Annotated in this window: 31 protein-coding genes; 14 read left to right on the top strand and 17 right to left on the bottom strand. The window is 58.0% G+C overall.

Features of this window, described 5'->3' with window-relative positions:
* Positions 1 to 274 precede the first annotated feature (274 nt).
* From HY011_24165 to HY011_24155, 3 genes are all read right to left on the bottom strand, one after another.
* Positions 275 to 3412, bottom strand: a complete 3138-nt coding sequence (locus HY011_24165) for a TonB-dependent receptor (protein MBI3426038.1) — start codon at positions 3410 to 3412, stop codon at positions 275 to 277.
* Positions 3413 to 4000: 588 nt separating this feature from the next.
* Positions 4001 to 4696 carry a hypothetical protein gene (locus HY011_24160; GenBank protein ID MBI3426037.1) on the bottom strand — a complete coding sequence of 232 codons (696 nt, stop codon included), beginning with the start codon at positions 4694 to 4696 and terminating at the stop codon, positions 4001 to 4003.
* 718 nt (positions 4697 to 5414) lie between these two features.
* A complete protein-coding gene (locus HY011_24155; protein ID MBI3426036.1) occupies positions 5415 to 6269 on the bottom strand; it encodes an HRDC domain-containing protein in 855 nt (284 codons plus the stop codon).
* Between the two features lie 403 nt (positions 6270 to 6672).
* Between HY011_24155 and HY011_24150 the strand changes: the two genes are divergently transcribed.
* Entirely contained in the window at positions 6673 to 7488 is an 816-nt protein-coding gene (locus HY011_24150) for a hypothetical protein (protein MBI3426035.1), read from the top strand.
* Positions 7489 to 7590: 102 nt separating this feature from the next.
* On the opposite strand, the gene HY011_24145 is transcribed toward HY011_24150, so the two are convergent.
* The 4 genes from HY011_24145 to HY011_24130 form a co-directional block, all read right to left on the bottom strand.
* Positions 7591 to 8142 carry a class I SAM-dependent methyltransferase gene (locus tag HY011_24145; protein ID MBI3426034.1) on the bottom strand — a complete coding sequence of 184 codons (552 nt, stop codon included), beginning with the start codon at positions 8140 to 8142 and terminating at the stop codon, positions 7591 to 7593.
* 249 nt (positions 8143 to 8391) lie between these two features.
* Complete coding sequence (locus HY011_24140) at positions 8392 to 9534, bottom strand: glycosyltransferase family 4 protein (GenBank protein MBI3426033.1); 1143 nt, start codon at positions 9532 to 9534, stop codon at positions 8392 to 8394.
* A 96-nt stretch (positions 9535 to 9630) separates the two neighbouring features.
* Positions 9631 to 10338, bottom strand: coding sequence for a M48 family peptidase (locus HY011_24135; protein MBI3426032.1), 708 nt, complete (start codon positions 10336 to 10338; stop codon positions 9631 to 9633).
* A gap of 453 nt (positions 10339 to 10791) precedes the next feature.
* Positions 10792 to 12561, bottom strand: a complete 1770-nt coding sequence (locus HY011_24130; GenBank protein ID MBI3426031.1) for an SMP-30/gluconolactonase/LRE family protein — start codon at positions 12559 to 12561, stop codon at positions 10792 to 10794.
* A gap of 631 nt (positions 12562 to 13192) precedes the next feature.
* On the opposite strand from HY011_24130, the gene HY011_24125 reads away from it, so the two are divergent.
* Together HY011_24125 and HY011_24120 are read left to right on the top strand one after the other, a co-directional pair.
* Positions 13193 to 14353: an MBL fold metallo-hydrolase gene (locus HY011_24125; protein ID MBI3426030.1), complete on the top strand. Its 1161-nt coding sequence runs from the start codon at positions 13193 to 13195 to the stop codon at positions 14351 to 14353.
* Positions 14354 to 14457: 104 nt separating this feature from the next.
* Positions 14458 to 16899, top strand: coding sequence for an ABC transporter permease (locus tag HY011_24120; GenBank protein ID MBI3426029.1), 2442 nt, complete (start codon positions 14458 to 14460; stop codon positions 16897 to 16899).
* An 81-nt stretch (positions 16900 to 16980) separates the two neighbouring features.
* On the opposite strand, the gene lepB is transcribed toward HY011_24120, so the two are convergent.
* The 8 genes from lepB to HY011_24080 all read right to left on the bottom strand — a co-directional run bounded on the left by lepB (position 16981) and on the right by HY011_24080 (position 26900).
* Positions 16981 to 17781, bottom strand: coding sequence for a signal peptidase I (lepB, locus tag HY011_24115; GenBank protein MBI3426028.1), 801 nt, complete (start codon positions 17779 to 17781; stop codon positions 16981 to 16983).
* A 239-nt stretch (positions 17782 to 18020) separates the two neighbouring features.
* Complete coding sequence (locus HY011_24110; protein MBI3426027.1) at positions 18021 to 18254, bottom strand: hypothetical protein; 234 nt, start codon at positions 18252 to 18254, stop codon at positions 18021 to 18023.
* Positions 18255 to 18289: 35 nt separating this feature from the next.
* On the bottom strand, positions 18290 to 20182 hold the full coding sequence (gene asnB / locus HY011_24105; protein MBI3426026.1) for an asparagine synthase (glutamine-hydrolyzing): 1893 nt from the start codon (positions 20180 to 20182) through the stop codon (positions 18290 to 18292).
* A 27-nt stretch (positions 20183 to 20209) separates the two neighbouring features.
* Positions 20210 to 21298 (bottom strand): Rpn family recombination-promoting nuclease/putative transposase, encoded by a 1089-nt coding sequence (locus HY011_24100; protein MBI3426025.1) that lies wholly within the window; start codon positions 21296 to 21298, stop codon positions 20210 to 20212.
* Between the two features lie 196 nt (positions 21299 to 21494).
* Complete coding sequence (locus HY011_24095; protein ID MBI3426024.1) at positions 21495 to 22517, bottom strand: glycosyltransferase family 2 protein; 1023 nt, start codon at positions 22515 to 22517, stop codon at positions 21495 to 21497.
* 8 nt (positions 22518 to 22525) lie between these two features.
* Complete coding sequence (locus tag HY011_24090; protein ID MBI3426023.1) at positions 22526 to 23431, bottom strand: class I SAM-dependent methyltransferase; 906 nt, start codon at positions 23429 to 23431, stop codon at positions 22526 to 22528.
* A complete protein-coding gene (locus tag HY011_24085) occupies positions 23421 to 24449 on the bottom strand; it encodes a methyltransferase domain-containing protein (GenBank protein ID MBI3426022.1) in 1029 nt (342 codons plus the stop codon). Before HY011_24085 ends, HY011_24090 begins: the two co-directional genes overlap by 11 nt.
* A 228-nt stretch (positions 24450 to 24677) precedes the next feature.
* Positions 24678 to 26900 (bottom strand): hypothetical protein, encoded by a 2223-nt coding sequence (locus tag HY011_24080; GenBank protein MBI3426021.1) that lies wholly within the window; start codon positions 26898 to 26900, stop codon positions 24678 to 24680.
* A 945-nt stretch (positions 26901 to 27845) separates the two neighbouring features.
* Here HY011_24080 and trmFO point away from each other — a divergent pair.
* The 3 genes from trmFO to HY011_24065 all read left to right on the top strand — a co-directional run bounded on the left by trmFO (position 27846) and on the right by HY011_24065 (position 31267).
* Positions 27846 to 29207, top strand: a complete 1362-nt coding sequence (gene trmFO, locus HY011_24075; GenBank protein ID MBI3426020.1) for a methylenetetrahydrofolate--tRNA-(uracil(54)-C(5))-methyltransferase (FADH(2)-oxidizing) TrmFO — start codon at positions 27846 to 27848, stop codon at positions 29205 to 29207.
* A 350-nt stretch (positions 29208 to 29557) separates the two neighbouring features.
* On the top strand, positions 29558 to 30616 hold the full coding sequence (locus HY011_24070; GenBank protein MBI3426019.1) for a VWA domain-containing protein: 1059 nt from the start codon (positions 29558 to 29560) through the stop codon (positions 30614 to 30616).
* A 54-nt stretch (positions 30617 to 30670) separates the two neighbouring features.
* Positions 30671 to 31267, top strand: a complete 597-nt coding sequence (locus HY011_24065; protein MBI3426018.1) for a DsbA family protein — start codon at positions 30671 to 30673, stop codon at positions 31265 to 31267.
* A gap of 58 nt (positions 31268 to 31325) precedes the next feature.
* Here the strand turns inward: HY011_24065 and HY011_24060 are convergent, their stop codons facing one another.
* Both HY011_24060 and HY011_24055 read right to left on the bottom strand, forming a co-directional pair.
* A complete protein-coding gene (locus HY011_24060) occupies positions 31326 to 32567 on the bottom strand; it encodes a M20/M25/M40 family metallo-hydrolase (GenBank protein ID MBI3426017.1) in 1242 nt (413 codons plus the stop codon).
* A gap of 188 nt (positions 32568 to 32755) precedes the next feature.
* Positions 32756 to 34318, bottom strand: coding sequence for a choline dehydrogenase (locus HY011_24055; GenBank protein ID MBI3426016.1), 1563 nt, complete (start codon positions 34316 to 34318; stop codon positions 32756 to 32758).
* Between the two features lie 228 nt (positions 34319 to 34546).
* Here HY011_24055 and HY011_24050 point away from each other — a divergent pair, with 228 nt between their 5' ends.
* From HY011_24050 to HY011_24015, 8 genes are all read left to right on the top strand, one after another.
* The gene (locus tag HY011_24050) at positions 34547 to 35008 is read left to right on the top strand and encodes a hypothetical protein (GenBank protein ID MBI3426015.1); all 462 of its coding nucleotides are present in this window, start codon (positions 34547 to 34549) and stop codon (positions 35006 to 35008) included.
* 176 nt (positions 35009 to 35184) lie between these two features.
* Entirely contained in the window at positions 35185 to 35430 is a 246-nt protein-coding gene (locus tag HY011_24045; GenBank protein MBI3426014.1) for a redoxin domain-containing protein, read from the top strand.
* A gap of 9 nt (positions 35431 to 35439) precedes the next feature.
* A complete protein-coding gene (locus HY011_24040; protein ID MBI3426013.1) occupies positions 35440 to 35766 on the top strand; it encodes a redoxin domain-containing protein in 327 nt (108 codons plus the stop codon).
* 229 nt (positions 35767 to 35995) lie between these two features.
* Positions 35996 to 38500, top strand: a complete 2505-nt coding sequence (locus HY011_24035) for a protein kinase (protein MBI3426012.1) — start codon at positions 35996 to 35998, stop codon at positions 38498 to 38500.
* A 322-nt stretch (positions 38501 to 38822) separates the two neighbouring features.
* Positions 38823 to 40214: an MBL fold metallo-hydrolase gene (locus HY011_24030; GenBank protein MBI3426011.1), complete on the top strand. Its 1392-nt coding sequence runs from the start codon at positions 38823 to 38825 to the stop codon at positions 40212 to 40214.
* Positions 40215 to 40299: 85 nt separating this feature from the next.
* Positions 40300 to 40833 carry a gamma carbonic anhydrase family protein gene (locus HY011_24025; GenBank protein MBI3426010.1) on the top strand — a complete coding sequence of 178 codons (534 nt, stop codon included), beginning with the start codon at positions 40300 to 40302 and terminating at the stop codon, positions 40831 to 40833.
* Positions 40830 to 41402 carry a pseudouridine synthase gene (locus tag HY011_24020; protein ID MBI3426009.1) on the top strand — a complete coding sequence of 191 codons (573 nt, stop codon included), beginning with the start codon at positions 40830 to 40832 and terminating at the stop codon, positions 41400 to 41402. The genes HY011_24025 and HY011_24020 overlap by 4 nt, the downstream gene beginning before the upstream one ends.
* 130 nt (positions 41403 to 41532) lie before the next feature.
* Complete coding sequence (locus HY011_24015; protein ID MBI3426008.1) at positions 41533 to 43929, top strand: protein kinase; 2397 nt, start codon at positions 41533 to 41535, stop codon at positions 43927 to 43929.
* Positions 43930 to 44075: the final 146 nt, after the last annotated feature.

Raw genomic sequence — 44075 nt, 5'->3', positions numbered from 1 at the left:
TGCTGGAAAAACTGACCCACCTGATTGCGACCTCATTGCCACAACAGCTTGCCTCGGTAAATACGTCCTAAAGCTAAATTCAACTACCACACTCTCAACACACAATCGGCAAAATCAAAGCGAGCCGCTAATCAAGTACAATAAAAACAATGAGAATTTTCAAGTATCCTATTTTAGTAGGACGCATAAAATGAAATTGGGCTGCTCATCTATTAGATGAGCAGCCCCTAGTTGTTATTCATACAAGGCTATAATGCCTTTGTACAGATAAAACTTAGAACTGGACACGCAAACCAAGACGGACATCGCGGATACCCTGATAAGTGTTCGGGAATCCGTAGTTGGCGCTCTTGGCTGGAGCCACACCATTAACCGGGTTCACCAGCTTAGTGACGTCCCAACCACCTTTATAAAAGGCTTCTGTTGAAAGAGATCCGTGGAGGTCACCGGTGCGGTTAAACGTTGGGTCAATGTTGATCACGGCAGCCTGGTTGAACAGGTTGGTGATGTTCGCGTCAAACTTCATCTTTACGCGCTCGCTCAGATTGATCGTGTGTGCGACCAAAAAGTCGGTTTGCGTGTACGCCGGGCTACGGCCTAGATCGCCACGGTCGTTGTAAAAGACCGGCACGATGAACAAAGCGGCGGAAGTGAACGGTGTGCCGCTGTAGGCAACCTGATTGAGCGAGAACAGCGTTTCACCAGACTTGCCGCCCCAGGGCTGTGCGTAGTTCAGGAACAGCTTGAAGGTGTGCGGACGATCGGTCGGCAGCAAGCCAATCGCGTTCTGTCCCTTCGAGGTGAAGTTACCCGGCGCAAGGTCAAACGCACGGCTCACATTCGGGTCTGAACGGCCATTCTCGTCTGAGTTCGCCAAGCCAGGCCAGTTACCGTACAACCGGCTATAGGTGTATGAAGCGTTGTAGTTCAAGCGCTTCAGGTAACCTTCGCTAAAACGGCCATCCAAGCGGAACTCGACGCCGTCGTAGTTACGCACCGCTTTCGGAGTCAGCGGTACACCGCTCGCCGTGGTGTACTTCTTGGCATCCGTTTGACCGAAGCCAGGGTTGCCAATCGTGTAAACTTCGTTTTCCTGAGCGTCTAACACGCCGATGTCTTCAATGCCACGCACCAGACGGTTGCGGGTATAGCGCACGTTGAAGACCATACCTGGCTTGATCTCGTGATCGAGACCAACGGAGTATTGGCGGGTAGACATCGGCTTGATCGCCGGGTCAATTCCGTCGAGTTGTCCCTGGGCGTTGATCGGCACCGTGCGGTTGTCAACGTCCAGCACTTGGGTCGTGCCGCCTGCCAAAGCGGACGGAGTTGCCAGTGACAACTTAGAGAGATCGGTATCGTTCAGGCGATAGTAATGATCGTGCCAATAGTCACCACCGAAGGAGCCACGCGCCAATTCATACTTCATCAAATCGTAGTATTGGCCGTAACTGGCGCTGACTTTCCATTTGCCATTGCCCAACACATCCCACGCGCCACCGATGAGAGGAGCGACTTTATCGCCCCAGCCGAAGCTGATCGGATTCGGAACTTTATTGCCGTTGACTACTTTGGCGTAAGGCGGCAGGAATTCGTTTTCGAGACGAATTCCGAGGTTCAACGTGACGTTCTTTGCCACCTGCCAGCTATCCTGGACATAGAAGCCCTGGTTCCGGCTGGTGACCTGAGAATCGTGACGAACGCCATCGCGCCAGATGTAATAGCCATAGGTGCCACGCACGCCTTGAACGCTGCCACGGCTGATGGCTTCACCCCAGAGAATCTGGAAGCGGCCATTGGTATAGTCGTCTTTCACATCATTCTTCAGGCGGTTCAAAGCATAGCCGCCCTTGAAGCTGTGACGCTGACCGAAGATGTTCGTCAAGTAGTTGGCATTCAAGTAGACATTGTGACGTGTCGTGATGTCGCGTTGAATCGCTAAGGTGGTCGCAACGTTTGTAAAGCCAGATGCCTGGCGGTACGCCACCGGAATCTGATCATACTGAGCTTGCGTCAGCTTACCCGCCGCCACCACAGGTGGCGGATTGGTCCCAGTTCCCGGCGCTGCTGAAGCACTCCAAATAAGATAGGGACTGCCGGAGATACCGTAATTCCCGTCCTTATCATTCAGATACTTGTAGCCGTAACGAGCTTCCAGGATCAAATGTGAATTGACCGTATAGGTGCCCGAAGCCGTGTAGTTGGACGCTGGCACATAACCACCGCGGATCGAGAAATCAGTGCTGCCTGGGGAAATGCGCGGGTCAGTACCGGACAAGTCGCCAATGCGTTTGACCGGGTTCCAGAAGTAAGAAGTGTTGATCTGGAGTTTTTGCGTTGGCGCATAGTCAACACGCGCGACACCGCGATGGGAAATCTGCCGTTGCGTCGTCGTCTTCGTTCCCACCAGGAAGGGAGTAGTGCGCTCGGCACGGAACAAATCGGCCGTATACCCCGTGAAGAAATTCAAGCGCTGTTTGATCAGCGGCCCGCTGAAGGCAAAGCCTGGGAAGAAGGTGCGGTACTCATCTTCGCGCTGGCGGAAGAATTCGTTTTTGGTCGGGTCAGCCGCAGTGTTTTGCCATCTACCACGCGGTGCCGAGTTCAACGCGGCACCGTTCATTTGCAGCCAGCCGTCACCATGAAACTCGTCCGAACCGCTCTTGCTGACGACGTTGATCACGCCGCCCAGCGTGCCGGTGTATTCCGCTTCGAAACCGGCGGTCTTGACCTGCACTTCACGAACAAACTCGAAGGGCAGCGAGTCATTGGCACGCAGCGCGCCACGACGCACGTCAGAAACATCCACGCCGTCCACGACGAAGGTGTTTTCCGAACCGCTCGCGCCGTTGATCTGGAAACCGCCAACGCCGAAGTTGCCGGATTTGGGTTCGGGCCGCACGCCCGGGGCGACAACCAGCAACGAGTGGAACTGGCGGCCTTTCGGCGTGTTGTCAACGAACTGTTCGGTGATGTTGGTAGCAGCCTTGCTAGAAGTCACGTCAATGATGTCCGAACCCGCACTCACCGTGACCGATTCGGTCACCGCACCCGCCGAAAGCGCTACGTCAACGTTGGAAGCTTGTCCGAGGACAACCATCACGTCTTCGTTTTTGACAGTTTTGAAGCCAGTCTGGCTGACGGTGACGTTGTAGACGCCGGAAGGTACCTTCGGGAAAATGAAGCTACCATCCTTGCCGCTCGTTGCATCCAGCGAGCGCACCAAGCCAGGACCTGAGAGCGTTACTTTCGCCCCCGGCACCGAAGCGCCAGCCGAATCTTTGACCGTACCAGTAACGCTCCCCGTGTTCTCTTGCGCCAGCGCGATTGATGACGCGAAGACCAACACGGCAGCGCCGAGCAAGAGGCTGAAAAATCCCAGCGTCCTCTTGGCCAAAAATGTTGGTTTCATAGTGGGAAACTCCTTTGTAGTTGGGGTTAATTAAGACGTTGTGGTGTCAGTTGCCCGCAACGCTTGACCGATCACGGTTCATTCAATTTAGTGCAATGACCATCTTCAACAAGATAACCGCGAATGAGTTTTATGCCGTGATATGTCTAACTGATAAATTTATGGTGAAGATGCGCAATCACTGTCTAAATTGTGGATCACTCCTGCGGAGTCTGGTAGCTGGCAAGTGGCATTCCAACAAGATGTAAAATAAACGCTGCGCGGCAAAGGTATTCCAAACTTAGAGTTATCACCTAAGTCACGGTTGTTGCTGGCTCTAACCTGTTCAAAAAAATGAATTTCAGTGCAAATTTTCGGATTGATTTTGTGACTTGGTTTTACCGAATCGAAGGCGTTTTATGTTCGGTGGATAAGAGCTTGATTGGAAGCCTGAAGGATGATGCTCGACCGTTGTTTGTTTGGATTTTCGCTGCCCAGTAAGACACGCCAAAAGAAATCTTCCTTTGGTTAGGCAGAAGGTAAAAACGGTTGAGTGCAAAGCCCGGCTTCGCGCTAAACCGTCGAGGTGTCAGGGCGGTTGCCTGCGCGTCAAAAGTTGATGCGGAAGTTACATTGATGCAGGTGCAGGCGTGGGCGGCGCACTTCCTGAATTTCGCAATCAAGGTGGGCAAATTGCTGCAACATCGTTTCCAGGATTTTGCGGTAGTAGTAATGCGCACCCACCAGCGTTTCCATGCGGTCGGAGAAAACCGCATCGCGCAGGGTCAAATAGAGGCCTTGTTCATGTTGCGTCACCAGAATTTGATTGGTGCTGCCTGCGAACCGCTCACTGAGACGCCGTGCCGCCGTGAGGGCCAGTCTGAAGCGTAGCGAGCGGGGCATATGGCGGACGGCGAATTTGACCGAACGATTGATTTCCTGCGAGAGCGGCGCAAACAGGGCTTGGCCTGCTTCACCAAAAACGTCACGTCCTTCCGGTTCGCTTGCCACCATGCGCGCCAGTTTAATGACCCGCGCGGCGCTAATGATGGGGAGGCGTTGTTGCACGATTGCCTGGGTGCGTTCCAGTGTCAGACCCAATTCGCGGCTGGCACGCAGATACAATTCCGGTTGCCGGTGACGCACGGCTTTTAACAACTCGTGTTGCACCAGCGGCGCACAAGAGGGTGTGCTGAGCGTCGTTTCCTGTGGGTATTCTCTGTGAATACGGATATAGGACACCGTTGGGGGGACAACCGATGTTAAACGTAGCGGAGTTGCGGGGGCGTTTACCAAAGCTAACATTACGACGAACTCCTTTCTTGATCTGCGTGGGTTACGGGACGTCTAGCGGAAAGTAGTTTTGGAGCAAGCGCAAGCAGCAGAATGCGGCCTCCAAAACCAGAAAATGCCCACTGCTGCGGCAGGGAAAGCAACACTCCCAAGGGAGAAAACGAGAAGCGAGTGCGCTTCTGAACTGCTCAGCAACCGATCTCAAACTGTTGATGTTTGGCGGCCCGCGCTAACCGCCTAGTGAGGCAAGACTCAATTGGCTGGCTGTGCCACACCGCGCTTTTACAAGCACTTTCAGCCAGCCGATCTACAAAAGTTGTACGGATAATTTAGAGGGAGTTATCCAGCGGTAATGTAAAGAGGAACTTGGCGAGCTTGCCGCTATGCCAAGCATATCCGCCCTACTTTTTCTGATGACGTCACCTGTTTATTGAATGACCAACAGCCCGCTTTGTGTGTAGTCTTGCTCGCTAGGATTTGGTGAGCAGTCATTTCAATCAATCTTTCAGCAACCAAACGAACAGACTTAAGACAGGCTCGCCCGAATCCTGTGCGTTGCGTATGTTTATGAAAATTGATTGTTGAGTCGCAGGCGCAACTTAACGAATGGTTGTTGGGCTGTCAATACAATTCCGGGAAAAATGTTTACAGAAACTTGCTGATGGGTCGTGATGATGCAGACGGGGCGCTAAATTAGACCTCGAAGACAAGCAGGCTCGGCATTCTAATTCTAGGACAAGCAGGCCAGTAGTTGCTCGCCGTACTTGGCGATGCGCGCCGGACCTAAGCCATAAATCGGATCGAGATCAGCCAGCGTGCGGGGGCGGGTGATGGCAAGCTGTTCCAGGGTCTTGTCGTAACAGATCATATACAGCGGCAGCCGCGCGCGTTTGGCCTCGACCTCGCGCCACGTGCTGAGCCGTTCATAGATAATGCGTTCTTCGCCAGTCAACGGACGCAATTCCGGGCCGCGCGGTTTGGCAGTGGGTTTTGGTTCTTCTTCTTCGCCCTTGCGTTTGAGGCGTGCGCGTTTGAGTTCGCTTTCGAGGCGCCCTTGCGACTTTAGCCGGTCAGTCAGTGTCTGGAAGACCTGCAAGGCGGCCTGTGCGTCGAGTGCCGCATAGTCGAGTTGCGCACGTGAGAGCGGACGTTTGCGCCAATCGCTACGCTGGTGGCTCTTATCGAGCGTCATGCCAAACAGGTGATCCGCCACCGAGGCCAAGCCATACGATTGCAGGCGCAAGGTGCGCCGCGCCAACCGCAAGGTGTCAACAAACCCGGCAGGCTCGAAGCCCGAGCCGCGCAAGATGCCATCATCGAAACGCGCATTATGCGCGGCCAGCACGATTTGTGGATTCTCGATCAGGTCGCGGGCGGCTTCAATGCCGGCGGCGAGGGCATCCACGACGACCACCGCGCCGTTGGGCGCCGCCAGTTGCAGCAGACTTAACCGGTTTTCTTGCGTGCGGAAATCATAAAAGGTCTCGGTGTCGAGGCCGATGATTTCCTGCCCGGCAAAATCCGCCAGCAGCGTGCGCGTTTCTTCAGGATCAATCAGGTAGCGATAAGGGATGTTCGGGTTCAAAACGATTTGGGTCTATTGATGGATTTCAAAATGAATATCGGTAAGCAGACATCTAACATCCGTTCGCGCCACTTGCAAATGCTTTCAGCTTGCCGCGCGCCCATCCAACCGCTTTGGTCTTTTGCTGCCAGCCTTCATTCAGTGCATTACTCCCTCCATCTTTCTTGACTCGCCCAGCGGCGCGATCCGGCAAACTAAGCTGCGCGTCAAAAGGCCGCGTCCGCGCCTGCTTTTTCGCGGCTTTGCGCGCGGGTTTGCACAGCGTTTCAGGCTCTTTCGTTGAACTCTGCTCCGCTGACCGCAGTAGTAGCGGATGTCACGACGTCAGCCGGACTGTCTGTGCGGCTGCGTTGCAAGCATCTCCTGCCGGCGGTTCAACAAAGTGCGAGAAGGAGGGAACGGAATGCGAAGAGCGTCTGTGTGTACTGTCTTCGGAATGTGTGTGTGCGTGTGTTTGAACGTTGCCGTGTGCGCGGGCAATACGCGCTTTCGCGCCGGGTTGCGCAATGCGCCCGGCGTTGAGCAGTTGTCGGTCAAACAACTGCAACAGGTGTTGCAAAGCCTGCGTGACAAGACCGGCTGGCAGAGCTTGTATTTTGATGAAGAGGCGTTTCTGGTTTGCCCGGAGCCGGCAGTCTTTAGCGGCGGTTCCGCCGCCGCGCGGCGTTTGTTGTGGGCGGCGCTAACGAGCACCGCAGCCTACGACCTGGAATCTCATCAGCATTCACGGAACGTGACCTTCGCGCGGCTCGCGCCCGCCGTTGATTTCGAGAGCCGCCGCACGGGCGCCAGGATCAGCGCCTATCCTTTGCAGTTGGATTTCGCAGACTTTCAGCAATTGCGCGGCGACGGACTCGCTTTGAAAGCGTTCGATCTTGGCCTGGTCATTTTCCATGAACTCGGCCACGCCGTTTGGCGCCTGCACGACGCCGCCCAGTCTGAGGATGAGCCGGGCGAATGCGAATCCTTCATCAACCTGATTCGCCGCGAATTGCAATTGCCGGAGCGCCAGAATTATCTGGCGCGCGTGCGTTCGGGAACCTTGAACCTGATGCTGGGGACGCGGCTCATTGCCGAACTCTATTTTGCGCGTACCTCTGAAAAACGGGGGCAAGCCAAGCAGGAGCGCTTTCTTTTGCAGTGGGAAGCTGAAACGGTCGGTATCATCTCCAAGCCTAATTGGAATGCGAAACCTGGATTGACGGCGGCTTTTCACTGAGTGCAGGCAGCGGGTTTGGTCGCAGCGAATTTGCTAGCGGTGTCAGTGCGAGAATAAATTCGCCGCGCTCAACCTCTTCGCCAACTGCATCCGCGCCGGTCTTTAGCGGCGTTGTGCGTACACCCGGATGACATCGCCAAGCTTGAGGTGCAAGGTGCGGTCTTCCATCCGAACAACCCGGCAAAGCTTGGTCAGCACCGCCGCCAGCGGGCGATTGAGGCGGCTCAAGCGGCTGAGAAACAGGCGCACGCTCATGGCCTTGCCCACCGCGCGCACTTCGCGCACGGCGAAGCCATGCTCTTCGCACAAGCGGGTTAAGGTCGCCGGGGCAAAGAAAAACAGATGATCGGGGATGAACTGCCGCCAGCGCGCGCCGAGCAGGTGGAACCAAATGGTTTCAATGTTCGGCGCTTCCAGCACCAGCCAGCCGCCCGGTTTGACGAGGCGCCGCAATTCGCGCACAGCGGCGACCGGGCTGGGCAGGTGTTCGATCACGTGATAAAGCAGGGCGACATCAAACTGCTCTGACGGCAATTGCGCGTCAAAGAGCGTCCCCGTCACGCAGCGCAACCCGCGCGCGCGCGCGGCGGCGCTGGTTTGCGCATCCGCTTCGACGCCGCGCGTGTCAAACGCCGGACTGGCTGCCGCCAGCAAGATGTAGGGCGGGATTTAATCCCGCCCTACATCCCTCATTTTCAGCTTGATGGAGTACTAGGTTGAGTACGCCAGCGGTTTGTATGGGCGGCGTGGCTGCGACCGCTGTGGCAGGTTCAGGCTTGACGACGAAATGCAACTGGCAGCGGCGGCAACGCACCAGCGGGCCGTCCAGTCGTGGGGTTGCCAACACGAATTCGCTGTCGCGAGTGCCACAGAGATCACAAGTTGGAGCGTTGAGGTTCAAGGCTATTTGTGTTTTTCCGCAAAACTGGCTTGATACAACTGCAAGGTTTTTTCCGCTGCCTCGCGCCAGGTGAAGCGCTGCGCGCGTCTAGGCCCATCAGCACGTAATTGTGTCTGCAATGTTGCATCCTGCAATGCGCGCCGCAAACCGTTCGCGATGGCCGCTTCATCAAAAGGATCAACCAACAGCGCCGCTGTGCCCACGATTTCGGGCAAGCAGGAATTGTTGCTCGTGACCACGGGTGTGCCGCAAGCCATTGCTTCGAGCGGCGGCAGGCCGAAGCCTTCAAAAATCGAAGGATAGGCAAAGACTGCTGCGGCGCGATACAACGGCGGCAACTCTTCATCGGCGACATAGCCGGTCAGAATTACATCCGCTGCCCAGGGTTGGCGCGCGACCTCGGCAAAAATTTCGTGATGCAACCAGAGCTTGCGCCCGACGATCACCAGTTGCTGGGTGAAGTTGGACTGTTCCGCCCGCAACTTAGCATACGCCCGTATCAGCCGCACCAGATTCTTGCGCGGCTGCAAACTGCCGACGGTCAGAATGAAGTCGCGCGTGATGCCGTAGCGGGCTTTGACCTGTGCCGCTTCATCCGCCATTGCTGGCGTGGGTGTGAATTGGGCTGCGATGCCATTGTAAGTGACCGCGACTTTCTCTGGCGGCAACTTGTAGGTGCGCAGCAAATCCTGCCGCGAATATTCCGAAACAGTGGCGATGCGGGCGGCGCGTTGGGCCGTGCGGCGCACCGTGAGTTGCAATTGCCAAGCCCCGCGGCGCGTGAATGTTTCAGGCAAATGCTCAAAGGCCAGATCGTGGATTGTCGCCACCACCGGCACCGGGCAAAACGGCGGTGCGGTGTATTGCACGTGTAGCACATCCACGGGGCGGCGGCGCAACTCATACGCCAGATAAAGCGGCACGCGTACCAGCGGCGTCGGTGGCGGGATTTGCCGGATGGCGAAGTTGGGATGCGCGCGCGCAAACCCTGTGCGCCATTCGACGGCGGCCCGGGCATTGGCCAGATAGAGCGAATAGCGATTGGTGTCGTCTATTTCGGCCAACGCCGTGATCAATTGCTTGATGTAAGTTTCGTTGCCGCCCTGTTGTGCGCCGATGGCGTGAGCGTCAATTCCGATGTGCATAGATTGGGGAGGATGATACGGTGAAAAACGAAAAGGGTGAAGCGGCGCTGAGCAAAATGACCGCTTCACCCTTTTTCTTTTCCATGCCGGTTGATGCTAACGGCGCTCGGCCATGTCATCCAGCCATTTCATGGCCTCGTCAAACTTGGCGAAGCGCTTCTCATCAGTGCGAAAGGCTGCGGTGTGATAAATGCGGCGTCCTTTCACCACGCGCGGCTGATGTTTCATGTGCAGCATCTCGTGGTAGAGCACGAATTCAACAACGTACTCGGGCACGTTAGCCTGATCCAGGCAGCGGCTGATGATGATCGTGTCGTGCGAATAGTCGTGATGCCCCAAGATGCTTTTGCTGCGGCGCGGGCTCCAACTCAGCACGGGTTTCGCCAACTCGCTGTCAAAGTAACGGCGGTTGAGCCGGGTGAATAACTTGTCCAGATTGTGCGTGCGTCCCAGCGCCGTCGTGACCCGTTTGTAACCACGTTTTTGCCGCGCCAAATCCGAAGCGCGCAGCACCTGGGGTTGATAGGCATATTGGCGATAGCGTTGGTCGTGTTCCGGCGTAATGCGTTTTTTGAACAGTTTGGCGACCAGGATGTGCGCCAAGGCCCGATGCACTTCGAGCGGGGCGTCTTGTAGCAAGTCCGAAACGCGCACGTACATCCGCCGGTTGCGTAACCGAATCGTGTGGTTCAGCCCGGCGAAGGGGTAAAACGAGACGTGGATTTCCGGCATATCCGACCGCTGAGTGATCTGGCGGAAGGCGTCGGCGAAGACCGTTTTCAGGGAATTTTCTCTTGGCGACATTACGACCTGCCTCACGAAAGCTGCATAAATAGGGGATGAAACGCGAGATGCATACTAAAAACATCGTGAATACGGCGTCAATCACCAATTCAGGGGCAGGGCTTAAAGTGATGACAGGGCTGAAATTTTAGTTTTCATAAGGCAGGTGCGGAAAATCGCCGTAGTGCATCCGAATCGGGTAACCGACTTTGTTCTCAGCAGTTTAGAAAAGGAAACCTCGCTTTTGGTTGAAAAGTGGGGTTTATCCGCAACTATTTCAGCAGTTAACCGGCTACTTTCCCGCCAGCCAGATTGCGGCCCGCAGAAACTAAGGCCTGGGCCAGCACCTTAATTTGCCGCCCCGATTCTAATCAGGTTAAAACTCACGCAAGGGTGGTGCGGGGACTTTACCGCATTTCACGCGCCTTGAGCGGACGGGTGCGGGTAAAGTCCCCGCACCTCATCCAGGATTTGTCAGAGCCGTGGCGCTGCCGGTTTGTTCGGCACATCCCAGGCATTGGCGCCTTTAACCTTCAACTTCCGCTTGTAGACCTTGTCGCCACAAGTCGCATACAAAACGTCACCATTCGCGCCGCCAAAACAGAGATTTGAGAGCTTGCCGTTCGGCGTCGGGATGATCGCGTTGACGCGCCCGGCCTGGTCACAAATCTGGATGCCGAGCCGCGTTGCCACGTACAGCCGCCCCTCGCGATCCACGCGCATCCCGTCCGCGCCGCTGTCATCGGCGGTATCGGCGACGTGCAGCCAGTAATAGCGCTGTTTGTGCGCCAGCGTTCCGTCAGCTTGAATCTGGTAGCTATAGACCCAATGCGTGCGCATTTCGGCGACGTACAGCAACGTCTGGTCGGGCGAAAGCGTGACGCCGTTGGAAAAGCGCAGGCCTGTGTCTACGATTTTCTTTTCGCCGTTCGGCTTGACCAGCCAGATATTGCTTTGCGGGTCGTAGCCTTTGGGGTCGGTGGCGTAGACGTTGCCGTTGTGACTGACGACGAGATCATTGATCTTCACTCCTTCGGTCAGCGTCGTCACTTGCCCGCTCGGATCATAAGCCGTGATTTTTTGTGCCGTGCCCGCCGCTGCATAAAGCTTGCCGTCTGGGCCAAACGCCAAGCCATAAGCGCCTTGCGTGTTGGTGGCAAATTCGCTGAGCTTGCCATCCAGCGCGACTTTCCAGATGTTGTTGCTCGAACCATCGGCAAAGAAAACTTCGCCTTTGGCGTTGGCCACCGGGCCTTCGCTGAATTTGTAACCTTCGCCCACCAGTTGCCAGTCTTCGCCGGGGATGAGCAAGGCGGCGAGCGTATTGTTTTTGCTCACGCCCGGTTTGATGGGCGCGGGCCAATCCTTCCACAGCCAGCGCATCACGTCGGGGAAAATCGCTGTGCCATGCCGTCCGCTGTGCGGGCCTTCGCCCCACACGTGATTGATGTCGTAACCGGCAAAGGCCAGCGCGCGTTCCAGCGTTTGGTTCGCCATCCACCAATCCCCGGCGTAAATGTTTTGATCGTTCGACCCATCCTGCAAAAAGACGCGTAGCGGCTTCGGTTCGTATTTGCGCAGCAGCGTGGAATAGCGGTCGCCGCCGCGCAATCCGACGTATGTGCCAATCGCGCTAAACACGCGGCTGAACGCATCGGGACGTTCCCAGGCCGCCGTGAACGCCGCAATCGCGCCGCTCGAAGAACCGCCGATGGCGCGGTCGTTGCCATTCTTTGACAAGCGAATCACACGGCCATCACTGGCCTTTTTCGTTTCCACCTCGGGCAAAATCTCTTCCAGAATGAAGCGCGCGTAGGCGTCGCCCAGGCCGTCGTATTCGTAGCTGCGATTGAAACGATCCAGCGCGGTATTGCCATCCGCCGCCAGCACTTTGCCGTGCATCACGAAGACGCCGATGGTGACGGGCATTTCTTTCTTGTGAATCAGATTGTCGAAGACGACCGGCGCGCCCCATTGCACGCCGTCCTGATTGACGTAAACGCAGGCGGGTTGTTCGGGTTTGTATTGGGCCGGAATGTAGACCCAGTATTCGCGCCAGGTGCCAGGGAAGATTTTGGATTTGTCGAAGGTGAATTTGAGCACTTCGCCCTTGGGCACGTCCGGTTGAGCTACGGAATCGGGGTGCTGTGGATAGGTTTCGGTATTTTGCGGCGTTTGCGCCCAAACAGCGGACGACGCGGCCAACAGCGAGATGAACGCCAGCGAGAGAATGCGTAAGCGCATAGCAGTTGTGTTTCCTTTCTGGTTTTGCAGGGAGACGTTTCGGCGCCGCGCATTATGGCGCGTTTGGTCGAAAGAGGGAACGTCTGCAAGGTGGAAAGCGGCGGGCGGCTGAAAATATCTGGCGGGGTTGCGCGACCTGGGTACGCACCGCTTCCAGCGTGCGGGCTTGGCAGGTGACGCTGTCGGCCAGAGGCGCTGATTTGACGCTTGCATGCTGGAAGCAGGGCTTTTGCAAAGTCGCCAACGAGAGCGCTCGAACGATTTGACTGATTCCTGATTCCTGACAAACTGAAAATCAGCCGGGATTTTCAGTTTGTCAGGAATCAGGAACCGGGAATCAGGAGTCAGTCAAAGGTCTTGGGCGGATGTTTTGAGGAGGTTGCAAAAGCCCTGACGCTGAAGGCGGCGCGCACCCAGGTCGTTTGCCAAATTCAGCAGGGTTCGCTTTTGGGATTGCCGTTCCCCGCAAACGAACACCAACGGCCCCGTTGCCACAGAGTCTTTTTCAAACAAACGTCGGTCGCGCAGCACTTATCAATGCGTCTTTCCTGGCACGCCAGTGGCTAATGGCAACACGACCCTGCAACTGCGCACGCCTGTCCGTATCACCCATCATCTAGGCAAGGAGTGTATGCAAAATTTGATGCGACCGTTTGGCTGCTGGATACTGACAGCCGCGTTTTCTCTGTGCTGGTTCACCGGCACACCACAATTCCCGCCCGCCATGCTGGCGCAGGCGGAACAGGCACCCGCGTCACACCCCAATCCTGACCCGCCCAATCCGGCGCGCAACTTCGCCGTGCAAAAACTGGCCGAAGGCGTTTACGCCGTCATCCGCCAAGACCTGCCCGGTTTGATGGTGGATGCTAACAATGTCTGCATCATCAACGACGACGATGTGATCGTGGTGGATGCCAACGGCGCGCCTTCGATCACCAAAGAAGTACTGGCGGCCTTGCGCAAACTGACCGACAAGCCGGTGCGCTACGTCATCAACACGCACTGGCACGACGACCACATCATCGGTGATCCCGTCTACCGCGCCGCCTTTCCCAACGTCGAATTCATTGGCCACGCGCGCAACCGCGCATACTTGTCGAATCAAGGCCAGGTCAATCGCAAAAACTTTGTCGAAGGCGCGACGCAGTTTGTGCCGGAACTACGCAAGCTGATCGAACAGAACAAGAACCTCGCGGGCGCTGAACTGACAGGGGAAGAACACGCCAGTCTCGACAGCGATTTGCGCCTGGTTGGTTTGGTGCTGGCCGAAGCGCCGCAAACGCAATTGACACTGCCGACCATTGCAGTCGAGGAACGCCTGACGTTGCATCGCGGTCCGCGCGTGATTGACATTCGCCACTTGGGACGCGGTCACACGGCGGGCGATCTGATCGTGCATCTGCCCAAAGAAAACATCGTCATCACCGGCGACCTCGTCGTCTGGCCCGTGCCGTTGGTCGGCGGCGAACAGTCGCACGTCGGTGAATGGGGCGCGACGCTCGAAAAGATACGCGCGCTGCAACCGGCCATCATCGTGCCCGGCCACGGCCCGGTGTTGCGCGATGACGTTTACATCAAACAAATGGCCGCGCTGTTCGCCTCCATTCAACAACAGACAACGGCGTCCGCCGCACGCGGTGAAACGCTGGAGCAGGCGCGCAAGAGCGTTAAACTCGACGAATTCCGCCGTCAGTTCGCGGGCGAATCGCCGGTCAGGAAATTGCTGTTCGGTCAGTATGTCGCCGGGCCGGGCGTCGCTGCCGCGTATCGCGAGGCGACGGCGAAACGCTGACTTTTTGCTGAGATGCGCCGCAGATGGGCGCAGATAAACGCAGCTTGTTCAAAGACTGATCCGTGGATGGCCGCGCCCATCCGCGGCCATCCACTTGGAGGAATATGCAAACACTCTGGCAAGACCTGCGCTTCGGCGCGCGCATGTTATTGAAACATCCCGGCTTTACGTTGATTGCCGTCTGCACGCTGGCCTTGGGCATCGGCGCGAATACGGCGATTTTCAGCTTGATTGACGCCGTGCTGCTGCGGCCTCTGACGTATGATAAGGCCGAGCAATTGGTCATGGTTTGGGAAGACTCTACGGCCATCGGCTTCCCGCGCGACACGCCCGCGCCGGGCAATTACAGCGATTGGCGGGCGCAGAATCACGTCTTTCAGGATGTCGCCGCGCTTGCTTACCGCAGCTTCAATCTGACGGGCGAGGGCGAACCGGAAAAGCTGCAAGCCTTTGGCGTGACGGCGAATTTCCTGCCTTTGCTGGGTGTGTCGCCCGCTCTTGGCCGCAACTTCCTGCCCGGCGAAGACCAGCCCGGTGCGGCCAAGGTCGCGTTGCTCAGCTATCAATTCTGGCAAAGCCGTTACGGCGGCGAATCCACGATCATTGGCCGCGAGATTCTGCTGAACGGCGAAAAATACAGCGTGATTGGCGTGTTGCCGCGCGGGTTTCAGTTCGGCGACCGTTACATCCGCGTGTGGGTGCCAGCGGGATTCAGCCCCGATGAATTAGCCAATCGCGACAACCATTACCTGAATGTGGTCGCGCGGCTCAAACCCGGCGTCACCGTCAGTCAGGCCGATGCCGACATCAGCGCCATCACCCAACGCATCGCCCGGCAATATCCCAACCTGGCCGAAGGGTTGAGCAGCGTCGTCGTTTCATTGCGCGAAGAGTTCACGGGCGAAGTGCAACGCGCCTTGCTGTTGCTGGTGGTCGCCGTCGGATTTGTTCTGCTGATTGCCTGCGCCAACATCGCCAGCCTGTTGCTGGCGCGCGCGGCGGCACGGCAACGTGAAATCGCCGTGCGCGCCGCGTTGGGTGCCGGACGCTTCCGGCTGGTGCGGCAATTCCTGACGGAAAGTTTGCTGCTGGCGGGCGGGGGCGGAGTGCTCGGTGTGTTGTGCGCCGTCTGGAGCTTTGAATTTTTGCAACGGCTGATTCCGTCGGGGCTGGTCTTGCAAGCCAGTTTGCAACTCAATCCGCGCGTGCTGCTCTTTACGTTGTTGGCGGCGCTGGCGGCGGGCGTGCTGTTCGGTCTCGTGCCCGCCTTGCAAGCCGCGCACGTCAACCTCAACGACGCGCTCAAACAGAGCGGCGGGCGCGCCGGTGGCTTTGCCGGCGGGGGCGGCCAGCGCCGTTTGCGCAACGCCTTGGTCGTGGGCGAAGTTGCGCTGGCGCTGATTCTGTTGATCGGCGCGGGGTTGTTGATTCAAACGCTTTACCATTTGCACGGCCAGTATTCAGTGTTGCAACCCGAAAGCGTGTTGACCGCGCGCACGGTGCTGCCCGATTACAAATACGGCGAACACGCCAAACGCGTGCAGTTTTACAGCCAGGTGCTCGACCGCGTGCGCGCTTTGCCCGGCGTTGTTTCGGCGGGGTACACGACCTCGGTGCCGTTGGAATGGAAAGGCGGCGCGAACGGCCTGACCCTCGAAGGCAAACAGGGTGGGCCGAACATTTTCAATTGGAATGCAAACCACCGCCAGGTGACCGAGGATTACCTGCAAACGCTGGGCATCCCCTTGCAGAGCGGGCGCTATTTCAATGCCGGAGATCACGAGCAGGCCCAGCCGGTCGTCATCGTCAACGAAACGATGGCGCAAAAATACTGGCCGGGCGAAGAACCGCTGGGCAAACGCTTCAAGCTCGGCGGGCCTGATGCAAAGACCCCCTGGATGACGATTGTCGGTGTCGTCGCCGATGTGCGCCAGATGGGCATGGATGTGGCGGTCAAACCGGAAATGTATTTTCCGCAACGCCAGGTTCGCTCGCACGCTTTTTTCACGCCGCGCGATCTGGTGCTGCGCACCCGCGTCGAACCGCTCACCCTGGCCGCCGCCGTGCGCACAGCCATCCACGCTGTTGACCCCGAACAACCCGTCGCCAACATTCAGACGCTCGCCGAAGTCCTGAGCGGAGAGTCGGCCATGCGCCGCACCGGCATGACCTTGCTGGTGTCATTTGCTGTGTTGGCGCTGTTGCTGGCCGCGCTCGGTCTGTATGGCGTGCTTTCGTATTTCGTCACGCAGCACACGCCCGAAATCGGCGTGCGGATGGCGCTGGGCGCGCGACCGTCCGATGTGTTGCGGCTGGTGTTGCGGCAGGGAATGACGCTGGTGTTGGGCGGCGTCGCGCTTGGCTTGCTGGGTGCGGCGGTCTTGACGCGGTTGATGAAGAGTCTGGTTTTCGGCATCGGCGCGAACGACCCGCTGACGTTTGTGCTGGTGCCGCTGCTGCTTTGTGCCGTGGCGTTGCTGGCGTGCTGGCTGCCAGCCCGCCGCGCGACCAAAGTGGATCCGCTGGTGGCGCTGCGGTACGAATAAAAACTTCCGCGAAGACACACGCAGCGGCACGAAGAGAATTGGGTTTTCTTCGTGCCGCTGCGTGTGTCTTCGCGCAGAGCTTTATTTGATGGCCGTGCCTGACCGCCACCAGTGTGTGTTGAGCAGCACGTTCAGCGGTGGGAAGCCGTAATCGCGATTCGCAGGATCGTTGCGGTTGTACGACCAGTGCACATAGAGCGCGTGGGCGATGACGTTGCTGCGCGGCACGGTGCCCCAGAAACGGCTGTCCACGCTGTTGTCGCGGCTGTCGCCCATCACGAAATAGCTGTCGGGCGGCACGGTGAACGGTTCTTTGACGGCGTACTTGGCGTTGTTTTCCATGTATGCGTGCGCCGCCCCGCTGTCGTTCTGGTCGTGATAGGTTTGGTAGTGCGCTCCGGCTGGCACCGGGCCGGTATTCAGCACTTTGAGCGCCGACCGCGCGTTGTAATTGCCGGTCATCTCTACGCTCAGCCGCTGTTCGGGCAATTCCTTGCCATTGACGAACACGGCCATCCCGCGCACCTGTACCGTATCGCCGGGCAGGCCAATCACGCGTTTGACGTAATTGACTTTGGGATCGCTCGGCAGTTTGAAGACGATCACATCGCCGCGCCGGATTTCGCGTGATGGTTGCAGCGGCCCCAGCCACGTGCTGCGTTTGCCGAAGATGAATTTGTTGACGAAAAAGTGATCGCCGATGTTGATGGTGTTTTGCATCGAGCCGGTCGGCACTTCGACCGCCTGGGCGACAAAGGTCATGCCGAAGAGGGCCATGATCACGGTGATCAAGCCTTGCTCGATGTAATCGCGGAGGGTGGATTTCGGCGGTGCGCTGGCGGCGGGGATGAAGGCACAGGGTGAATTATTCGGTTGGGTCATGTTGTTTTAGCGGTTCAAAGTTAAAAGGCTTGCTCAAATCCTGACAAACAAAAAACATTGCAGCTAGATCGGTTTTCACTTCAGTGTGCGGGAAAACCGCGCAGCAGTGCGGTACCGCGCGCGTGAGCAAGCGGAGGTTTGGCGGTTCAGCCAATGGCACAAGCTGGTCGCACCGCTTGCTCACGCGCGCGGTACCGCACCAGCGCCATCTGCCCCCGTATACGCAATTGCAAACCGATCTAATGTTTGCGCAAATCTTGCCAGAGAAACACACAACCGAAAGCTAGCAAAATAAACGCGAGACCAAAGCCAATGACTTTGGCGGGCTTGGATAATTGCAGTTCCTTTGGGCCTAACCAACTGCTGAGCAACAGGGCTGCGTAGATGAATGTTTCTTTCCATTCACCCAGAAGCAAAAGCAGCACAATGAAACACGCCAGCGCAATGTTGATTGCTTTTTGAAACTTGTTCATAACCCCTCCTGGCAAACGGCGGGGCCGATTGTAGGCTAAGTTTCCAACAACGGCCAGAGTTCAAACATCAACAACGTCCAAATCAATTTGCGATGGTCGGCCACGCCGCGTTCGTGTTCGTCAAGCATCCGCTGCACAAACGTCGGGTTGAACAGCCCGCGTTGTTCTAGTCTTTCTGGCGCAAAGGTGTCACGCACCAGCGGGCGCAATTCGCCTTTGACCCATTTGGCGACGGGCATGCCGAAGCCTTTCTTGGGCCGATCAATCACGGCGCGTGGCAGCCGGTCGCGCATGGCTTGTTTCAAAATGTATTTGCCGGTGAAGCGGCGCAGCTTCAAATCCAGCGGCAATTGCGTCAGGAATTCGATGAAAGTGTGATCCAACAGCGGTGCGCGCGTTTCCAGCGAGGCGGCCATGCTGGCGCGGTCTACTTTGAAGAGGACGCATTCGGAAAGGTAATGCGTCGCATCCAACTTCATCATTTGTTCAATTGCGTCGTGCCCGTTGGCGCCAGCCGGTTGGTCGTAGTCGCTGACTTCGTCAAACACCGCTTCATCAGGACAGGCGGCAATAATGTCGGGATGCAGCAATTGGCGTTGCAAGGCGGCGTCATACGAACCCATCCAAACCGTATGGCGCATGCCTGTGGGCAGTCCAGCCCCGCTAATAAAGCGTTTCGCTTTGAAATCGAAGCTCAGATTGTTGGTCGAAACCGGCAGCCGCGCGACCGCCGGTTCGATCAAGCCTTTGCGTACGAAGGTGGGCAGCGCGTTGTAATAGCCCGTCATGCGATGCGCCAGATAGGTCGGATAGCCCGCAAACAATTCGTCGCCGCCATCGCCGCCCAGCGCCACTGTGACGTGTTCGCGGGTAAAGCGCGAAACCAGAAACGTCGGAATCAACGAGGCATCGCCCAACGGTTCGTCCAACAGGCGCGGGATTTCGGGCACGATGTCGAGCATGTCGTGTTCGCTGAAACGCTGTTCGTAGTGCTCCGTGCCCAGGTGTTCGGCGACCATGCGTGCATAGGAAGATTCGTCAAACGATTTTTCTTCAAAGGCGATGCTGAAGGTTTTGACCCGGCCCACCGCCGATTCCGCCGCCATCGCCGTGACCGCGCTCGAATCAATGCCGCCCGATAACAGGACGCCCAGCGGCACATCGGCGACCAGGCGTATGCGCACGGCCTCGCGTAACAGGCGGCGGACTTCGAGCAGGGCTTCTTCTTCACTGATGCGCAGGCGTTCCTGTTCGTAGCTGAGCTGCCAGTAACGTTCCTGTCGCCAATGACCGTGCTCAAAAATCAGCCGGTGTGCAGGTGGCAGCTTCCACACGCCTTCGATCATCGTGTGCGGTGAGGGGACGAATTCGTATTGCAGATATTTGCGCAACGCCAGCAGATTCAATTTGCGCTCGACTGCCGGATGTTGCAGCAGGGCTTTCAATTCCGACGCGAAGACAAAGGCTTCGCCGGTTTGCGTGAAATAGAGCGGCTTCTCGCCCATGCGGTCGCGCGCGACTAGCAGCCGTTGTTTGCGCGTGTCCCACAACGCAAAACCGAACATGCCGTTCAGGTGCTGCACGAGTTCGTCGCCGTACTCTTCGTAAAGATGCACGATGACTTCGGTGTCGGATTGCGTGCGCAGCGTGTGGCCGCGTTGCAGCAACTGTTGGCGCAAAGCGGGGAAGTTGTAAATCTCGCCGTTGAAAACGACCCAGACCGAACGGTCTTCGTTGCAGATGGGCTGCTGTCCGCCCGCCAGATCAATGATCGAAAGCCGCCGCATGCCGAGCGCGACGTGGCCGTTGAAATAGAAGCCTTCGTCATCGGGGCCGCGATGCAAAATGGCGCTGTTCATCGCGCGCGCGACCGCTTCGTTAATGGGTTGCTGCTGATCTGTGTTGACGTAACCGATGATACCGCACATCCGCGCCCATCCCTTCGTTGGCTGGTGTTAGTGTTTTACTTCGGCCTCGCCGCCATGCCGGCGCAACCACTCCGTCAAATCATCTGGCGTGCGAAAGTCGAGTAAAGCCTCGCCCAGCATTTCCAAGCGCTCTGTGGGGAAGGCGTTGATTTGCGTGCGGACTTCTTCAGTCAAAAGGCCGAAGCGATGCTGAACCTGGCGCAAGGTGAGCAAAAGCAGCCCTTGATGAATGCCTTGCTCAAGACCTTGCTCAAGACCTTGCTCAAGACCTTGCTCAAGACCTTGCTGGAGGCCAGCCTGCAAGCCTTTTTGTACGCCGAGATCAATATATTCATCGAAGATCGTTTGCATGACGTGTTCTCCTTGATCGCTCTGTTGTGCTATTGCCTGGTTGAGCGCCAATTTTAGTTCGCGGGGGGTGGTGCGCGCGCCCGCGTGCGACAAATATAGCAGCACGGTGCGCAGAAATTCTATCGCGCTTTGTTCTTGCGCCTGAATCAACAAGCCGAACAATTCTGCCAGTCGTGCAGACGATTGCGGCGCAAAGATGGATTTCAGGATTTCCAAACCGACGCGCAGGATGGCCTGGCCCTTCAAATCATTTGCCGGATACGCTGACAGATCGCACAGCAGGTATTCGTACTCCGGCACATAACGGCGCAATTCATCCGCTCCCACCAATTCCACCAGCGCATGCAAATTGGGCGCGGCTGTCCAGCGCGCGGCGCCGTGATAAAACACGATGGGCAGCATCACCGGCAAGTGCTGCGCGCCCTGCGCCAGGTGCTGTTCCCAAAACCGCACTTGATAACGCAGCAACTGAAACGCGACCGCTTCGGACGGCGCGCTCTTGTGTTCAAACAACAGATAGATGAAAAGCTCGCCGCCCGCGCGGCGTTGCACGCGATAGAGCAAATCAGAAAAGTGTTCGCGCAATTCATCATCAATAAAACTGCCCTTTTCCGGCGTCAGCGTTGGCAGATTGAGCAGCGCGACGATTGCGGCGGGCAGGTAATTGCTGATGAAATCCGCCGCCGTGTCGGGCTGGCCGAAGAGTTCTTTGAAAAATTTGTCGTGTGGATTGGCGAGTTCGGACATGGTTGCATTCCGGTTCATTGCTGGGGCTGATTACGGCTTAGACCGGTTTGCAATTGCGTTTACAGGAGCGCGTTGTACCGGGACGGTACCGCGCGCGTGAGCAAGCGGCGTGTCAAGTTTACGCTGTTGGCCGAACCGCCCAGGCTCCGCTTGCTGACGCGCGCGGTACCGTCCCGCTGCGCAACTTTTCCCATACACTGATGTGAAAACCGATCTAATCATCCTCAAAGTTAAAGCGCGCTTTCACGGTATAAATCGGCTTGTCCTGCGATTCGTGGTACGTCCGCACCACCATCTCCGCGATCAAGCCCATCAGGAAAAACTGGATGCCCAGCGCAAACAGCACCAGCGCCACGACCGGCAAGGGCGTTTGAATGAAATCGGCGTGGTGCGGCCAACTGGCGAACTTCATCAAGAAGGCCAGCCCGCCCGCCAGCGCCGAGACGATGAAGGAAATCAGTCCCGCGCCGCCGAATAAATAAATCGGCTTGGTCAGATAGCTCGCCATGAACTTGATCGTGACCAGATCAAACACGACTTTGATCGTGCGCGAGAGGCCGTATTTTGAAACACCTGCCGTGCGCGCGTAATGGGCGACGGGAATCTCTGTCACGCGCCCGCCCACCCAGGCGGCATAGATCGGAATAAAGCGATGCATCTCGCCATACAGATGTACGTCTTTGAGCACTTCGCGGCGATAGGCTTTGAGCGAGCAGCCGTAATCGTGCAATGGCACGCCGCCGATGCGCGAGATCAGGGCGTTCGCCAGCCGCGACGGGAAAGTGCGCGTGATGAAGGCGTCCTGCCGGTCTTTGCGCCAGCCCGAAACCACGTCGTAACCCTCCTCCAGTTTTTGCAGCAGCCGCGCGATGTCCGCCGGATCGTTTTGCAGATCGGCATCCATTGGGATGAGCACCTCGCCGCGCGCCGCGTGGATGCCCGCCGCCATCGCCGCCGTCTGGCCGTAGTTGCGGCGGAAGGCCACGACGCGCACACGGTCATCAGCGTCGGCAAACTGTTTGAGCAATTCCAGACTACGGTCACTGCTGCCGTCGTCCACATAAATCACCTCGAAGGTCTGGCCGAGTTGCGCCATCGCTTCAAAAATCTTTTGGTTCAAACGCGGCAGGTTTTCCTCTTCGTTATAGACGGGCAGGAAGAGCGAGAGCTTCGGCGCAACTGTGGATTGCGGCCTGTTGCCGGATTGGACGATTGCGGATTCAGTAAGCGTGCTCATTGGGTTTTCTATTCAGCTTTACGCATCACGCAGATCAGCGAGACGCCAAAGGGCAGGGAATGGTGGCGCAACCAGCCGGCTTCGCTGGCGAAGAGTTTGGCGATAACGCCGTTGATAAAGGGATGATTGATGCGGTTTTCGGCCTGCTCCGCTTGGCCCAGCAGCGTCAGCAAGCGGCGGCCCAGCCAGATGGGCGCGAACATCGCCAGGTTGGCGTAACTGATCTTTTCGATTTTCAAGCCGGCGGCGGCGACAGCGGTTTGTAACTGCGGCAAGCGATAGCGCCGCTTGTGGCCCGATTGCACATCGTTCGGCCCCCACAGCGCCTGAAACGCCGGAACGAAAATCACGGCGGGCGCGCCCGGTTTCAACACGCGGCGGATTTCGCGCAAGCCGCCGACGTCATCGTCCAAATGTTCAATCACATCGAGCGCTGTGACCAAATCAAAAGAGCTTGTGGCGAAGGGCAGTTCAGTCGCGCTGGCACAGAGCACGCGCTGATGGCCGCGCTGCCGTGAGAAACGCAACGGCAAGTCGAAGAGATCAATACCTTGTACTGTGCCGAAGCGTTGCAGGTGATCCATCGTGGCGCCAGTGCCGCAGCCGATGTCGAGGATTTGCCCTGGGTACGCACCGCTTCCAGCGTGCGGGCTTGGCAATTGACGGAATGAATCAGGAGTTGGAACACTGGCCTTTATGCCGTCTGACGCCGAGGCCGCACGCTGGAAGCGGTGCGTACCCAGGGGCGTACCCAGGGCTTGCTCAATCAGCGCAAAGACAATCGCGCGTCGCCCGACAAACCACCAGTGCGCATCTTCGACATCAAAAAGCACTTCGTAATTGGATGGGCGCATCACGCCATTTTCGCCCCAGACGGCTTCGACGGCTTCGACTTCGGGTGCGTTAAGCGCCATAACCGGCCTCCATCTTCGCAGAGTGGGCCGCGTGCGGCTTGACGAAGCCGAAGCCGCGCCAACTGTTTTGATTGTGCCAGTGCAATTCGACGTGTTCGGCGCGGGCTTCGGTGAACCAGGCGTTGAACTCTGTGCGGCTTAAATAAAACGCGACGGGCGCGGTCAAGTGGTCGTGCACGATGTTGTGAATCTCGTGAAAAGGGAAGCGCGCGATGTAACTCAGATATTCGCCGTAAAATAAAAAGCGTTTGAGCGGCGTGCCGCTCAGTGGCAGGTAAACCAGCTTCAACACTAACCACAGCAGCAAACTCGGCAGGTACGACAGCCAATAGAGCGCGCGCATCGGCAGCTTCGAGGTGAAATGCTCGCGCAGCGGGTTGATGAAATGCACGATCCAGCCATTGTTCTCGCGCCCATAAACCCAGGCCGAAATCGCGCCGCCCGGTTTCAGGTGTTTGCACAATGAGGCGAAGCCGCCGCGCGGGTCGGGCAGGTGATGCAGCACGCCGACCGAAAAGGCGTAATCAAACGCCTGTTTCAATGGCAGGTGATAGATGTCGGCTTGAATGATGTGCGCATTCGGCAAATCGCGTGTGTTGCGCTGGGCGGCCTCGACGGCGGCGCTCAGGTCTACGCCAACGATGGCTTGGGCGCCCCATTCGGCGATGGCGCGGGTGTGGCGGCCTTTGCCGCAACCGCCTTCGACGACGAGTTTGCCGCGCACAAACTCGGGCGTGACAGGCGCTATCCAATCCAAAAACTGTTGCTGATGATGTTGCTCGACGTGGTCGAAGACCAGCCATTGCGCGCCGAAATTTTCGGCGGTCTCGCGCTGCGCCGGATCGTTTTCCAATTCGACAAAACGCGGCACGCCGTGGCGAATGGTGAACGTGTGCAGACAGCGCGGGCAATGCAAGGCGCCCGCCTCAATTTCAGCGTCCGTTTGTTGCGTTACCGTCAGGGTTAAATCGCTGCCGCAGGTGGGACAGGCTAACAATGGGAGCAAGGATTCTTTCATCGTGGATCACCAAAACCGGCCAAAACCAAAGACCACCGGAACCGGGCGGGATTGTAGTCAGGCGGCTAGGGCAAGGCAATTTCTTTTTTCAAGAGGTGAGAAAACCCGCGCGACCACAAACGACGTACACCTACGGCTTGAGCGAATGGCAAGGAACAGAGTGCGGGATTGCATGATCCCCGCGCGCTCCGCGTTTGAACGGAGCGCGCGGGGAAGGAGCGAGTTGGCCTATGGGCCGCAAGCAAAGGCCTTGCTGTTGTTGATGGCGTCGAAGGCGTTCTTCGCCATCTCTTGCGTAGCTTTCACCTGCCCATACCAATTGCTGCCGCCACTGTTAGATTGGCTCGCTGCATAAGCGAGCATTTGTAGCACAGTGGGACATGTCGCGTTGCCAAAGACCGCGCTCACATTTTGATAAGCGCCGTTGCATGTCCCGACGCCGTTAGCGTCATCAAGCATCGGGCAGACGACGGTGAGGTCTAGGCGGACGTTCCCAAGCGGCGCCGGGGCGTTGATCTTGTTGCCGCCCAGCACCGGATTGCTGAAGTACACATCCAACGCCGTCGCCAGCATTTGCGCTTTGAGCATCGGGTTCATGGTTGTGCCGGCAGAAGTGGCCGCCTTGACGACGTTGTAGACGTAGAGTGCAACCTGCGCCGGAGTGGCTGTCGCGCTGAGGTCCTGGAAGGGCGCGAACTGTCTTAACCACGTGCCCGCATTGGCGACTCCAGCGGTCGCCGCACCGCCCGTGATGATGCCCTGTCCATTCTTGTTCTGCCAGAAGCCTTTTGTCAGCCCGCCGCAACTGGTGCACTCAACCGTGATGCTCTGGCTGGCCTGGCTGGTATTGTTGCAGGCATCCTTGGCCGTCCAGGTACGCGTAATTCTGTAACTGCCGCAGAAGCCATTCGTCGTAACGTCAGCATAACTAAGCGAGACTGCGCCGCCGCAGTTGTCGCTCAACGTCGGGGCATTGAACACAGGCGTTGCCGGACACAGGATCGGCGTGCTGACATTGGCCAACGTAATGGTCGGGCCTGTGGTGTCGTTGACCGTGATGGTTTGCGTGCGGTTGGTGACGTTGCCGCAGGCATCGGTGACGTGATAGGTCCGCATGATCGTGTAGCGATTGGCACAGGTCAGATTGCTGATTACGTCAGGGTCATGGGTAACCGTCACGGCGCTGCAATCCGTGGCCGTCACTGCGGCATCATTAGCCGGGGGCACCGCGCTCGCGCACGAAACGGTCGTGTCCGCCGGGAACCCGGTGATCGTCGGCTTAGTGGTATCTTGGATCGTGATAGTTTGCGTGCAGGTGGCAGTGTTACCAGCGCTGTCCGTGGCCGTCCACGTGCGGGTGATAATCCCTGTGGCGCCGCAGGCCGGAGCAAAAGAATCGGACGAGGTGACCGTCGCGCATACGGCCACAGCGGAACCCGTCGCGGCAGGGGAGGTGTCAGCGCCGCACTCGACCGTCACATTCAATGGGCAGGTAATTTGTGTGCATTTGACGTTGAAAAAGTCGAGTTTCAACGTGTCCGTGAGAGCTACGGTTCCTACCCAGCACACCGCTGAACTTACGGATTGCGCGGTAGCAGCTAACGTATTACTACCGTCAAACGCCTGAGCGCCCACTTTCGGTCCTGTCTGGGCATACACGGGACTCGCGGGCAACATTTCGCAAGCCGTATAGGTCGTTCCGACAGGCAAGGCCAAACCCCAGTCTCCAGTCGCGCTGGTTTGCGTTGTCACCATGGTGTGGGCGGCATCACCGAGCGTGACTTTGATCGTTATGCCTTCAATCCCAGGCTCGTTTGCATCAAGCATGCCATTGGTATTCGTGTCATAGTATTTTTTGCCGCCAATCCCCGCGAGTTGCGGCCCGCCAGGGTTTTCCTTGCACTTGAAGTTGTCAGTCTTGGTGTCACTGTTGCTGAAATTCAAGTGTATCCCATCCGCCGCAACCGTCGTCGCGGGTGTTTGCATAATCAACCAGACTTTGTATTCGCCGCCCGGATTGGTGGTGGCGTTGAACGGAAACAGTCTGACGGGCGTGGTGCCGGTGATCGGGTTAGTTGTCCCGTTAAGGTGTGCACACGCACCCGAAAGCGGCGAGGCGCCTGCAATCACGCCTCCGACTACCATTAACTGCCGACACGCCGCCGGGTCGTTTGAAAGCAGGTCGCCGTTTGGCGTCGTCACCTGAAAATAATAGGTACCGTCAGGTAGCCCTGGCCCATTCTGATTCTGGGGGCCGCCGTTTAGGTAGACCTGGTCGCACTTGTCATAAATGTTGTGGTTGACGGCAGAGGCATCTGACATGCTGGTATAGATGGCGCCGGAAAATTGTTGTGCGGCATCGTGCGTTGGGGTGAAAGATAGCGCGGCCAAGGCCAGCGCTATCAGAGCAACGAGGGGCAGAAAGAGTTTTGGAGTCTTTCTTGTTTTCATAATAACTCCTAGTCATTCCTTTGCTGGGCGGGCCAGCGAGATTGAGGGATGAGCGAGCCGCGCTCGCTACGATAAACCAGGGAGGGCGAAACCGGTGATGGCGCTTTGGTGAACTCAAGGTGCGTGTCCTAAAGATCAACCGCGTTAGCTGTCTAGGGCCGATGTTTGAGAACTTGAACTCTCAGCAACTGCGGTGAACACCGGGTTTCAAACAAAGGCAGTACTACGCGTTTGTCCCACACAAGCGTGCAGGTACTTACCTTTCACTTCCTTGCAGGGCAACGGTTTACGAACAGACAGGCTGACCTACAGCCAATGAAAACTTCTTTGGCCGCAGGTCAGCCGACAGTCGCCAGCAAGAAAAGAGGCAGCGTCATCAGTGCTTCTGCCGGGGCGCTAAATTTAGACGAATGGGGATACTCAACTTGCAAGGTTGAGTCGTTACATAAACGGCCAACATTGGCGGCACGGGGCATGCGCCGCTTTGGCACTAAATCGTTGCGGCTAAGCAAACTACTCCGCCCGCAACTGAAGTTGACCGCCGCTGAAATCTGTACTGCTTTGCTTTGCTCGTGAAATTCATCAATTGACGATTTGCAGACAAATCATACTGTGGGGTTGTGATTTGCCGATGTCGCTTTCAGGCGGGGTGCCAGAAAAAATAAACCCTCCCACCCTGCAAACCCTCAATTTAGCCAAGGCCAAGTAAAACCGCTTTACCTATTCATTATTCCCGTGAAATTTCGTTGGAGATTTTTCTTACAAGAACAATCTCCAAGCTCGCCGCCGCGCAGTATAGGCGGCGTAATGGGACAGCACAACTGGAAATTAGAAAGAACACTCTTTTTCTGCCGCTCCCGGCGGGTGCCGGGCTGGCCCATCACATCTGCCCGGCGCATCTGCTATGATCGCGGCCTCAAGTATTCATGGTAGACGGGAGTAGTTATGGCTGACGAGAAACTCGTAAACATCATCGGCGCCGGACTCGCCGGTTCCGAAGCCGCCTGGCAGGCGGCGGAGCGCGGTTGCCAAGTGCGCTTGTTTGAAATGCGTCCGCAACGCGCGACGGGTGCGCATCGCACCAGCCATTTCGCCGAACTGGTGTGCAGCAATTCGTTGAAAACCGACGAACCCGCCAGCGCGCCGCGGCTGCTGAAAAATGAAATGGAGGCGGGCAATTCGCTGCTCTTGCGCATCGCGCGACAAGTCGCCGTACCGGCGGGCGGGGCGTTGGCTGTTGACCGCGCGCAATTCTCGCCGCTCATCACCGAAACGCTGCACCAGCACCCCAACATCGAAATCCATCGCGAGGAAGTGAGCACGATCAACCCGGACGAAATCACTGTCATCGCTGCCGGGCCGCTCGCTTCGCCCGCGCTGGTCGCGGCGATTGGCAAGCTGACGGGTGAGCGCGACCTGTATTTCTTCGACGCCATCTCGCCGATTGTTGAGGCCGACTCGATCAATTACGACATCGTCTTCAAAGCCGCGCGTTACGGGCGCGGCGGCGACGATTATGTCAATTGCCCGCTCGACAAAGAGCAGTACGAACGCTTTTACCACGAGTTGATCGCCGCCGAAAAAGTCATGCCGCACGAGGGCATGGAGGAAGAGGCCAAATACTTTCAAGGCTGTTTGCCTATCGAAGAGACGGCGCGGCGCGGCATCGAGACGCTGCGTTACGGGCCGATGAAGCCGGTCGGGCTGGTTGATCCGCGCACCGGGCAAGTGCCGTATGCCTGTGTGCAGTTGCGCATGGAAAATCTGCTGGCCGAGGCCTACAACATGGTCGGGTTCCAGTGTCATTTGAAATGGGGCGAGCAACGGCGCGTGCTGCAACTGATTCCGGGGCTGGAAAACGCCGAGTTCATCCGCTTCGGCCAGATGCACCGCAATACTTACATCTGTTCGCCAAGATTGTTGCGGCAAACCTTGCAAATGCGCGCCCATCCGCGCGTTCTGTTTGCCGGACAGATTTCCGGCATCGAGGGTTACACCGAGGCGATGGCGACTGGCATGTTGGCCGGCATGAATGCCGCGCGCTTGGCGTTGGGACAGGAACCCGCCGCGCCGCCGCGCGAATCGGCGCTGGGTTCGCTGACGTTTTATCTGGCCAACGCCGATGCTGATAATTTCCAACCGGCCAACACGACCTTTGCGTTGTTGCCGCCGCTGGAAGATGTCGCGCGCCGAAAACTCAAACGCAAAGCCGAGCGCCATCGTATCCAGGTCGAACGCGGCTTGCAGGCGTTTACCGCGTGGTTGCGCGACATCGGCGAAGTAAAAGAGCTAGCCAAGAGTGTTTGAGCGTGAAGGCGAATGGCATGGAGTTCTGACTTCAGTCCAATGAGGTTAAGTTAAACCTGAAGCCCTGAAAGGGCGATATTGAATAGCCAGAGGCAACGCCCCTGGACCCGGCGCGCAATGATTATTAAGCCCTGAAAGGGCGAAATTGCGTGTGTTTATTCCGCCCTTTCAGGGCTTGGTACCATACGGTGTTTGGTTGACCCAGGGCGTTGCCCTGGGCTACTAAACTCTGCCCTTTCAGGGCTTTGGGCGGAAAACCCTAAGCTTAACCTCATTGGCCTTTAACCTGTGGCCGCAACGAACAGCTTGGAGGTTAAACCTCAGGCTTATTTTTCAGCGAAAGAACATAGATGACGAAGCCAAACAGGTTGGCAAGTGCAATGTTGGGTTGTTTGCTGAGCGTGCTGTTGTGCGTGCCGCTGCTTCATTCGCATGCTCAGAGCGGCCGCAACAAACAAGACGAGAAGCGCCCGGTCAAACCCGTCCCCTTGCCACCCCTGCCCAAACCGCCGGTAACCGCGCCCGAGCAAAAAGAAGAAGCCATCCGCATCAACACCGATCTGGTCACCGTCGTCACGAATATCATTGCTCCGGCGGGCGGCAAAGCCAGCGATTTGCAGCGCGAAGATTTTGAAGTGCTGGAAGACGGCGCCGCGCAGGAACTGACGATCTTTACGCGCGAGAGCGAAGCGCCATTGCGTCTGGTGATGCTCTTTGACACCAGCCTGAGCGTGGCGCCGCGCTTGGCCTTTGAAAAGAAAGCCGCCGCCAAATTTTTCGAGCGCCTGATTCGCCCACAGGATCAGGCCGCGCTCTTTTCCGTTGCCACCGATGTCGTCTTGCAGCAGGAATTCACCAACCGCGTGCCGCTGCTCACCAACGCCACCAAACAACTCAAAGCCGGGGGCGCGACCTCGCTGTATGACGGCATCTATCTGGCCGCCGATTACCTGAAACCCGCGCGGGGCCGCCGCATCATCGTGCTCATCACCGACGGCGGCGACACGACCAGCGCCAAGACGCTGAAACTCGCCTTGCAACAGACGCAGGGCGTGGATGGCGTGATCTATGCCATTTACACCGGCGGTCTGTGGAATTCGCAAAACCTGCGCGATCTGGCCGCCGAACGCGCGCTGGCCGCCTTGACCAAAGAGACGGGCGGCGAGGTTTATCACCCCAAACTGGCCGACAACGACGACGCCGCGCCCGACGACAATTCCGATCACGCGCTGAAAGAACTGGACGCGGCCTTTGCCAAACTGGCCGATGAATTGCGCACGCAATACATTCTCGGTTTCTATTCCAGCAACGAAGCGCGCGACGGCGGCTTCCGCAAACTCGCAGTCAAAATCAAAAAGCCCGGCTTCAGCGCGCGCGCCCGCGCCGGGTATTACGCACCCAAAGGCTAAGCATTCATGTCCATCGTCATTCAGGTTTTTTCCGATTACACCTGACCCTTTTGTTTGCTGGGGCAGGTCGCCCTCAACCAGGCTGCCGCCAAGACTGGCGCTGAAGTCGTCTGGCGCGCCTATCAATTGCGCCAGGCAGGCCCGCCCCGTATGGAACCGCGCGGTGAGGCCATGAACCAGGGCTGGCGCGATACCGTGCTGCCCAGCGCAGCGGCGCTGGGCGTTGAGATGCGGCAACCCTCGCGCCTGCCGCCCACCCGTTACGCACATGAAGCCGCCGCCTGGGCGCGCGCACAAGGCCGCTTTGCCGCATTCCACGCCGCGATTCTGCGTGCTCATTTTGTCGAAGACCTGGACATTGGCGCGATTGAAACGCTGCAACAACTGGCCTGGCGTTTGGGCATGGATGCGGCGGATTTGGGTGCGGCCTTGCGCGCGCAACGGCACGCCGAGGAAGTGGACGAGGATTTGTTGATTGCGGAAACTTACGGCGTGCGCGGCGTCCCTGCGTTTGTGCTGGGCGGACAGGTATTGTTTGGCGTGCAGGAAGAGGCGACTTTGTTACGCGCGCTTGAAGCGGTTCGCAACGGGGAGCCGGTGGCGGTGACGCAGCCAGCGCCTTTTGTGCCGATTACGATTCAACGGAAATGACGGTCTCCCTCGTGGTCGCGAATTTATTCGCGCCAGTCCGTAACGAATAAATTCGCGATTACGAGGGGGCTATCCCGGTCATCCCCAAGATCAACAACAGCGCCCGTTTGTAACCCAACTCTCGGCCAATCGGGTCATACCATTCCGTCAGCCGGTGCGAATCCGCCGACACGCCGCCCGCGCCCAGCGTGATGGCGGGAATGCCAAGGCTGATCGGGATGTTGGCGTCGGTCGAAGCGCGATTGAGTAGTGGCCGGATGCCCAAGGCTTGCGAAGCCTCGATGGCGCATTGCACCAGCGGCGCATTTTTGGGCGTTTCCCCGGAAGGCCGGTGGCCGATCATTTGCACCTCTACCGATAGCGTCTTGCCCGCCGCCGCACGCAAATTGTTTTCCGTTTCCGCCGCCTGTTGCACCGCGCGCAACAGGAAATCTTCCAGGCGGCCCAACTCCAATTCTGACGCCGAGCGCAAATCCACATCCAGCCGCGCCCATTCGGGAATCACATTGACCGATTCGCCGCCTTCGATGCGCCCGCAGTTGTAAGTCGTGCGCGGTTCCGTAGGCGCGCGGTAATCGGCCAGCTTGGCGATGACGCGGCCCAGCGCGTGCACCGGATTGACGACGCCAAAGTCTCCCCAACTGTGCCCGCCCGGCCCGGCGAAGGTGATGCGAAAGCGTTTCGACCCCAGCGCCTGATGCGTGATGAATTCGATGGCCGTGCCGTCAAAAGAGATAAAGCCAGCCACCCGCCCCGCCAGCTTGCCCGCGCTGAACAGATAGCGCACGCCGCGCAAATCGCCTTCACCCTCTTCGCCCACTGTCGCGACAAAGGCGAGGCCGCCGCGCGGACGAAGCTGCGCGGCCTTCAGCGCTTCAATCAAACCGATGAGCGCCGCCAGCCCCGCGCAATCGTCGGCAATGCCCGGCGCGCACAGCCGCGAACCGCTGCGTTTGACCGTGACATCGGTGCCTGCCGGGAAGACGGTGTCGAGGTGCGCCGAGACGACCAGCAAAGGCTGCTCGCTTTCACTGGGATAAAAGCCGATGACATTGCCTTCGGCATCGGTGTGCACATTGTGCAATCCCAATTCGCTGAAGCGCTGCGCAAGGTAGCGTCCGCGCGCTTGTTCCTGAAACGGCGGCGCGGGGATTTCGCAAATGTGGATGAGTTCGTCGGTCAGGTGGCGCTGCTGTGTGTGGATGAACTCGCAGGCCTGGCGGATGCGTTCATGGCGCAGCAATGCGGCGGCGGCTGATAGGTGATTGCGGTCGGCGAATGTGAGCATGGTTCCGGCCATAAGCGTTGATTCCTGAATGTTGCTTGATGGATGGATTGTTTCTGCTGCCCCGTAAAAAAGCAAATTAGGACTTACGCAAAAGCTGGAAACTTTGCCACAGAGACACAGAGACACTGAGATGTTTTCGGATAGGCCAAGCCTTTTCTTTGTGGCTCTGTGTCAATGGCCTGCCAAGGTCCATCAAATGCCTATCCGCGCAACAGGTCTGCCGCTTTCTCGGCCAGGGCCACGACCGGCGCTTGTGTATGACCTGTCGTTTGAAACGGAATCACCGACGCATCCACCACGCGCAAACCGTCTATGCCACGCACCCGCAATCCTTCATCCACCACTGCCAGATCATCAGTGCCGATCCGGCAAGTGCCGACCGGGTGATAGATCGTTTCGGAGGTGCGGCGAATATGTTCAGCGAAATCTTCGTCGGTACGGGCTGCGGGGCCGGGCCACCATTCTTTGCCACGGAATGTGCCGAACGTATTGGAATGCAAAATCTCGCGGCTGACCTTGATGCCCTCGACGACGGTGGCGAGGTCGGCTTCTGCGGTAAAGTAATTGGGCTGAATCACCGGCGCGGCAAAGGGATCATTTGAACGCAGCCGGATTTCGCCCCGACTTTCGGGATGTTGCAAGGCCACGCCGATGGCGAAGCCGTGCAGGTCGGGGTTGGCGAAACCGTTGTCCATATAAAACGTCGGCGCAAAGGCCAGTTCCAAATCGGGCGCGGGCAGCCCCGGTTTGGTTTTGATGAAGGCGGCGGCCTCGCACACGTTCGAGGTCAGTGGGCCTTTTTTGAAGACCAGATAGTTCAGAATGTTTTTGAAGTTGTCGGCTTTGTACAACGAGAGCGGCTGGTTGCATTCAAACTCGACGCCGATCAGCGCGTGGTCTTGCAGGTTCTGGCCGACGCCGGGCAGGTCGGCGATGACGGGAATGTCGTGGGCGCGCAAATGCTCCGCCGGGCCGAGGCCGGAAAGCAGCAGCAGTTGCGGCGAATTGATCGTGCCGCCGCTGAGCAGGATTTCGCGTTCGGCGCGCACTGTTTCTGGGCGTTGCGCGACGACGAATTCGACGCCCACGGCGCGCGGGCCATCAAACAAAATGCGCGTGGTGTGTGCGCCGGTGCGCACGGTCAGGTTGGGGCGCGCGAGCACGGGTTTCAGAAAGGCGGCGGCGGCACTGTGGCGTTGGCCGCCTTTTTGATTGACTTGAAAGACGCCTGCGCCCTCTTGCACTGCGCCGTTGAAATCGGGATTGGGTTGAATGCCAGCCGCTTTGGCAGCTTCGACAAAAGTTTGCGTCAGCGGATTGACGCAGCGCTGATCGGCGATATGCCAAGGGCCGCCCTGGCCGTGATATTGGTCGTTCAGGCGTTCGTTGTGCTCGGACTTTTTGTAGTAAGGCAGGAGGTCGGCATAACTCCAGCCGTTGACGCCGATCTCGGCCCAGCGGTCGTGATCGTGCGCGTTGGCGCGGCTATAAACCATCGCATTGATCGAACTCGAACCGCCCAGCACTTTGCCGCGCGGCCAGAAGACGCGGCGGTTGTGCAATTGCGCCTGCGGTTCGGTCTGATAGGCCCAATCGCATTCGGTCTTGAACAGCTTGTTGAAGGCCGCCGGGATTTTGATCTCTTGCTTTTTGTCGAGGCCACCGGCTTCGAGCAGCAAGACTTTGACTGCGGGATCGGCGGTCAACCGGTTTGCCAGCACGCAACCGGCGGCGCCTGCGCCAATGATGATGTAATCGAACATGGTGTTCCTCATTGAATGGGTTGAATGGATTGGTGCCGCGCATTGTCAACCGTCGCCAGATGCTTGTCCATTGCTGCATCGTGCGCGGGTGTCTAGCTGATTATTTTTCGGCCAAGCCCTGGCCTGCGCGCTCCAATGCTGCGAACCAAGCCTGCCGCACCCCCCGGTCAGGCTGTGCTGGCGGCGCCGTCCGTAAATTGGCGTTAGCCGTTGCTTGAAGGAGGAATTATGCAGAAATTCGCAGCGACGATTTTTACCTTGTTAGTCATCTGTGGCTTGAGTTTTATCCCCGCCCAAGCGCAAGGCCGCTATCGCGGCAAATTTTATTCAAAGGCGGACGTCAACCGCATCATCGTGCGCGTCGAAGAACGCAGCGATGCCTTTCGCAAATCCGTAGACAACAATCTCAATCATAGCCGTTTGGATGACACCCGGCGTGAAATGCGCATCAATACCCAAGTCGCGCAATTCGAGACCGCGTTGGATGAATTGCGCCGCGAATTCGACCGGCGCGACACCTTCCGCGAAGTGCGCCGCGAGGTCGAGCGCGTCATGCGCCAATCCGACGAGATCAATGCGCTCATGCGGGCGGGCCGCTTCAACCCGCGCGTCGAACAGCAATGGCGGCTGTTGCGCGCCGATCTGAACCGGCTGGCAGGGATTTACGAATTGCCGCTCTTGCGTGGCTAAATTCAAAACAACCTGGTTAGTGTGCGCCGGTGAGCCGTGAGGGTTGCCGGCGCTTCGTCTTTTGGGAAAGCGTTGTAACCGCCGATTGCATCGCCGCGTACCTTGCTGTCTAATGGCCGCGTTTCCGCAATCCGATTAACCGACCAACCCTTTAACCAAACGAAGGAGAACCGCAAATGCTAAAACCAATGCTGGGTCTGGCCCTGTTGCTGAGCTTGTGTGTGGGCGCGCTGGCGCAACAACCCGCACCAGCCGCCCAAGCGCCCAGGCCGCCCGCGATCAAAACCAATTTGAAAGTTGGCGATGTCGCACCCGATTTCAACTTGCCGGGCACGGATGGCAAGACCTACAAACTGAGCGATTTCCGGGGCAAGAAAAATGTCGTGCTGGCCGTTTTCGTACTGGCCTTCACCGGTGGCTGAACGCGCGAAATGAAGGCGTATCAGGCTGATCTCGCCAAATTCGCAGACACCGACACCCAGATTTTCGGCCTCAGCGTGGACAGCGTGCCCGCGCTTAAACATTGGTCAGAAGAACTCGCGCCCGAAACCAAAGGCCTTTCCTTCCCGATCCTGAGCGATTTCGTCTCGCGCAAAACCGTCAAAGATTACGGCGTCTTCAACGAAGCGACCGGTTACGGCTCACGCGCGACCTTCGTCGTGGATAAAGAAGGCAAACTTTCGTTTATCGAAGAAGGCAACACGGCGGTCAATCCGACGCAAGCCTTTGACGCGTGCAGCATGTTGAAAAAGAAATAGCGGTTGCAATACGCCACTTGCCCGTCAACTAATGGCTTGGCGGAATAAAGGATCGGTTTGGAGGGATGAATCCACGCCGATCCTTTTTTGCGTAAGGACGGGTGTAATGGCTCTTAGAAACCTGCGGCCCTTGGCGTGACGAATTTATTCGTGACGAAGCAGCAGAAATAAATTCGCTACTACTGAGGCGAGCCGCTTACTGACACCCTCTGTACCGAGGTCAACCATCGTGATCGGACAAACCATTTCCCACTATCGCATCGTCAACCGCATTGGCGCGGGCGGCATGGGCGAGGTCTATCTCGCCGAAGACGTTCGCCTGGGCCGCAAGCTCGCCATCAAACTGTTGCCCGAACAGTTCACCCAGGACGCCGACCGCGTGCGCCGCTTTGAACTGGAGGCCCGTGCCGCTTCGGCGCTCAACCATCCGAACATCATCACCATTTACGAAATCGGCCAGCACGAACACGCGCATTTCATCGCCACCGAATTTATCGAAGGCGACACGTTGCGCGACAAACTGAAAAAAGGCTTGAAGCTGAGCGAGACGCTCGACATCGCCGTGCAAACCATGAGCGCGCTGCAAGCGGCGCATCAGGCCGGCATCATCCACCGCGACATCAAACCCGAAAACATCATGCTGCGGCCCGATGGTTACGTGAAGCTGCTCGATTTCGGCCTCGCCAAGCTCACGCAAAACGAAATGGAAACCGGCGATTTGGAAGCCGCGACGAAATCTTTGTTTGAGACGCAACCCGGCATGGTGATGGGCACCATCGCGTATATGTCGCCCGAACAGGCGCGCGCGCAGCGGCTGGATGGCCGCACCGACATTTTCAGCTTCGGCGTCGTGCTGTATGAAATGATCACTAGCCAGCGTCCGTTCGGCGGCGCAACGGTCAGCGACATGATCGCCTCGCTGTTGACGCAGGAGCCAACGCGCTTGTCACAACGGTTGCCGGGTGTGCCGGGCGAATTGGAACAGGTCGTCGCGCGCATGCTGGCCAAAGACATCGAGAAGCGTTATGCCGGCGCGCAGGAAGTGCTCGCCGATCTCAAACGCATCAAGGCCCGCGTCGAAGTCGGCGATGACGACACCACCACGCGCGAACTCGGCGTGCCGCAACCCGCCGCCGCCGATTCGTTTGAAACGAACGTGGGCGCGCCGGTTTCTTTCGAGACGACCAAAGGCACGGCGGCCAACTTGGGCGTGGCTTCGGCGGCAAATGCCGTACAAGCGACCAATCTGCTTTCAGCCATGCAACCCGCGCGGCGGCGTAGCCGGTTGCTGGCGGCAATCGGGGTGTTAGCCTTGTTGGCAATCAGCGCGGCGGGGTATTTCGTCTGGCAACAACGCGCCAGCAAAGTGGATTCGATCGCGGTGCTGCCGTTCCGTATCAACGATCCGCAGGCCGAATATCTGAGCGACGCCATCACCGAACAAGTCATTGACGCGCTCTCGCAAGTGCCCGACCTGAACGTCGTCGCGCGCAGTTCCATTTTGAAATACAAAGGCAAAGACACCGACCCGGTCGAACTCGCCAATCAACTCGACGTGCGCGCCGCCCTGACCGGCGAAGTCACACGGCGCGGCGATGAAGTCATCGTCAACACCGAACTCGTTAGCACCGCCAACCGCCGCCGTCTGTGGGGCGAACGTTATGTGCGCAAGCTGACCGAATTGATTTCGCTGCAAGACGACATCACGCGCGGCATCACGCAAAAGCTGCAATTGCCCGTCAACAACCTGCCCGCCGCCGACGTGGCAAAAGCGGGCACCAAAGATCAAGAGGCGTACCGGCTCTATCTGGAAGGCCAATACTATTTCAATCAGGGCACGCCCGAGGCCAAGCACAAGGCCGACGAACTGTTTGAAGCCGCCGTCGCGCGCGACAGCAAATTTGCCGCCGCCGCCGCCGGTTGCGCCGCCTGTCACGCCGACGGCGCGGATCAAATCACGCCTGACAAGGCGATGGACAAGGCGCGCAAGGTCGCCGAATACACGCTCTCGCTTGATCCGAAATCGGTGGACGCGACATTGACGCTCGCCAAGGTCAAGCTGCGTTACGATTGGGATTTCAAAGAAGCCGAACGCCTGTTCAAACACGCGCTCGAATTGAATCCGAAAAGCGCCGAAGCGCATCAGCGTTACGCTGAATTCCTGGCGCTGATGGGCAAGCCCAAAGACGCGCTGACCGAAATCTGGACGGCACGTAAACTCGATCCGCAATCGCTAGCGATCAATACCGACATCGGTACGCTCTCGTATTACGCCAGCGATTACGAACACGCCGCCGAACACTTTCAAAAGTCGCTCAAGTTGGATGAAAAATTCGCTGCCGCGCACACCGGCCTCGGTTTGGTTTACGAACAGAAAGGCCAGCCGCAACCGCTGGTCAACGAATGGATTCAAGGCCGCCAGTTGACGAGCCAGCCGGAAAGCTATCTCGACAGCTTGAAACAGGCCTTTGCCCAGGGCGGTATCCAGGCTTTCTGGCAGCGCGAACTGGAACATCTGCAAACCGAAACCAAGGGGCATTATGTCGCTGCATCCGCCATCGCCGCTCTGCATGCGCGTTTGGGCGAGACCGATCAGGCCTTTGCCGCGTTGAAGCAGGGCTTGGCCGAGAAAGACGGCGGGATGGTTGAATTGAAGGTTGCGCCGGTTTTTGCGTCATTACGAAATGATGCGCGCTTCGGCGAAGTGCTGAAGCGTGTCGGCTTGGCGAACTAGATCGGGTTCACAGCGGTATCTGGGAAAAGTCGCGCAGCGGGACAGTACCGCGCGCGTGAGCAAGCGGCGCGTCAAGCTAAGCCGTTGACGGAGTTCCGCAGGCTCCGCTTGCTCACGCGCGCGGTACTGTCCCGGCCCAACCCGCTCCCGTAAACGCAATTACAAAACGCTCTGACAGCATTGGCAGACAGAAAAATGAGGGGCAGCAAAATGGACACGGCCGTAAGCCTACATTTTGCTGCCCTTCATTTTTCTGTCTGCGGCTTGATTGAAGAATCAGCACGAACGCGGCATATTGGCCGCCGCAACCACGGAGGACTTTATGACTTACATTCAATTTCTCGGTGCCACCCAAACTGTCACCGGCTCCAAACACATGCTCGAAGTGGACGGCTATCGCACGCTGGTGGACTGCGGTTTGTTTCAAGGCTTGGCGCAATTGCGCCAACGCAACTGGGACCCGTTTCCGGTCAATCCGCGCAGCCTGAATTCAGTCATCCTGACGCACGCGCACATTGACCATTCGGGCTATTTGCCACGGCTGGTGCACGACGGCTTTGACGGCAAGGTCTACGGTACGCCCGGCACGGTCGAACTGGCGCGCGTGATGCTGCCCGATTCGGCGCGCTTACAGGAAGAAGATGCTTCATACGCTAACAAGCAGGGCACCTCGAAACATCATCCCGCGTTGCCGCTCTATAGCGAAGAGGACGCGAATGATGCGTTGCAGTTGTTTGAAGCGGTGAATTATCACAAGCGCGTGCAATTGACCAAAAAACTGGGGTTCGAATTCGTCACCGCCGGGCACATCCTCGGTTCCAGCTTCGTCAATTTTGAAGTCGAGTGCACCGACGGCGCGACCCGCCGCCTAGTGATGACCGGCGACCTGGGCCGTTACAACGAACCGATCATCCACGATCCTTCCAACGTCGAGGAAGCCGATTACATCGTGGTCGAATCCACTTACGGCAACCGCGAACATCACCAGTTGGATGTGAAAGCGCACCTGGCCGACATCATCAACGAGACCGTCAAACGCGGCGGCCACATTCTGGTGCCCGCCTTTGCCGTGGGCCGCACGCAACTGCTGGTTTATTTGCTGCGCGCGCTCGAAGACGAAAAGCGCATCCCGCAACTGCCCGTTTATGTGGACAGCCCGATGGCTGTGCAGGCGACGCGGCTCTATCTGCATCACAAAGAAGATCACGATCTGGAGATGGCGGCGCTGGTGGATGAGCATCGCAACCCGCTGGCGACGCACCGGTTTTATATGTCGAAGACCGTGCACGATTCCAAAGCCATCACGGCCAGCCGCGAGCCTTCCATCGTCATCTCGGCCAGCGGCATGGCGACCGGCGGACGCATCCTGCATCACTTAACCAAACGCCTGCCGGATGAGCGCAACACCGTGATCTTCGTCGGCTATCAATCGGAAGGCACGCGCGGACGCCGCCTGCTGGACGGCGAAAAGGAAATCAAGATTTTCGGCCAATATGTGCCGGTGCGCGCCCACATCGAGAATTTGCCGAACCTTTCCGCCCACGCTGATTACCACGAGATTCTGCGCTGGCTGTCAGGTTTCAAACATGCGCCGAAGAAAGTGTTTTTGGTGCATGGCGAAGTGGACGCAATGATGTCTATGAAGCAGAAAATTGAAGAGAAGTTTGGTTGGTCGGTGGAAACGCCGACTTATCAACAGAAATTTGAGCTTTGAAATTGAACCACGGAGGACGCGGGGAGCATTTGCGAATGCCAAAGCTATCCCCGTGTTACCTGTGGTTGATTTCTTTATGGATACTATGATTTTTGAGTACTCAGGCAAGCGCCCGCAGATCGGGCAAAACGTTTTCATCGCGCCGACTGCCGCCATCATCGGCAACGTGATCATCGGTGATGGCGCCAGCATCTGGTACGGCGTCGTGTTGCGCGGCGATGAAGGCCGCATTGAAATCGGGCGTGGCAGCAACGTGCAGGACAACTCCGTCATTCACACGACCCCCGAAATTCCGACGATTATCAAAGACGATGTAACCATCGGCCATGGCGCGTTGCTGGAAGGGTGCACCATCGAGCACGGCGCGGTCGTCGGCATGGGTTCGATTGTCTTGCATAAGGCGGTTGTCGGTGAAGGCGCGATGACCGCTGCGGGCAGTGTCGTGACGCCGGGCACGATCATCCCGCCGCGCACGCTGGCCGCCGGTTCGCCCGCTATGGTCAAGAAAGAGCTTTCGGGCGCGGCGCTGCGTTCGGTCGAACACAGCACGCTGGCCTATCACCATCTGCGCGATGTTTATCGCCGGCAAGGGCTGGACGATCCCGCCAGCGCGCTATGAGCCGCTTGCTCCTCTTCAACAAACCCTTCCAAGTGCTCTGCCAATTCAGCGGCGGAGAGGGCCGCGCCACACTTGCCGATTACCTCAATGTGCCCGCTGTCTACCCGGCGGGCCGCCTTGATTACGACAGCGAAGGGTTGTTGTTACTGACCGATGACGGCGCATTGCAACAGCGCATCGCCGACCCGCGTTTCAAATTACCCAAGACCTACCTCGTCCAAGTCGAGCGCGTGCCCGACGCAGCCGCGTTGCGCCAGTTGCGGTGCGGCGTGGAGTTGAAAGATGGCCTGACGCGCCCGGCGCAAGTCGAATTGACCGAAGCGCCTGCTGTCTGGGAACGCACGCCGCCGATTCGCGTGCGCAAAAACGTGCCTGCTGTCTGGTTGCGGCTGACGATTGCCGAGGGCCGCAATCGTCAGGTGCGGCGGATGACGGCGGCGGTGGGGCATCCGACGCTGCGGCTGATTCGCGTGCAAATCGGGCCGTGGGCATTGGGGGCATTGTTACCGGGCGAGTGGGGCGAGATTGAAGCGCCGCACAACTTACCAGAACTCCAACCAAAATGCTGAGAAACGGCACTGGTGGCAGGTTGGCGAACACGTGGCAACGCGCGCAAAGAAAATTCGATTACGCCCGGCTTCCTTTGTCGCTTGGCCCCTTTGTGGTTGAAACTATGCCCAGCATTCAAACACATCCAAGATGGCTGAATCACTGGCTCCCGAAACACAGCTCGCGCATTACCGCATCGTCTCGCCGCTCGGCGCGGGCGGGATGGGCGAAGTCTATCTGGCCGAAGATAACCGCCTGGGCCGCCGCGTCGCGTTAAAAATCCTGCCGGTTGAATTCACCAAACACCCCGAACGTGTGGCGCGCTTTGAGCAAGAGGCGCGGGCGGCTTCGGCGTTGAATCATCCGAACATCATCACGGTTTACGACATTGGGCGGCACGCCGGGCGGCATTTCATCGCGTTTGAATACGTCGCCGGTGTGACCTTGCGGCAACACCTGACGGGTCAGATGACGCTGGGCGAAGCGCTGGACATCGCCATTCAAACCGCCGCCGCGTTGCAGGCCGCGCACGAAGCGGGCATCACGCACCGCGACATCAAACCTGAAAACGTGATGCTGCGGCCCGATGGCTATGTGAAGGTGCTCGATTTCGGCCTCGCCAAATTGACGGAAAAGTCCGAAGGCAAGTTTGACCCGGAAGCGGCAACCAAGCTCAAGGCGCATACCGACCCCGGCATGGTGATGGGCACGGTGCGTTACATGTCACCCGAACAGGCGCGCGGCCAGCGCGTGGATGCGCGCAGCGATATTTTCAGTTTGGGCGTGCTGCTGTATGAAATGATCGCGCGCCGCTTGCCGTTTGACGGCGCGACGGCCAGTGATGTGATCGCCGCCATCTTGCGCGAAGAGCCGGAGCCGTTGGCGAACGTGGTGACCAATCTGCCGGCGGAACTGGGATGGAGTGTCGCCAAGGCTTTGCGCAAGAACTGCGAAGAGCGCTATCAGACGATCAAGAGTCTGGGCACCGATTTGCGCCAGATCAAAACGCGGCTGGATGTCGAAGCGGCGCTGGCGAATCTGAGTTCGTCTGACATTGCCGCCCGCACGACGGGCAGCAGTAGCCTGAGCGAAGCCGTTACTGTCGAATTCAACAGCGCGGCAGCGAAGTCCGCCACCACGCGCCGTCCGCGCAAAAGCAAAACGCCCAAAATCATTGATTCACTCGCCATCCTGCCGTTGATCAATGTCAGCAAAGATTCGCAGATGGAATATCTCAGCGACGGCATCACCGAAAGCATCATCAACAGCCTGGCGCAATTGCCCAAGTTGCGCGTCGTGCCCGCCAGCACCGTGCAACGTTACAAAGGCCGCGTCGTTGATCCGCAACTGGCCGGGCGGGAATTGAAAGTGCGCGCCGTGCTGACGGGCCGCGTGCAACTGGTGGCCAACGCGTTGATCGTCAAAACCGAATTGATTGACGTCGCCAACAACGCGCAACTCTGGGGCGAACAGTACCGCCGTCAAATGACCGACATCTTTGCCTTGCAAGACGAAATCTCGCAGGAGATCAGCGCGCAACTGCGCTTGCAATTAACCCGCGAGGAAAAGAAGCGGCTGGTCAAACGCTACACCGACAACACCGAGGCTTATCACCTGTATTTGAAAGGCCGCTATTACAACAGCAAACGCACGCCGGAATGGATTCGCAAAGGCATCGAACACTTCCAGCAAGCGATTGATCTCGATCCCAACTACGCGCTGGCTTATGCCGGGATGGCCGATTCGTATGGGTTCCTGGCCTCTTCGACCGGGAACCTGCCGCCGCGCGAAGCCTATCCGAAAGCCAAAGCGGCGGCGTTGAAAGCGCTCGAATTGGACGAGGCACTGGGCGAAGCGCATTGCTCGCTGGGTTTCTTTCATTTGCTCTACGACTGGGATTTTGCGGCGGCGGAGCAGCAATACAAACGCGCCATCGAACTCAGCCCGAACTATCCCAACGCGCACGACGGCTATGGCTTTTATCTGAAAGCCACCGGGCAGCACGAAGCCGCCTTGCACGAATGCAAATTGGCGCAGCAACTTGATCCCTTGTCGTTGTTTTCCACGTTGAGCGTGGGCTGGGCCTATTATTTCGCGCGCCGCTTTGACCACGGGCTGGCGCAGGGGCGCAAGGTGCTGGAACTCGATCCGAACTTCGGCTTTGCCTATGCGCACGCCGGATTGTGCCATTTGCAGTTGGGCCAATTTGATGAGGCGGTCGCTTCCATGCGCAAGGCGGTCAATCTGGCCGGTGGCAGTCCGAACTTTCTGGCGTATTTGGGCCACGCGCTGGGCCGCGCCGGGCAGCATCGCGAAGCGCGCCAGATGCTGGCGCAATTGGAACGGTTGCGGAAACGGCAATATGTGTCGGCGTATTTTTCGGCCATGATCTATCTAGGGTTGGGCAATCGGCACGAGGCGCTGACGTGGCTGGAAGAGGCATATGAAGAACGTTCTGGATTTTTAGCATTCGTGAAAGTGGAGCCGATGCTGGATGTGGTGCGGGGCGAGGAACGCTTTGCGAATTTGCTGGCGCTGATTCATTAAGCATGAATGAATATAGCTTTTAAGAAAAAGAATTTCCGAAAAGTCCCAAAGGGACGATCAGCCAACAGCCCAGGGTGAAGCCCTGGGGAGCCATGCAAATGGTGGTGCGAAGCCCTGAAAGGGCGGCAGCCAAGCCTCTGGCTGCT

This window comes from Acidobacteriota bacterium, assembly GCA_016196035.1.
GTDB lineage: Bacteria > Acidobacteriota > Blastocatellia > RBC074 > RBC074 > JACPYM01.
The sequence above is the reverse complement of the archived record's forward strand: the minus strand, read 5'-3'. Positions and strand labels throughout refer to the sequence as shown.

Excerpts from the sequence above, each read along its gene's own strand:
- HY011_24165 (MBI3426038.1), bottom strand. The coding sequence starts at position 3,412 with ATGAAACCAACATTTTTGGCCAAGAGGACGCTGGGATTTTTCAGCCTC.
- HY011_24160 (MBI3426037.1), bottom strand. The coding sequence starts at position 4,696 with ATGTTAGCTTTGGTAAACGCCCCCGCAACTCCGCTACGTTTAACATCG.
- HY011_24150 (MBI3426035.1), top strand. The coding sequence starts at position 6,673 with ATGCGAAGAGCGTCTGTGTGTACTGTCTTCGGAATGTGTGTGTGCGTG.
- HY011_24140 (MBI3426033.1), bottom strand. The coding sequence starts at position 9,534 with ATGCACATCGGAATTGACGCTCACGCCATCGGCGCACAACAGGGCGGC.
- HY011_24135 (MBI3426032.1), bottom strand. The coding sequence starts at position 10,338 with ATGTCGCCAAGAGAAAATTCCCTGAAAACGGTCTTCGCCGACGCCTTC.
- HY011_24130 (MBI3426031.1), bottom strand. The coding sequence starts at position 12,561 with ATGCGCTTACGCATTCTCTCGCTGGCGTTCATCTCGCTGTTGGCCGCG.
- HY011_24125 (MBI3426030.1), top strand. The coding sequence starts at position 13,193 with ATGCAAAATTTGATGCGACCGTTTGGCTGCTGGATACTGACAGCCGCG.
- HY011_24120 (MBI3426029.1), top strand. The coding sequence starts at position 14,458 with ATGCAAACACTCTGGCAAGACCTGCGCTTCGGCGCGCGCATGTTATTG.
- lepB (MBI3426028.1), bottom strand. The coding sequence starts at position 17,781 with ATGACCCAACCGAATAATTCACCCTGTGCCTTCATCCCCGCCGCCAGC.
- HY011_24110 (MBI3426027.1), bottom strand. The coding sequence starts at position 18,254 with ATGAACAAGTTTCAAAAAGCAATCAACATTGCGCTGGCGTGTTTCATT.
- asnB (MBI3426026.1), bottom strand. The coding sequence starts at position 20,182 with ATGTGCGGTATCATCGGTTACGTCAACACAGATCAGCAGCAACCCATT.
- HY011_24100 (MBI3426025.1), bottom strand. The coding sequence starts at position 21,298 with ATGAACCGGAATGCAACCATGTCCGAACTCGCCAATCCACACGACAAA.
- HY011_24095 (MBI3426024.1), bottom strand. The coding sequence starts at position 22,517 with ATGAGCACGCTTACTGAATCCGCAATCGTCCAATCCGGCAACAGGCCG.
- HY011_24090 (MBI3426023.1), bottom strand. The coding sequence starts at position 23,431 with ATGGCGCTTAACGCACCCGAAGTCGAAGCCGTCGAAGCCGTCTGGGGC.
- HY011_24085 (MBI3426022.1), bottom strand. The coding sequence starts at position 24,449 with ATGAAAGAATCCTTGCTCCCATTGTTAGCCTGTCCCACCTGCGGCAGC.
- HY011_24080 (MBI3426021.1), bottom strand. The coding sequence starts at position 26,900 with ATGAAAACAAGAAAGACTCCAAAACTCTTTCTGCCCCTCGTTGCTCTG.
- trmFO (MBI3426020.1), top strand. The coding sequence starts at position 27,846 with ATGGCTGACGAGAAACTCGTAAACATCATCGGCGCCGGACTCGCCGGT.
- HY011_24070 (MBI3426019.1), top strand. The coding sequence starts at position 29,558 with ATGACGAAGCCAAACAGGTTGGCAAGTGCAATGTTGGGTTGTTTGCTG.
- HY011_24060 (MBI3426017.1), bottom strand. The coding sequence starts at position 32,567 with ATGGCCGGAACCATGCTCACATTCGCCGACCGCAATCACCTATCAGCC.
- HY011_24055 (MBI3426016.1), bottom strand. The coding sequence starts at position 34,318 with ATGTTCGATTACATCATCATTGGCGCAGGCGCCGCCGGTTGCGTGCTG.
- HY011_24050 (MBI3426015.1), top strand. The coding sequence starts at position 34,547 with ATGCAGAAATTCGCAGCGACGATTTTTACCTTGTTAGTCATCTGTGGC.
- HY011_24045 (MBI3426014.1), top strand. The coding sequence starts at position 35,185 with ATGCTAAAACCAATGCTGGGTCTGGCCCTGTTGCTGAGCTTGTGTGTG.
- HY011_24040 (MBI3426013.1), top strand. The coding sequence starts at position 35,440 with ATGAAGGCGTATCAGGCTGATCTCGCCAAATTCGCAGACACCGACACC.
- HY011_24030 (MBI3426011.1), top strand. The coding sequence starts at position 38,823 with ATGACTTACATTCAATTTCTCGGTGCCACCCAAACTGTCACCGGCTCC.
- HY011_24025 (MBI3426010.1), top strand. The coding sequence starts at position 40,300 with ATGATTTTTGAGTACTCAGGCAAGCGCCCGCAGATCGGGCAAAACGTT.
- HY011_24020 (MBI3426009.1), top strand. The coding sequence starts at position 40,830 with ATGAGCCGCTTGCTCCTCTTCAACAAACCCTTCCAAGTGCTCTGCCAA.
- HY011_24015 (MBI3426008.1), top strand. The coding sequence starts at position 41,533 with ATGGCTGAATCACTGGCTCCCGAAACACAGCTCGCGCATTACCGCATC.